Origin of the sequence: Demequina sp. NBRC 110057, from assembly GCF_002090175.1 — a bacterium.
In the GTDB taxonomy this organism is placed as follows: domain Bacteria; phylum Actinomycetota; class Actinomycetes; order Actinomycetales; family Demequinaceae; genus Demequina.
The window spans coordinates 1-55,448 of the sequence record NZ_BBRN01000005.1 but is presented as its reverse complement, the minus strand read 5'-3'; the positions used below and the strand labels follow the sequence as shown (position 1 = coordinate 55,448).

At 70.6% G+C, this 55,448-nt stretch carries 55 protein-coding genes and 1 riboswitch (1 of these 56 running past the window's edge); of the genes, 33 read left to right on the top strand and 22 right to left on the bottom strand.

Features of this window, described 5'->3' with window-relative positions:
- A protein-coding gene (locus B7K26_RS08685; protein ID WP_084078755.1) for an FAD-binding protein crosses the window boundary here: on the top strand, window positions 1-1,098 show its 3' portion. 573 nt of this gene lie to the left of the window's left edge; only the last 1,098 of its 1,671 coding nucleotides appear in the window; the start codon falls outside the window, past its left edge; its stop codon occupies window positions 1,096-1,098.
- Between the two features lie 17 nt (window positions 1,099-1,115).
- Complete coding sequence (locus tag B7K26_RS08680; RefSeq protein WP_084078753.1) at window positions 1,116-2,234, top strand: SDR family NAD(P)-dependent oxidoreductase; 1,119 nt, start codon at window positions 1,116-1,118, stop codon at window positions 2,232-2,234.
- 143 nt (window positions 2,235-2,377) lie between these two features.
- On the opposite strand, the gene B7K26_RS08675 is transcribed toward B7K26_RS08680, so the two are convergent.
- Window positions 2,378-3,064, bottom strand: a complete 687-nt coding sequence (locus tag B7K26_RS08675; RefSeq protein ID WP_084078751.1) for a YoaK family protein — start codon at window positions 3,062-3,064, stop codon at window positions 2,378-2,380.
- Window positions 3,065-3,171: 107 nt separating this feature from the next.
- Between B7K26_RS08675 and B7K26_RS08670 the strand changes: the two genes are divergently transcribed.
- From B7K26_RS08670 to B7K26_RS08660, 3 genes are read left to right on the top strand one after another with little or no spacing between them, the layout of a single operon-like run.
- Window positions 3,172-4,266 carry an acetamidase/formamidase family protein gene (locus B7K26_RS08670; RefSeq protein ID WP_084078749.1) on the top strand — a complete coding sequence of 365 codons (1,095 nt, stop codon included), beginning with the start codon at window positions 3,172-3,174 and terminating at the stop codon, window positions 4,264-4,266.
- Window positions 4,263-5,849, top strand: a complete 1,587-nt coding sequence (locus B7K26_RS08665) for an AtzH-like domain-containing protein (protein ID WP_084078747.1) — start codon at window positions 4,263-4,265, stop codon at window positions 5,847-5,849. The genes B7K26_RS08670 and B7K26_RS08665 overlap by 4 nt, the downstream gene beginning before the upstream one ends.
- A 3-nt stretch (window positions 5,850-5,852) precedes the next feature.
- Window positions 5,853-6,746: a dihydrodipicolinate synthase family protein gene (locus tag B7K26_RS08660; RefSeq protein WP_084078745.1), complete on the top strand. Its 894-nt coding sequence runs from the start codon at window positions 5,853-5,855 to the stop codon at window positions 6,744-6,746.
- On the opposite strand, the gene B7K26_RS08655 is transcribed toward B7K26_RS08660, so the two are convergent.
- The 5 genes from B7K26_RS08655 to B7K26_RS08635 are packed head-to-tail and all read right to left on the bottom strand — an operon-like array spanning window position 6,743 to window position 10,364.
- Window positions 6,743-7,399 carry a pentapeptide repeat-containing protein gene (locus tag B7K26_RS08655; RefSeq protein WP_084078743.1) on the bottom strand — a complete coding sequence of 219 codons (657 nt, stop codon included), beginning with the start codon at window positions 7,397-7,399 and terminating at the stop codon, window positions 6,743-6,745. The two genes, B7K26_RS08660 and B7K26_RS08655, sit on opposite strands and share 4 nt — an antisense overlap.
- The gene (locus B7K26_RS08650) at window positions 7,396-8,238 is read right to left on the bottom strand and encodes an ABC transporter ATP-binding protein (RefSeq protein ID WP_143340610.1); all 843 of its coding nucleotides are present in this window, start codon (window positions 8,236-8,238) and stop codon (window positions 7,396-7,398) included. Before B7K26_RS08650 ends, B7K26_RS08655 begins: the two co-directional genes overlap by 4 nt.
- Window positions 8,235-9,260, bottom strand: coding sequence for an ABC transporter substrate-binding protein (locus tag B7K26_RS08645; protein WP_084078741.1), 1,026 nt, complete (start codon window positions 9,258-9,260; stop codon window positions 8,235-8,237). The genes B7K26_RS08650 and B7K26_RS08645 overlap by 4 nt, the downstream gene beginning before the upstream one ends.
- 13 nt (window positions 9,261-9,273) lie before the next feature.
- Window positions 9,274-10,074 carry an ABC transporter permease gene (locus tag B7K26_RS08640; protein ID WP_234998768.1) on the bottom strand — a complete coding sequence of 267 codons (801 nt, stop codon included), beginning with the start codon at window positions 10,072-10,074 and terminating at the stop codon, window positions 9,274-9,276.
- Window positions 10,071-10,364: a thiamine-binding protein gene (locus B7K26_RS08635; protein WP_084078739.1), complete on the bottom strand. Its 294-nt coding sequence runs from the start codon at window positions 10,362-10,364 to the stop codon at window positions 10,071-10,073. The genes B7K26_RS08640 and B7K26_RS08635 overlap by 4 nt, the downstream gene beginning before the upstream one ends.
- 114 nt (window positions 10,365-10,478) lie before the next feature.
- Window positions 10,479-10,593, bottom strand: a riboswitch (TPP riboswitch).
- Window positions 10,594-10,748: 155 nt separating this feature from the next.
- Here B7K26_RS08635 and B7K26_RS08630 point away from each other — a divergent pair.
- The 6 genes from B7K26_RS08630 to B7K26_RS08605 all read left to right on the top strand — a co-directional run bounded on the left by B7K26_RS08630 (window position 10,749) and on the right by B7K26_RS08605 (window position 16,027).
- Window positions 10,749-11,933, top strand: a complete 1,185-nt coding sequence (locus tag B7K26_RS08630; RefSeq protein WP_084079181.1) for an alanine--glyoxylate aminotransferase family protein — start codon at window positions 10,749-10,751, stop codon at window positions 11,931-11,933.
- Between the two features lie 11 nt (window positions 11,934-11,944).
- Complete coding sequence (locus tag B7K26_RS08625) at window positions 11,945-13,228, top strand: allantoate amidohydrolase (RefSeq protein WP_084079182.1); 1,284 nt, start codon at window positions 11,945-11,947, stop codon at window positions 13,226-13,228.
- Between the two features lie 49 nt (window positions 13,229-13,277).
- Window positions 13,278-13,670 (top strand): FKBP-type peptidyl-prolyl cis-trans isomerase, encoded by a 393-nt coding sequence (locus B7K26_RS08620; RefSeq protein WP_084078737.1) that lies wholly within the window; start codon window positions 13,278-13,280, stop codon window positions 13,668-13,670.
- Window positions 13,671-13,777: 107 nt separating this feature from the next.
- Window positions 13,778-14,629 carry a PhzF family phenazine biosynthesis protein gene (locus B7K26_RS08615; RefSeq protein WP_084078735.1) on the top strand — a complete coding sequence of 284 codons (852 nt, stop codon included), beginning with the start codon at window positions 13,778-13,780 and terminating at the stop codon, window positions 14,627-14,629.
- 71 nt (window positions 14,630-14,700) lie between these two features.
- Window positions 14,701-15,642 carry a diacylglycerol kinase family protein gene (locus tag B7K26_RS08610; protein WP_084078733.1) on the top strand — a complete coding sequence of 314 codons (942 nt, stop codon included), beginning with the start codon at window positions 14,701-14,703 and terminating at the stop codon, window positions 15,640-15,642.
- Window positions 15,643-15,646: 4 nt separating this feature from the next.
- Entirely contained in the window at window positions 15,647-16,027 is a 381-nt protein-coding gene (locus tag B7K26_RS08605) for an MmcQ/YjbR family DNA-binding protein (protein ID WP_084078731.1), read from the top strand.
- On the opposite strand, the gene B7K26_RS08600 is transcribed toward B7K26_RS08605, so the two are convergent.
- The 3 genes from B7K26_RS08600 to B7K26_RS08590 are packed head-to-tail and all read right to left on the bottom strand — an operon-like array spanning window position 16,018 to window position 17,677.
- Complete coding sequence (locus tag B7K26_RS08600) at window positions 16,018-16,461, bottom strand: VOC family protein (RefSeq protein ID WP_084078729.1); 444 nt, start codon at window positions 16,459-16,461, stop codon at window positions 16,018-16,020. The two genes, B7K26_RS08605 and B7K26_RS08600, sit on opposite strands and share 10 nt — an antisense overlap.
- A 23-nt stretch (window positions 16,462-16,484) precedes the next feature.
- Window positions 16,485-17,123 carry a GrpB family protein gene (locus tag B7K26_RS08595; protein ID WP_084078728.1) on the bottom strand — a complete coding sequence of 213 codons (639 nt, stop codon included), beginning with the start codon at window positions 17,121-17,123 and terminating at the stop codon, window positions 16,485-16,487.
- A complete protein-coding gene (locus tag B7K26_RS08590) occupies window positions 17,120-17,677 on the bottom strand; it encodes an NTP transferase domain-containing protein (RefSeq protein ID WP_084078726.1) in 558 nt (185 codons plus the stop codon). Before B7K26_RS08590 ends, B7K26_RS08595 begins: the two co-directional genes overlap by 4 nt.
- 23 nt (window positions 17,678-17,700) lie before the next feature.
- Here B7K26_RS08590 and uraD point away from each other — a divergent pair, with 23 nt between their 5' ends.
- Together uraD and uraH are read left to right on the top strand one after the other, a co-directional pair.
- Window positions 17,701-18,168 (top strand): 2-oxo-4-hydroxy-4-carboxy-5-ureidoimidazoline decarboxylase, encoded by a 468-nt coding sequence (uraD, locus tag B7K26_RS08585; RefSeq protein WP_084078724.1) that lies wholly within the window; start codon window positions 17,701-17,703, stop codon window positions 18,166-18,168.
- Window positions 18,165-18,497 carry a hydroxyisourate hydrolase gene (gene uraH, locus B7K26_RS08580; protein ID WP_084078722.1) on the top strand — a complete coding sequence of 111 codons (333 nt, stop codon included), beginning with the start codon at window positions 18,165-18,167 and terminating at the stop codon, window positions 18,495-18,497. Before uraD ends, uraH begins: the two co-directional genes overlap by 4 nt.
- A 15-nt stretch (window positions 18,498-18,512) precedes the next feature.
- Here uraH and B7K26_RS08575 read toward each other — a convergent pair whose 3' ends face one another.
- The gene (locus B7K26_RS08575; RefSeq protein ID WP_084078720.1) at window positions 18,513-20,108 is read right to left on the bottom strand and encodes an ABC transporter permease; all 1,596 of its coding nucleotides are present in this window, start codon (window positions 20,106-20,108) and stop codon (window positions 18,513-18,515) included.
- Window positions 20,105-21,001, bottom strand: coding sequence for an ABC transporter ATP-binding protein (locus tag B7K26_RS08570; RefSeq protein WP_084078718.1), 897 nt, complete (start codon window positions 20,999-21,001; stop codon window positions 20,105-20,107). Before B7K26_RS08570 ends, B7K26_RS08575 begins: the two co-directional genes overlap by 4 nt.
- Before the next feature lie 91 nt (window positions 21,002-21,092).
- On the opposite strand from B7K26_RS08570, the gene B7K26_RS08565 reads away from it, so the two are divergent.
- The 3 genes from B7K26_RS08565 to deoD all read left to right on the top strand — a co-directional run bounded on the left by B7K26_RS08565 (window position 21,093) and on the right by deoD (window position 23,366).
- Window positions 21,093-21,689, top strand: a complete 597-nt coding sequence (locus tag B7K26_RS08565) for a TetR/AcrR family transcriptional regulator (RefSeq protein WP_084078716.1) — start codon at window positions 21,093-21,095, stop codon at window positions 21,687-21,689.
- 51 nt (window positions 21,690-21,740) lie between these two features.
- A complete protein-coding gene (locus B7K26_RS08560; RefSeq protein ID WP_084079180.1) occupies window positions 21,741-22,580 on the top strand; it encodes an aldo/keto reductase in 840 nt (279 codons plus the stop codon).
- A 78-nt stretch (window positions 22,581-22,658) separates the two neighbouring features.
- The gene (gene deoD / locus B7K26_RS08555) at window positions 22,659-23,366 is read left to right on the top strand and encodes a purine-nucleoside phosphorylase (RefSeq protein ID WP_084078714.1); all 708 of its coding nucleotides are present in this window, start codon (window positions 22,659-22,661) and stop codon (window positions 23,364-23,366) included.
- A gap of 140 nt (window positions 23,367-23,506) precedes the next feature.
- Here the strand turns inward: deoD and pgi are convergent, their stop codons facing one another.
- Window positions 23,507-25,186: a glucose-6-phosphate isomerase gene (pgi, locus tag B7K26_RS08550; protein WP_234998767.1), complete on the bottom strand. Its 1,680-nt coding sequence runs from the start codon at window positions 25,184-25,186 to the stop codon at window positions 23,507-23,509.
- A 104-nt stretch (window positions 25,187-25,290) separates the two neighbouring features.
- Here pgi and B7K26_RS08545 point away from each other — a divergent pair, with 104 nt between their 5' ends.
- The 7 genes from B7K26_RS08545 (at window position 25,291) to B7K26_RS08515 (ending at window position 31,727) form a co-directional block, all read left to right on the top strand.
- Window positions 25,291-26,445, top strand: coding sequence for a sensor histidine kinase (locus B7K26_RS08545; protein WP_084078710.1), 1,155 nt, complete (start codon window positions 25,291-25,293; stop codon window positions 26,443-26,445).
- Complete coding sequence (locus tag B7K26_RS08540) at window positions 26,442-27,107, top strand: response regulator transcription factor (protein WP_084078708.1); 666 nt, start codon at window positions 26,442-26,444, stop codon at window positions 27,105-27,107. The genes B7K26_RS08545 and B7K26_RS08540 overlap by 4 nt, the downstream gene beginning before the upstream one ends.
- A gap of 107 nt (window positions 27,108-27,214) precedes the next feature.
- The gene (locus B7K26_RS08535) at window positions 27,215-27,985 is read left to right on the top strand and encodes a CPBP family intramembrane glutamic endopeptidase (protein ID WP_084078706.1); all 771 of its coding nucleotides are present in this window, start codon (window positions 27,215-27,217) and stop codon (window positions 27,983-27,985) included.
- Window positions 27,986-28,088: 103 nt separating this feature from the next.
- Entirely contained in the window at window positions 28,089-29,189 is a 1,101-nt protein-coding gene (locus B7K26_RS08530; protein ID WP_084078704.1) for a hypothetical protein, read from the top strand.
- Window positions 29,186-30,028, top strand: coding sequence for a CPBP family intramembrane glutamic endopeptidase (locus tag B7K26_RS08525; protein WP_084078703.1), 843 nt, complete (start codon window positions 29,186-29,188; stop codon window positions 30,026-30,028). Before B7K26_RS08530 ends, B7K26_RS08525 begins: the two co-directional genes overlap by 4 nt.
- Window positions 30,025-30,945 (top strand): ABC transporter ATP-binding protein, encoded by a 921-nt coding sequence (locus B7K26_RS08520; RefSeq protein WP_084078701.1) that lies wholly within the window; start codon window positions 30,025-30,027, stop codon window positions 30,943-30,945. Before B7K26_RS08525 ends, B7K26_RS08520 begins: the two co-directional genes overlap by 4 nt.
- Window positions 30,942-31,727, top strand: a complete 786-nt coding sequence (locus B7K26_RS08515; protein ID WP_084078699.1) for a hypothetical protein — start codon at window positions 30,942-30,944, stop codon at window positions 31,725-31,727. The genes B7K26_RS08520 and B7K26_RS08515 overlap by 4 nt, the downstream gene beginning before the upstream one ends.
- Before the next feature lie 45 nt (window positions 31,728-31,772).
- Here B7K26_RS08515 and B7K26_RS08510 read toward each other — a convergent pair whose 3' ends face one another.
- Both B7K26_RS08510 and B7K26_RS08505 read right to left on the bottom strand, forming a co-directional pair.
- Window positions 31,773-32,051: a hypothetical protein gene (locus B7K26_RS08510; protein ID WP_084078697.1), complete on the bottom strand. Its 279-nt coding sequence runs from the start codon at window positions 32,049-32,051 to the stop codon at window positions 31,773-31,775.
- Between the two features lie 126 nt (window positions 32,052-32,177).
- The gene (locus B7K26_RS08505) at window positions 32,178-33,584 is read right to left on the bottom strand and encodes an amidohydrolase family protein (protein ID WP_084078695.1); all 1,407 of its coding nucleotides are present in this window, start codon (window positions 33,582-33,584) and stop codon (window positions 32,178-32,180) included.
- A 332-nt stretch (window positions 33,585-33,916) separates the two neighbouring features.
- On the opposite strand from B7K26_RS08505, the gene nrdH reads away from it, so the two are divergent.
- From nrdH to nrdF, 4 genes are read left to right on the top strand one after another with little or no spacing between them, the layout of a single operon-like run.
- The gene (nrdH, locus tag B7K26_RS08500) at window positions 33,917-34,153 is read left to right on the top strand and encodes a glutaredoxin-like protein NrdH (RefSeq protein WP_084078693.1); all 237 of its coding nucleotides are present in this window, start codon (window positions 33,917-33,919) and stop codon (window positions 34,151-34,153) included.
- 11 nt (window positions 34,154-34,164) lie between these two features.
- Entirely contained in the window at window positions 34,165-34,566 is a 402-nt protein-coding gene (gene nrdI, locus B7K26_RS08495) for a class Ib ribonucleoside-diphosphate reductase assembly flavoprotein NrdI (RefSeq protein WP_084078692.1), read from the top strand.
- A gap of 20 nt (window positions 34,567-34,586) precedes the next feature.
- Window positions 34,587-36,692, top strand: coding sequence for a class 1b ribonucleoside-diphosphate reductase subunit alpha (gene nrdE, locus B7K26_RS08490; protein WP_143340664.1), 2,106 nt, complete (start codon window positions 34,587-34,589; stop codon window positions 36,690-36,692).
- A 40-nt stretch (window positions 36,693-36,732) separates the two neighbouring features.
- Window positions 36,733-37,707, top strand: a complete 975-nt coding sequence (gene nrdF / locus B7K26_RS08485) for a class 1b ribonucleoside-diphosphate reductase subunit beta (protein ID WP_084078688.1) — start codon at window positions 36,733-36,735, stop codon at window positions 37,705-37,707.
- A 138-nt stretch (window positions 37,708-37,845) separates the two neighbouring features.
- On the opposite strand, the gene pucL is transcribed toward nrdF, so the two are convergent.
- Window positions 37,846-38,754 carry a factor-independent urate hydroxylase gene (gene pucL, locus B7K26_RS08480; RefSeq protein ID WP_084078686.1) on the bottom strand — a complete coding sequence of 303 codons (909 nt, stop codon included), beginning with the start codon at window positions 38,752-38,754 and terminating at the stop codon, window positions 37,846-37,848.
- Between the two features lie 59 nt (window positions 38,755-38,813).
- Entirely contained in the window at window positions 38,814-40,151 is a 1,338-nt protein-coding gene (gene allB, locus B7K26_RS08475; protein WP_084078684.1) for an allantoinase AllB, read from the bottom strand.
- 94 nt (window positions 40,152-40,245) lie between these two features.
- Here allB and B7K26_RS08470 point away from each other — a divergent pair, with 94 nt between their 5' ends.
- Entirely contained in the window at window positions 40,246-41,217 is a 972-nt protein-coding gene (locus B7K26_RS08470; protein ID WP_084078682.1) for an XdhC family protein, read from the top strand.
- Between the two features lie 12 nt (window positions 41,218-41,229).
- Here the strand turns inward: B7K26_RS08470 and B7K26_RS08465 are convergent, their stop codons facing one another.
- From B7K26_RS08465 to B7K26_RS08450, 4 genes are all read right to left on the bottom strand, one after another.
- Window positions 41,230-41,778 carry a TetR/AcrR family transcriptional regulator gene (locus B7K26_RS08465; RefSeq protein ID WP_084078680.1) on the bottom strand — a complete coding sequence of 183 codons (549 nt, stop codon included), beginning with the start codon at window positions 41,776-41,778 and terminating at the stop codon, window positions 41,230-41,232.
- Between the two features lie 21 nt (window positions 41,779-41,799).
- The gene (locus B7K26_RS08460; RefSeq protein WP_084078678.1) at window positions 41,800-43,299 is read right to left on the bottom strand and encodes an MFS transporter; all 1,500 of its coding nucleotides are present in this window, start codon (window positions 43,297-43,299) and stop codon (window positions 41,800-41,802) included.
- Window positions 43,300-43,386: 87 nt separating this feature from the next.
- Window positions 43,387-46,164, bottom strand: a complete 2,778-nt coding sequence (locus tag B7K26_RS08455; protein WP_084078676.1) for a molybdopterin cofactor-binding domain-containing protein — start codon at window positions 46,162-46,164, stop codon at window positions 43,387-43,389.
- Entirely contained in the window at window positions 46,161-46,964 is an 804-nt protein-coding gene (locus B7K26_RS08450; RefSeq protein WP_084078674.1) for an FAD binding domain-containing protein, read from the bottom strand. Before B7K26_RS08450 ends, B7K26_RS08455 begins: the two co-directional genes overlap by 4 nt.
- A 276-nt stretch (window positions 46,965-47,240) precedes the next feature.
- Between B7K26_RS08450 and B7K26_RS08445 the strand changes: the two genes are divergently transcribed.
- From B7K26_RS08445 to B7K26_RS08430, 4 genes are read left to right on the top strand one after another with little or no spacing between them, the layout of a single operon-like run.
- Window positions 47,241-48,353, top strand: coding sequence for an ABC transporter substrate-binding protein (locus tag B7K26_RS08445; RefSeq protein ID WP_084078672.1), 1,113 nt, complete (start codon window positions 47,241-47,243; stop codon window positions 48,351-48,353).
- Window positions 48,354-48,373: 20 nt separating this feature from the next.
- Window positions 48,374-49,195: an ABC transporter ATP-binding protein gene (locus B7K26_RS08440; protein ID WP_084078670.1), complete on the top strand. Its 822-nt coding sequence runs from the start codon at window positions 48,374-48,376 to the stop codon at window positions 49,193-49,195.
- A complete protein-coding gene (locus B7K26_RS08435) occupies window positions 49,195-49,986 on the top strand; it encodes an ABC transporter permease (RefSeq protein ID WP_084078669.1) in 792 nt (263 codons plus the stop codon). The genes B7K26_RS08440 and B7K26_RS08435 overlap by 1 nt, the downstream gene beginning before the upstream one ends.
- On the top strand, window positions 49,983-50,846 hold the full coding sequence (locus B7K26_RS08430) for an ABC transporter permease (RefSeq protein ID WP_200811053.1): 864 nt from the start codon (window positions 49,983-49,985) through the stop codon (window positions 50,844-50,846). The genes B7K26_RS08435 and B7K26_RS08430 overlap by 4 nt, the downstream gene beginning before the upstream one ends.
- A gap of 7 nt (window positions 50,847-50,853) precedes the next feature.
- Here the strand turns inward: B7K26_RS08430 and B7K26_RS08425 are convergent, their stop codons facing one another.
- Window positions 50,854-52,215 carry an 8-oxoguanine deaminase gene (locus B7K26_RS08425; protein WP_084078667.1) on the bottom strand — a complete coding sequence of 454 codons (1,362 nt, stop codon included), beginning with the start codon at window positions 52,213-52,215 and terminating at the stop codon, window positions 50,854-50,856.
- The gene (locus B7K26_RS08420) at window positions 52,212-52,709 is read right to left on the bottom strand and encodes a gamma-glutamylcyclotransferase (RefSeq protein WP_200811051.1); all 498 of its coding nucleotides are present in this window, start codon (window positions 52,707-52,709) and stop codon (window positions 52,212-52,214) included. The genes B7K26_RS08425 and B7K26_RS08420 overlap by 4 nt, the downstream gene beginning before the upstream one ends.
- A gap of 117 nt (window positions 52,710-52,826) precedes the next feature.
- On the opposite strand from B7K26_RS08420, the gene ligA reads away from it, so the two are divergent.
- Window positions 52,827-55,052 (top strand): NAD-dependent DNA ligase LigA, encoded by a 2,226-nt coding sequence (gene ligA / locus B7K26_RS08415; RefSeq protein WP_234998766.1) that lies wholly within the window; start codon window positions 52,827-52,829, stop codon window positions 55,050-55,052.
- The last annotated feature ends 396 nt before the right edge of the window (window positions 55,053-55,448 follow it).

Genomic DNA, 55,448 nt, shown 5'->3' with positions numbered 1-55,448 from the left:
CGCATGGTGTTCCGCGCGCTCGGCGGCGCCGTCACCGGCCGCCGCCTCACCGGCCTGGGCGCGTCCCTGTCCTCGCGCCTCATGTGGATCGCCAAGTTCGAGCAGGGCACCGAGGTGCGCCTGAACACACCCGTCACCGACCTCGTCATCGAGGACGGCGTCTGCGTGGGGGCCGTCGTGACGGGACCGGAGGAAGAACGCCGCATCCGCACCCGCCGCGGCGTCCACCTGGGCGCCGGCGGCTTCGACCACAACCTCGAGTGGCGCTCGACCTACCAGGGCATCGACGCCGAGTACTCGTCCGGCAACCCGTACAACACCGGCAGCGCCATCGAGATCGGGCAGCGCCACGGCGCCGACGTCGCGCTCATGGACGACGCGTGGTGGGGCCCCTCGGTCGCTCCCACGTCGAAGACCGGCGCCATCTTCATGGTTTCCGAGCGCTCCATGCCGCACACCATGGTGGTGGACCAGGAGGGCAACCGCTATGTGGACGAGTCCACCTCCTACGTGGACTTCGGTCACGCGATGCTCGAGCACGGGCTGGAGCGCACCAACCACTCGTGGATGGTCACCGACGTGCGGTTCGGCCGCAAGTACCTCAACAACGCGTTCCTCGCTGGCAAGAAGACGCTCTTCGAGGAGGGCGTCGCGGTCAGGGCCGACACCCTCGAGGAGCTCGCCGAGAAGATGGGCGTCGACAAGGAGACCTTCAAGGCGACCATCCAGCGCTTCAACGGCTTCGCGCGCGCCGGCAAGGACGAGGACTTCAACCGCGGTCACGACGCCTACGACAACTACTACGGCGACCCCGGTCACAAGCCCAACCCCAACCTCGGCGAGATCGCGCACGGCCCGTTCACGGCGATCAAGATCGTGCTCGGCGACCTCGGCACCAAGGGCGGGCTGCTCACGGACGAGCACTCGCGCGTGCTCCACACCGACGGCTCGGTCATCGAGGGCCTGTATGCCGCGGGCAACTGCTCCGCGGCGGTCGCCGGCCGCACCTACCCGGGGGCCGGCGCCACGCTGGGCCCCGCCCTCGTCTTCGGCTACCGCGCCGGCAAGCATGCCGCGTCGCGGGCAGCCGCCAAGTAACCCCCAAGGAGACAGACATGTTTGGCAAGAAGGACAAGGCGCCCGAGGCATCGGCCGCCACCACCGCTGGCGCGGGCTCGACCGGCCTCAGCGGCGACACCAAGATCAAGGACTGGCTTGCCCACCCCCAGGGCGGCCCTATCCTCCGCAAGATGCTCGCGGAGGCCGGCCAGGACGCCTCGCAGCTGAAGCCCGTGCAGGGCTTCGCGATGAAGCGGCTCATCCCCATGAGCAAGGGCCAGTTCTCGGAGGAGAAGATCGCCGAGCTGGTGGCGATGGCCGAGGCCTACGACCCCGCCACCGCGGGCGAGGAGCCCGCAGCAGCGGCCCCCGCCGCGGAGGAGCAGCCCGAGGACGAGGCATTCGACCTTCCCGAGTTCGAGGAGAAGGTGACGGATGGTCGCTTCGTCGGCAAGACCCTGATCATCACGGGAGCCGGCTCGGGCATCGGCCGTGCGACGGCGTCACGCGTGGCCCGCGAGGGCGGCCGCGTCATCGCCGTCGACCTCAACGAGGCGGGCCTCGACGAGTTCATCGCCGAGCACCCCGGCCTCGACATCGTGAAGGTGGTCGCGAACATCACCAAGCAGGAGGACGTCGACGCTGTCGTCGCCGCCGCGGGTGACGTCATCGACGGCCTGGCCAACATCGCGGGAATCATGGACAACATGACCCCGCTGCACGAGGTCACCGACGAGATGTGGGACAAGGTCATCGCGGTCAACACGACCGGCCTGTTCAAGCTCTCGCGCGCCGTCATCCCCTTCATGCTCGAGCGCCACGCCGGCTCGATCGTCAACATCACCTCGGAGGCCGGCCTGCGTGGCTCGGCGGCTGGCCTGGCGTACACCGCCTCGAAGCACGCGGTGGTGGGCATCACCAAGTCCAGCGCGTTCATGTACGGACCCCAGGGCATCCGCGTGAATGCCGTGGCCCCCGGCCCGGTCATCACGGGCATCGGCGCGTCCTTCGACTCGCCCATGGCGGCCAAGCGGATCCAGACGGCGATGGCCGTGCTCCCCACGCCCGTGGGCCCGGAGTCGCTCGCGGCGTCGATCTCGTTCCTGCTCTCGGACGACGGCCACAACCTCAACGGCGTGATCCTGCCCTCCGACGGAGGCTGGTCGGCGGTCTAACGCACGGCATCCCGCGCCCCGACCCCGCCGCCCGCGCATCGTGGCGGTAGAGACACGGCGGTCGCCACACGGAAACGGGGCCTTCGCGGTCGATTGACGTCGACTGCGAAGGCCCCGCTTCGTCGTTACAGGAGTGTGCCGGCTCAGGCGTCGGCGACGACCGGACGCGACCGGTGGCCGAGCAGCACGACCACGACGGTGATCGCCGCGCTCAGCAGCATGCCGGCACCGATGTGCCACTGCAGCAGCAGAGCGCCGGTGCACGCCCCCGCGCCGATGAGCAGGACCGCGCCCATGCGGCGCTTCCAGAAGTTCAGTCCCTCGCCGCCGGCCGCGGAGTCGGCCGCGAGCCCCGTGATCGTCGAGGTCACCACGACGGTCGTCACGTCCTTGACGGCGATGTGGCGCGCGACCGATGCCTGCAGGCCCATCGCGAGGCCGAGCGCGGCGGTCACGGCCAGCGCGAGCGGCTCGGCGGGGTGGGAGTCCACGAGCACCACCACTGCCGCGGCGATGAGGACGGCAGCCACCACGGAGAACAGCACGGTGGTCTTGTGCGACCAGCCAGCGTCGAAGGTGCGCAGGGTGCGACCACCCACGGCGGCGCCGCACATGAACGCCACGAGGGCGATGATCGGGCCCACCACGGGCAGGTCGTCCACGCCGGTGAGGCCCATGCCGAGGATGACGACGTTGCCGGTCATGTTGCCGGTGAAGACGCGGTCGAGCCCCAGGTAGCCGACGGCGTCGATGATGCCCGTCGAGAACGTGAGGGCGAGCATCAGCCCCAGGTGGGTCTTGGCGGGGTCGCGGCGCAATCGCTCGCTCATGATTCCTCCAGGTTGCGGCCGCGTGCTCCCGGCCAGCCAGCCGAGGACCGCCGGTAGTCTCGGACCAGACTAGGGCACCCACCTGGGGTGTCAGGGGAAGGGGACACGTGGGCGACTACGCAGGCGTCCTGCGCAGGGGCGAGCAGGGGGCCGATGCTCCCTACGTCCCGGTCACGGCAGGCACCGTCACGTGGGGTCGCCTTCCGTGCGCGGCCGATGCCCCCGTCCTCACCGTCGAGCCTGGCGCGACTGTGACGATCGACACCCTGTCCCACGAGGGGCTGCTGCCCGACCAGGGCTCGGACCCGGAGGCGTTCTTCGCCTCCCACGGCGTCCCCGCGCACGAGGTGTTGGACGAGGCGCGCGAGATCGCCGCATCGGCCACCCGCGATCCCGACCACGACGGGCCGCACGTCGTCACCGGCCCCATCGCCGTCAACGGCGCGCGCCCGGGCGACCTGCTCGCCGTCACCATCGAGGACCTCACGCCGCGGGTCCCGTACGGCGTGATCTCCAACCGCCACGGGCGCGGCGCGCTGCCGGGCGAGATGCCGTCGGGCGCCGCCAACGTCTCGGTGTTCACCCCCATTGCGGCCGATGCTCACGGCACCTGGCGCGGCTGGCTTCCCGGCCGCGACGGCGGCCGCGCGGTGGCCGGCTTCCCGCTCGCCCCCTTCTTGGGCATCATGGGTGTCGCGACGGCGACGAGCGAGCGCGCCCACTCCGTCCCGCCGGGGCCCCACGGCGGCAACATCGACGTCAAGGAGCTGACGGTCGGGTCCACCGTCTACCTCCCGGTGCAGGTCGCGGGGGCGCTCTTCTACGCGGGAGATCCGCACTTCGCCCAGGGCGACGGCGAGGTGGCGCTGACGGCGCTCGAGGCCTCGCTGCGCGCCACCGTCACGCTCGAGCTCGTCGGGGAGCGCCAGGCCCTGCGCGCCTTCGGCGAGCTCGCGGGCCCGCTGGGGGAGACCGCCGAGTTCCTCATTCCGACGGGAATGGACGCCGACCTCGACGAGGCCATGCGCGCGTGCGTGCGCCAGGCGATCGCCATCCTGGGGGCCAGGCACGGGATGGAGCCGCACCTGGCCTACGCTTATCTGTCCGCCGCTACCGACTTCCGCATCTCGCAGGTGGTCGACCTCGTCCAAGGAGTGCACGCCATGATCCGCAAGTCCGACTTCCAGGCTCACCAGGCATGACGCGCGTTCACGTGCCGGCCGGCCAGGAGGCTCCCGAGGACCTGATGAGCGCGCTCAGCCTGTACGAGGCGGCCCTCGCGCAGGACGACCTCGACGTGCTGGGGCGATTCTTTGTGGACGGCCCCGACGCGCTGCGAGGCGACGCCGGCGGACTCCTGGTGGGACGCGAGCAGATCGATCGCTTCCGCGGACGCCGCGGCGGCGCCGGGCGGCGCGAGGTCACCGACGCGCACGTGCGCATGATCACCGAGGCCGATGCCTGGGTCACCACCGTCAACGCTCCCGATCGCGGCGGACGCGGCATCGTGACGCAGCTGTGGCGCCGCACGGGGCCGACCGAGGGCGAGGGGGCAACCCCCGGCGGCTGGGTCATCCACGCCGCCCAGGTCGCGGCGCCCGCCGCCGCCTTCGACACGCGCGTGTGGCGCACGCTGGGCAACCCGCTCGCGCCGGGCGCCCGGTCAGGACCGCTCGCTGGCCACACCGTCGCGGTGAAGGATGTCTTCGCCGTCGTGGGCCAGGCCGTGGGTGGCGGCGTGCCCGCGTACCTCGCCGAGTCCGACGTGGAGGAGGAGTCGGCCGATGCGGTGGCCGCCCTCACGCGCGCGGGCGCTTCGGTCACGGGCATCGCCCAGACCGATCAGTTCGCGTATTCGATCGCCGGCATCAACGCCGCCTACGGCACCCCGCCGAACGTGGCGGCGCCTGGCGCCGTGCCAGGTGGTTCCTCCTCCGGGCCGGCCAGCGCGGTGGCGCAGGGCCAGGCGAGCATCGGCCTCGGCACCGACACCGCCGGCTCCATTCGCGTGCCGGCGTCCTACCAGGGGCTGTGGGGGCTGCGTCCCACCCACGGGCTCGTCTCGCTGCGCGGAGCCCTGCCGCTCGCTCCCTCGTATGACACCGCCGGCTGGCTGGCCCGCGACGGCGAGACGCTGCTGGAGGCGGCGCGCGCGTCGCTCGACCCGGCCACCCAGCGCGACGTCGCGCGAGACGCCGCGGTGGTGTCGGGGCCGGTGTTCCTCGCGGCCGACGACGAGGTGGCGCTTGCGCTCGGCGACGCCATCGACGCGCTGAGCGCCGCGGACGTCTTCAGTTCCCTCGAGCCGGTCAACACTCCCGCGCCCGAGGACCTGTTCAGGATCTTCCGCTACACCCAGTCGGCCGAGGCTGCCCGCTCGTGGCAGGCGTGGATCGACGCGCATCCCGGCGCGCTCGCGGTCGATGTCGCCGACCGTTTCGCGTGGGCGGCCGGCGTGACGGCCGAGGAGGAGGCCGGCGCGCTCGAGGCGAAGGCCGAGGCGCGCGAGGCGCTCGACCGTGCGCTGGGCGACGACATCCTGCTGCTTCCCTCCGCATCGTCGGTGGCGCCCGCGCTCGACGCGAGCCCCGAGCGCCTGCAGGCGGTGCGCGAGGCGACGCTCGGCATGACGGCCATCGCGGGCATCACGGGCCGCCCGGCGCTGTCGGTGCCGCTCGTGGAGCTTGACGAGGGTCCAGTGGGCCTGTGCCTGGTGGGCCCGCGCGGCTCCGACCTCGCGCTCATCGAGACCGCGATCGCCTGGCTTGCGGCGCTCAAGGGCTAGCTCGTGACCGCCGTCATCGCGTACCCCCTGACCCCGTTCCGCGCGGGCGCCGTCGACGAGGCGGCGTTCGTCGCGCTGGTCGAGCGCGCCGCCGCGTCCGGCGTCGACGGCATCACGGTGCTCGGCTCGACGGGCGGCTATGCCTATCTGGGGCTGCCCGAGCGCATGCGCCTGCTGCGGATCGCCCTCGACGCCGCCGGGGACGTGCCCGTGTACGTGGGGCTCGGGTCGCCGGCCACGCGCGATGTCGCGGCGCTCGCGGCCGACGCCGACAAGGCCGGCGCCGCGGCCGGGCTGCTGGCGCCGGTGTCCTATCAGCCGCTCACCCGGGACGAGGTCCGAGGCCTCTACGAGGACGTGACCGGCGCGAGTGGCCTGCCGCTCATCGTGTACGACAACCCCCGCACCACCGGGTTCGGCTTCGAGGACGAGTTGCTCGCCTCGGTCGCGGCGCTTCCTGGTGTGGCCGGCATCAAGAGCCCGGGGGTCGCCGACGACCCGGCGGTGGCGGCGCGGCGGCTCGCCGAGCTCAGGGAGCTCGTCCCCGCGAGTGTCGCCGTCGGGTTCTCGGGAGACGCCTCCGCGGCGGCCGCCATGCTCGCGGGTTACGACGTGTGGCACTCCGTCCTTGCGGGAATCCTCCCGCGCGTCGCGCTCGGCCTCGCGGCCACGGCACATCACGGCGACGCAGAGGAGGCGACGGAGGCGTCGGCAGCACTCGCCCCGCTGTGGAGGCTCAACGGCACGCATACGGGGATGCGCACCTCGGCCGCGATCGCCGAGCACCTGGGGCTCGCCGCCCCCGACTGCCTGCCGCGCCCGCTCCACGGTCTCGACGACGGCGACCGCCGCGAGATCGCCCGGCTCGTCGACGCGCTCGACGGGCCCCGGGACTAGTCCGAGGCGACCTCGACGCCTGCCTCCGCTGCGAGCAGCGGAGCGAGGTCGGTGAGTTGCTGCTCGGTGATCGTCGCCCCCGCGAGCCCCGCTGCCGCGTCGATCCCGTGGAATTCCAGGCCCCGCAGGTCGACGTCGGTGAGGCGCGAGTTGTGCGCGGTGAGCATACGGGTGGTGCAGCCCTCGAAGGCCACGCGCTCGAGCGCGGCGCCCATGAGGTCCAGGTCGTCGAGCACGCAGTCGACGAACCGCACATCGGTGAGCCGTGCGCCGCGCAGGTTGAGAAAGCCCACCTTGCAGCCGATCACGGTGACCTGATCCCAGGTACTCCCGTGCAGCGTCGCGGCGCCGATCCGCGACCTCGTCACGGCGCTGCGCACCCACCGTGAATCCGGCGCGTCGAGCATGGCGGGGGAGACCGCCTCGATGACGCACTCGGTGACGTCGAGCCGCCGGGCCGGGACGCCGTCGAGGTCCACGCCCGTCAGGTCGCAGCCGCTGAATGCGGACGCGGTGAGGTCCCTGCCCTCAAACGACAACCGCGAGAGGTCGAGGTCCTCCCAGCGCGGCCCCTCGTCGAGGTCGTACTCGTCGGCGCGCTGGAGGACCCCGAGCGCCACGTCGACGGTTCGGGGCGCCGCGGGTGCTGTCATGCCGTCAGGCTACGGCCCGCCGGTGACATGGGCGGGCCGCCTGCATCCAGCGCCGCGAGGATCGCCTCCCTGTCGTAGCCGTCCGCCGCGCGGGCCTCGAGGACCACGCGCCCTGGCCGCTCGGAGAGCACCACCACGCGGTCGGCGAGCGTGATCGCCTCGTCGATGTCGTGGGTCACGAGCACCACCGCGGAGCCGGCCCGCTGGGCGAGCCCCACACCCGCGAGCCACGCGTTCATCCGCCGCCTCGTGACGGGGTCGAGAGCGCCGAACGGCTCGTCGAGCAACAGCACCGGCTTCTCGGCGAGGCACGTGCGCAGCAGCGCGAGGCGCTGGCGCATCCCGCCGGACAGCTCGTGGGGCCAGGCGCGCTCGAACCCCGCGAGCCCGAACTCCTCGAACAGTTCCAGCGCCCGCGGCTCGGCCCGCTCCCGCGGCACCCCCGCGGCGATCGCCCCCACCATCGCGTTCGCCAGCGCGCGTCGCCACGGCAGCAGCCCGTCGCGCTGCGGCATCCACGCCGTGGCTCGCCGACCGGCCGCGTCGCGCGGCACCGTCACGGTGCCGGTGACCACGGCATCGGCCGCGAGCAGGCCGCCCGCCACGCGCAGCATTGTCGACTTGCCGCAGCCCGAGGGGCCCAGGACGGCGACGAACTCGCCCTCGACCACCGCAAGACTCACGCCGTCGAGCACCGCCACGGCAGCGTCACCCCGGCGACGGGGAGGGAAGACGACGGACAGCTCGCTGACCGAGAGGACCGGCGCCGGCCCTGCGGCCGGGGAGGCGTCGCCGCCCCGCCCGGCCGCGGCATCGGCCTCACGAAAGACGAGGCTCACGCGTCACCGGGCAGGAACTCGTTGGTCCAGGCCTCGTCCACGCCCGGGTCGCCGTCGAGCATGCCGCCGTCCGCGAGCCAGGTCGAGAACTCGCTCCAGGTGTCGCCGGACTGCACGCCCCACGTCGACGGCGAGGACGCGTACTGGTCGGCGAGCCACGCAGCGCTCGCCTCCACGAGCTCGCGGTCGAGCTCGGGAGCGGCGTCCATGAGGGCGTCGGCCGCGGCCTGCGGGTCCTCCATCGCGGCCTCGTAGCCGCGTGCCGTGGTCTCGACGAAGGCGCGCACGGTCGCCGGGTCGGACTCGATGGTGGCGGCGCTGGTCGCGATGAGCGGCGTGTACCAGTCGGGGATGCACTCGAAGTAGTCGCGGAAGGCGAGCGTGTTCACGTCGAGCCCGTCGACCTCTCCCAGGCGGACGGTGTCCCAGGCGTCGAACACCCAGGCGGCGTCGAACTGATCCTCGGTGAGGCCGATGCGGAAGTCGTCGCTCACGAGCGGCGTGAACTCGACCTTGCTGGGGTCGCCTCCGTCGCACGCGACGAGGCTCGAGATGATCGCCTTCTCGAGGTCGGACTCGTAGGAGCCGTAGCGCTTGCCCTCGAGGTCGCGGGGGCGCTCGATGCCGTCCTCGGAGAGCGACAGCAGCGACGAGGTGTTGTGCTCGATGACGGTCGCGACCGAGACGAGGTCCGCCCCCGCGGCGCGAGCGGGAAGGAGGCCCTCGGCGACCGTGTAGGTGAAGTCGGCCTGGCCGCTCGCGACGAGCTGCGAGCCGGAGGTCTCGCCCGGCTCTAGGACGGTGACGTCGAGGCCGGCGTCCTCGTACCAGCCATTGGCGAGCGCCAGGTAGAGCCCGGAGTGGTTGGTGTTGGGAGTCCAGTCGAGCACCACCGTGACCTCGGTGGGCTCGACGGCGGCGGCCTGGGCCGCGGAGGAGGTGTCGTCGGCCGATGCCCCCGAGCAGCCGGCGAGCAGGGTTGCCGCGGCGGCGAGGGGGACGATGCGGTGGAGGGGAGTCATAGGGGTTTCCTTGTCATAGACGGGCAGCCGGGGGCTGCCAGGGGGTGAGGGCGCGGCGCAGGGCGACGATCCCGAGGACAAACAACCCCGACAGCAGCGCGATGAGCGCGATGCCGACGAAGATCTGGTCCACCGCGTAGGCCTTGCGGGAGCGTTGGATGAAGACGCCGATGCCGGACTGACCGGCGAGGTATTCGGACACTACGGCGGCGCCTACGGCGTAGGTGGCCGCGATGCGCAGGCCGGACAGCGCGCCCGGCACTGACGCGGGAAGTCGCACCAGCCACAGCTGGTGGCGACGCCCGCCGCCGAGCCCGGCGACCATGTCGGCGTGCTCGGCGTCCACGTCGCGGATGGCGCTCGCGGCCGCGATGAGGACGGGGAAGAAGACCGTGAGGGCGACGACGATGACCTTGGAGGTGAGCCCGAACCCCGCCCACAGGATCAGCAGGGGAGCGAGCACCACGGTCGGTACGGTCTGGCTGAGCAGCACCACCGGCTGGGTCACGTGGCCGGCGGTCGGCACCGTCGCGGTCAGGACGGCGAGGAGCCACCCGACGAGCGACCCCACGGCGAGGCCGAGCGCCGCCTCCGTCAGCGTGGTGGCGACGTGCTCGCCCAGCTGGGGAGCCTGCTCGACGGCCGCCGCGGCCACCGCGGACGGTGCGGGGAGGATGAACGGCGGCAGCCCGCCGAGCCTCACCGCCGCCTCCCACAACGCGAGAAGCACCACGACGGTGGCAGCGCCGATGGCCGCCGCCCGCCCGCGCGAGGTGCCGCGCGCACGGACGGCGACCGTGGCATCGGCCGTCACTGGCGGTGCTTGCCCACGAGGTCCTGCACCGACGGGCCGTCGTCGCCAGCGGCGCCGGAGACCTTGATCATGGACATGCAGCCCTCGGCGCCCGCGGCGAGGGTCGCCTCGTGGATCTCGCGCAGCAGCGGCCAGATGCGGTCGGGAGCGCCCTCGATGGTGGTGCCCATCGCTCCCACCTCGTAGGCAAGGCCGGAAGTGGAGATGACGGCGATGGCGGCGTCGACGTGGGCGTAACGGTCCTCGGCGGTGCCGATGGGACGGGGCAGGACCTGGATCTCGGCGATCACGGGTGTCTCCTAGGTGTCGTGACCCGAGGAACACGCGACGCAGCACGCCGTCGCCAGGGGACACGGGGTGTGCGGACGGACGCGGTCACCTCAGGGACCCCGCCGTGCCCACGCCCGCGCCGTCTGGCACGTCCTTACGCTGGCATTACCCAGGTCAAGTTCTCGGGTCGACGGCGCGGGTACGGCCGTCCTCTCAGCTCGGCTGTCCCGAGCTCCCCGCGTTGGCCCTTGCATCGTAGCCACACCGCGTCGGCCGCGTCCAGGCTGGTACGCGGCCGAGGCGACGACACTCCGCCACGCATTCGACATGCTCGCGTAACAGGTTCGCGCCACAATGACCGCGTGAGCTTCCCCGGTCCCGTGAACATGCCGCCCCGCCTCCTGATGGGGCCCGGCCCCATCAACGCGGATCCGCGCGTCTTGCGCGCCATGAGCGCGCAGCTCGTCGGCCAGTACGACCCCGCGATGACGCACGCGATGAACGAGGTCATGGACCTGTACCGCCAGGTATTCATCACAGAGAACCGGCAGACGATGCTCGTCGACGGCACCTCGCGCGCCGGCATCGAGGCGGCCCTCGTGTCGCTCCTCGAGCCCGGCGACAGGGTGCTCGTGCCCATCTTCGGCCGCTTCGGGCATCTGCTTGCCGAGATCTCGCGGCGCGTGGGGGCCGAGGTCCACACGATCGAGACCGAGTGGGGCGAGGTGTTCACCGAGGACGCGATCGAGGCTGCGCTGATCGAGGTGCAGCCCAAGGTCCTCGCGGTGGTGCACGGCGACACGTCCACGACCGTCGCGCAGCCGCTCGAGGGGCTCGGGGAGCTGTGCGAGCGCCACGGGGCGCTGCTGTACGTGGATGCGACCGCGACGCTCGGCGGCAACGAGTTCAGGGTCGACGAGTGGGGAATCGACGCCGCCACCGCCGGACTGCAGAAGTGCCTCGGGGGACCATCCGGCTCCGCGCCCGTGACGTTCTCCGCGCGCGCCGCCGAGGTGATCCGCGGCCGCACCTCGGTCGAGGAGGGAATCCGCGACGCCGACGACCCCGTGCTGGACGCCCCCATCCGCTCCAACTACCTGGATATGGGCCAGATCTTCGAGTACTGGTCCGAGCGTCGGCTGAACCACCACACCGAGGCGACGACCATGCTCTACGGCGCGCGCGAGTGCGCCCGGATTCTCCTGGAGGAGGGACTCGACGCGTCGTGGAGGCGTCACGAGCTGCACGGGCGGGCCATGCTCGCCGGCGCACAGGCCCTGGGCCTGGCCCCGTTCGGCCACCTCGCGTACAAGATGGCGAACGTGGTGGGCGTGACGATCCCCGAGGGCGTGAACGGCGACGCCGTGCGCGGCGCGATGCTTGAGGATTTCGGCATCGAGATCGGCACCAGCTTTGGCCCGCTGCACGGGAAGATTTGGCGCATCGGCACGATGGGCCACAACGCGAGGGCCGATGCCGTGCTCACCACCCTTGCGGCGCTCGAGGCGGTGCTGCGCAGGGCGGGACACCGCGCGCCCGCCGGCGGCGGCGTCGACGTGGCGTACGAGGTCTACGAGGCGGCGCTGTGAAGCGGGTGTGGATGAGCCGGTCCTCGGCGCCGACCGCCAAGGTGGCTGAGCCGGCCGAGCCCGCCGCGAACTCCGCCGCGGAGGTACTGGCGCGCTGCGACGTGCTCGCGACGCACACGGCGGCCAACGACGGCATCGAACGCTCCTACCTGACCCCCGAACACGCGCGCACCAACTGGACGGTGGGCGAGTGGATGGCGCAGGCGGGCCTCATCCCGTGGCAGGACGCCGCCGGTAATCAGCGCGGAAGCTACGCGGGGCTCACGGCCGATGCTCCCGTCCTGCTTCTCGGCTCGCACCTCGACACCGTGCCAGGGGCGGGACGCTACGACGGCATCCTCGGCACGCTCATGGCCATCGCCGTCGTGGGCCGCCTCGCCGAGCGAGGCGAGCGCCTCCCGTTCGCGATCGACGTCCTGGGGTTCGCGGACGAGGAAGGGACGCGGTTCGGCCGCACCCTTTTGGGTTCGTGTGCCGTCGCCGGCACCTGGGACGAGTCGTGGTGGGACCTGCGGGACCCGCAGGGGGTGACGCTGCGCGACGCCTTCGTGGCCTTCGGGCTCGACCCCGCGCGCGTGGGCGAGGCGGCGCTGGATCCACGCGACGTCATCGGCTACCTCGAGGCACACATCGAACAGGGGCCGCTGCTTCAGGACGCCGACAAGGCGCTCGGCGTCGTGAGCGGCATCATGGGCGCGCGGCGCTTCGAGCTCACCATGGTGGGCGAGGCCGGTCACGCCGGGGGAGTGCCGTACGGGCGCAGGCGCGACGCGCTGCTGGGGGCGGCCGAGGTCGCCGTGGCGGTGGAATCGCTCGCTCGCGACGCGGGCGCCGTCGGCACCGTGGGCCGCATGCAGGCCTACCCCGGCGCCCAGAACGTCATCCCCGGCCGCGCCGAGTTCACCCTCGACCTGCGCGCCGAGACCGATGCGCTGCGCGACCGCGTGTGGCTCGACATCGAGGAGAAGGCGCTGAAGTCGGCCGCCGAACGACGCCTCGACTTCCTCATCGACGAGAAGCACCAGGCCAAGGCCACCGTCGTGGGCGCCCGCCTGGCGGCAGCGATCGAGGCGGGCATCGCCGCCACCGGCGACAGCCAGCCGATGACGCTGCTGTCGAAGGCGGGCCACGACGCGATGGCGATCGCCGACCTGTGCGACTACGCCATGTTGTTCATCCGCTGCAAGGACGGCATCTCGCATCACCGGGACGAGGACGTGAGGGCGGACGACGTCGCGCTCGCTCTCGACGCCTTCGAGGCCGCGGTGCTCGAGCTCGCGAAGGGTATGGCCTGACCGGCGCGCACTAGGCTGGGCGGCAATCCACCCACCCCAAGGAGCGACCATGACCCTGCCCGTCATCACCCGCGACGCCGCCGGCGCGCCCAGCATCGACTTCACCGACGCCGTCAAGCCCGACGAGCTCGTGGTCGAGGTTCACGAGAAGGGCGCAGGCGAGCCCGTCAAGGAGGGCCAGCACATCTCGGTGCACTACAGCGGCTGGCTGTGGGACGGTGCCAAGTTCGACTCGTCGTGGGACCGCGGCGAGGCCATCTCGTTCCCTATCGCGTACGGCGCGCTCATCGACGGCTGGGTCGACGGCATCGTCGGCCAGCCCGTGGGCTCCAAGCTGCTGCTCGTGGTGCCGCCGGAGTCGGGCTACGGCTTCCAGACCATGGGCCCCATCCCCGGCGGCTCGACCCTGGTGTTCACGGTCGACGTCCTCGCGGCCAACTAAGTCGATCCCCACGGGGGCGCGCCGGCACTCGCCGGCGCGCCCCCGCGGCGTTTTCGGCACCAGTTCCACCCCGCGTGGCACCGCCGAGCCGGCCTACGCTGACGGCCATGCGCACCCGACCCTTCCTGCAGGTGGACGTCTTCGGCTCCGGCCCCTACCGGGGCAACCCCGTCGCCGTCATCCTCGACGCCGAGGGGCTGCCGGACGCCGAGATGCAGCGCATCGCCACGTGGACCAACCTGTCCGAGACCACCTTCGTGCTGCCGCCCAATGCGCCGGGCGCGGACTATCACGCGCGGATCTTCACCGTCACGGAGGAGCTGCCGTTCGCCGGTCACCCGACGCTCGGAACCGCCCGCGCGTGGCTCGAGGCGGGAAACGAGCCGCGTGTGGCCGGACTGGTCACCCAGCAGTGCGGCGCGGGCCTGGTCCCGGTCCGCGTGGACGGGGAGACGCTCGCGTTCGCGGCCCCTCCGCGCGTCCGCGAGGGCGCCCCCACCGAGGCCGAGCTCGCCGCCGCGTGCGAGCGCCTGCGCATCGGCAGCGACGAGGTGGTCGCCGCAGCCTGGGTCGACAACGGCCCCGGATGGCTTGGCCTGCTCCTGGCCGACGCCGACCGCGTCCTGTCCTGCACTCCCGATGCCGCCCCGCGGCCCGAACGCGGCTTCTACGGCATCGCGGGGCCGCACAGCGCCGGCGGGCCCGAGGGTGTCTCCCTCGAGGTGCGCGCGTTCGTCTACGACGCCGACGCGCCAGTGTGGGAGGACCCCGTCACGGGCTCCCTCAACGCCTCGCTCGCTCAGTGGCTCACCGAGTCGGGCCGCATCGAGGCGCCGTACGTGGCGCGTCAGGGCACGGCCATGGGCCGCGACGGCCGCGTCTCGATCTCGGCCGATGCCGGTGAGATCTGGGTGGGCGGGCTCACCCACGTCGCGGTGAGGGGAAGCATCGAGGCCTGATCGCCCGCCTTGACCCGGGGGAATGCCTGCGGCGACGATGACGCTGTCTCATCCGTGACCGAGGAGAACCCGTGAGCGCCGACAGCATCGCCATCGTCTGGAACCCCGCCAAGACCAGCAAGGACGACCTCGAGGCCGCCGTCGCCGACGCCGCCCCGGAGGGCGCCGAGGTGTCCTGGATCGAGACCACCGAGGACGACCCCGGCCGCGGCCAGGCCGAGCAGGCCCTCGCCGACGGCGCGACGCTCGTGATCGCCGCGGGAGGCGACGGCACGGTGCGCGGTGTCGCCGAGGCGCTCGCGGACGCCGACACCGAGGCCGATCTGGGCATCGTGCCCCTCGGCACCGGCAACCTGCTGGCCCGCAACCTCGAGATTCCGCTGGGCAGCATCCCCAAGGCCGTCGCGCGCGCGATCACCGGCGAGGCACGCACCATCGACCTTGCGTGGGCCGATGCGGAGATCGGCGGCGCCCCCTGTCGTCACGCGTTCACGGTCATGGCAGGGGTCGGCGTCGACGCCCACATGATCACCGAGACCGACGAGGACCTGAAGGGTCGCATCGGCTGGCTTGCCTACGTCGAGTCGCTCGGGCGCGCCGTCAACGCCAGCGACGTCATCCCCATGGGTCTCGCGATCGACGGCTCGGCCCGCGCGGAGCAGCAGGCGCACACCCTCATCGTCGGCAACTGCGGCATCCTCACCGGCGGCATCACGCTGCTTCCCGACGCCGACCCGGCAGACGGCGAACTCGACATGCTCTTGCTGAGCGCCGATGGCGTGGCCGGCTGGCTCGACACCATGCGGTCGATGGTGTGGGACAACGGGCTGCGCCGCCTCGTGCGGGGCGAGGAGACAGCAGCCAGCTCCGACTCCGTCACGCATCGACGCGTCCGATCGGTCACTGTTGACCTCGGCAAGGCGCGCGTCCTCGAACTCGACGGCGACGAGGTGGGCGAGACCTCCCACGTCGTCTTCACGATCCAGCCCGGCGCGCTGCGAGTCAGGCGGTAGCGGGATGAACGGTGCAGAGCTTCAGCGGCGCGCGGCGGACAGGGCGCTTGAGCTGCCCGGATCGGTCCTCACGCATCCCTTCGGCGAGGAATGGGACGTGTACAAGGTCCACGGCAAGGTGTTCATGCTGCAGTCGGCCGAGTCCGGTGAGGCACACGTCACCCTCAAGGCACGTCCCGAGGACTCGCACGCCCTGCGCGAGGCATACGACGACATCCGCCCCGGGTATCACATGAACAAGAAGCACTGGATCTCGCTGTACCCGGGCGGGCGGCTGGATGGCGAGTTCGTCGACGACCTCGTCACCGAGTCGTACCTTCTGGTGGTGGCGGGCCTTCCGAAGCGCGACCGGCCGGTGAACCCGGAGACCTTCGGTCAGTCCTGAGCCGCGCGCAGGTCCTGCGCGAGCATCACGAGGATGCCGCTCGGGCCCCGCAGGTAGGTGAGCTTGTAGATGTCCTCGTACTGCGCGACGCCGCGCAGGGGAGCACAGCCGTGTCGCGCGGCGATCGCGAGGGAGGCGTCGATGTCGTCCACCTGGAACGCGATGCGGTGCATGCCGATCTCGTTCGGGAGTGTCGGCTGCGTCGGGATCGCGTCGGGGTGGAGGTACTCGAAGAGTTCCACCTGGCCGTGTCCGTCGGGGGTGCGCAGGAGGGCGATCCTGGCGTGATTGCCATCGAGCCCCACGGCGGTGTCCGCCCACTCGCCGCTGATGGTGTCGGTGCCGACGAGCTCCAGCCCCAGGTCAGTGAAGAAGGCGACGGTCGCGTCGAGGTCCTCGACGGCGATGCCGACGTTGTTCAGCGAGATGGCCATGGGGTCGACGCTACGCCTCCTTGTCAGGACGGTGAATAGCCCGCGGCGATGAGCGCGCGCACGGTGATCTCGCGCACGAGTTCCTGCTTCATGGCGTTGTAGTCCATCACGGTCCCGCCCGCCGCTGTCGCGGCGGTGGCGGCCTCTCGCTTGGCACGCGCATAACGATCGCGGTCCTCGGGATGCGCGCGCAGCCAATCGCGGAGCACCACATGGCGAGTGTGCTCGGGGCAGCCGGTGCCGAAGACGTGAATATTTGTCGCGGGCCCGCCGTCGGTGGGGGCGACGACATCGTCGCCGCGCGTGCCGCCCCTGAGCATGCGGTGGCCGTGCCACCACGGTTCACGCACCGTCAGCACGTAGCCGGCGGACTCCAGCGGTGGGAGCCAGGAGGCCTCGTCGTCCACGTCGGCGACGATGACGTCGATATCGAGGATGGGCTTGGCAGGCAGCCCGTCGACCGAGGTCGAGCCGACGTGTTCCACCGCCACGGCGGCTTCGCCCACGAGCGTCCCGATCCGCTCGGAGAGCTGAGCGCCCTGCCGGCCCCATCGCGGATCCGGGGCGACCACGGCGATCGGTGCGGCGCGAGGAGGGATCACCCAGGGGTTCGCGCCCGGCGGGGCATCGACGTCGAAGGCGAAGACCGCGTCTCGGGTCACGCGTCGACGTCCTCGCCGCCGCCCAGGTCCGTGCAGTCGACGGCGAGGGTGAGATGGCTCTCCAGGTACTCGCGGGCTCCCGAGTCTCCCGTGACCTCCTCGCCGATGGCGCCCCAGTGGTCGCGGCCAAGGTACACGGGGTGTCCGGGGGAGTCGCCGTAGCGCGCGCGGGCGAGCGCGTCTCGCGGGTCGTCTGCGGCCGCGGCGATCACGCGGGCCACCGCCGCGGCGGTCATGTTGGGCATGTCGACGAGGGAGAGCACGGCGGCATCGGCCCCGGAGGTCGCCGCGGCGGCGAGCCCCACCTTGAGCGAGGCCGATTGGCCCTCGGCCCAGTCGCTCGCGACGACCGGCAGCGCGCCGCGGGGCACGAGAGCTGCCGCGGCATCGGCCTGGGCCCCCAGGACCACGATGACCTCGCGGCAGCCTCCGTCGCGCAGCGCCGCGCACGCAAGGTGAAGCCAAGGGGTGCCGTCCTCGCTGGTGCGCAAGACCTTGGGGCCTCCCGCGCGGGAGCCCGCCCCGGCGGCCAACACGATTCCGGTGACGCTCATGCGCCTCATCCTAGGATGGCGCCATGACGCTCGACAGGGACCAGCTGCTCGACTGCCTGCGGATTCGCCGCTGGGCCGACGAACTCGTGGGGCAGAAGCTCGACACCCTCGAGGCGCTGCTCGAGGCCTCCGAAGCCTCCGCCGCGCACCTGACCGAGGCGGAGGTCGACGAGGCGCTCGCGGCTCACCCGCGCATCGGCGAGCGCGCCGCCGGCGAAGGCAGGGAGGCGCGCTTCTCCGCCTCGGAGCAGGCGGCGAGCCAGAGCCCCGATGCGGGGCTCGCGGACCGCCTTGCCGCCGGCAACGCGGCCTACGAAGAGCGGTTCGGCCGCGTGTTCCTGATCCGCGCCGCCGGTCGCTCCCGCGAGGAGATCCTGGCCGAGCTCGAGCGCCGCCTCACCAACGATCCCCTGACCGAGCTGAACGAGACGTCCGAGCAACTGCGGCAGATCGCCGCGGGCCGCATCCGCGCCACCTGGGAGAACCGATGAGTCACCTCACCACCCACGTCCTCGACGCCATGACGGGCACCCCCGCCGAGGGGGTCGCCGTCACCCTGTCCGGCCGCGAGGACGGCGGCTGGGAGCCGCTCGCCTCCGGCGTGACCGATGGGGACGGGCGCATCGGCGAGATCGGCCCCGAACGCCTCTCCAGGGGTGACTACCAGGTGCGTTTCGACACCGGCATGTACTTCCAGCGCCGCGGCGTCGAGTCGTTCTACCCCGAGGTGGTCATCACGTTTAGCGTGGGCGACGGCGCTCACTATCACGTGCCGCTGCTGCTCAGCCCCTTCGCGTACTCGACGTACCGAGGGAGCTGAGCCGCAGCATCGGCCCTACTCGACGGCGAGGTCTCGCCGTCGGAAACCGGCGAAGCCGACCAGTGCGAAGCCGAGGGTGAAGAGCGAGACCCAGCCCAGACCGGTCCAGTCGGTGTCGGCGACGAGCGTGTGGGGCACGTGCCACAGGGGGCTGATGCCGAGCGCCCAGTCAGGGAACTTGAACGACGGACCCAGCAGCGTGATGACGAAGGTCGCGGCCACACCACCCCACGCCGCCACCGCGACCTTGGGGCGCGCGCCGACGACGAGGATCGAGACGCCGATGATGGTCCAGATGGCAGGCACTATGACGAACGCCTGGAACCACACCTCGCCGACGTTCACGCCCAGGTCTGCGCCCGAGGCGAGCACGGCGATGACGAGCCCCGCCACGGCCATGTACACGATCGGGAGCAGGAGAGCGAGGGCCACGTTGGCCGCGTAGTAGCGCGAGCGCGCGGTCGCGGTCGCCATGATGGGCTCGACCCTGTCCTCCATCTCCTCGGAACGCACACGCAGCATGACCTGGACGCTCGGGATGGCCGCGAAGATCGCCACGAGCGACAGCACGGTGACCATGAACTCACCGACGAGGTCGTCCGGGCTCACGGCACCAGCCGCGAGTGCCGCCGCGACCGGGCTGTCCTCCGAGATGAGGTCGGTGATGGATGTGGCGAAGAAGCCGAACACGAAGCCCAGCAGCACGAACGCGATGGTCCACGTGATGGCCGAGCCCTTGGACAGTCGCCACGCGAGTCCCCAGGGGCCGCGCGCCTTCCCGCGGTCGGGGCCGGGACCCGGCTTGATGAGGCCCTGGCCGAAGTCGCGGCCGCCCTCGAGGGCGAAGGCGACGACGAGCAGCACTGCCGTGAGGGCGATGCCGAGCAGGAGGGGCCACCACAGGTTCTCACCCGCGGGGGAGGTCTCCTGCATCCAGCCCAGCGGGTTGGCCCAGATGGTCCACTCGGGCGCCTCGACCGAGTAGGCGAAGCCGCGCAGGATGAACAGCGTGCCGAGCGTGCCCACCGAGATGGCGGTCGAGGTGCGTGAGTCGGCCCCGATCTGCGCGGACACCGCCGCGACGCCGGTGAACATCCAGCCGGTGACGGTCCACGTGCACGCGAGCAGCCACGAGTTCTCCGCGCCGCCTCCGCACAGGACGGTGAGGCCGCCGGCGACGATCCCGACCGCGAGCGAGCCGATCAACGCCATGCCCACGCCAGTGAGCAGGCGCGTGGAGCGTCCCAGGACGCCCGATGCCAGGAGTTCCGCCTGACCCGAGTCCTCCTGGCCGCGGGTGGCGCGGACGACCATGAAGATCGCGCCCATGGCGGTGAGGAAGCCTCCGAGGGCGAGCGAGCGCCACGCGTTGAATCCGTCGGTGGTCAGCAGGTCGTTCGCGGGTCCAAAGATCAGGCCGATGGCGGGGTTCGAGTCGATCGCCTGCTGGAGGGACTCGCGGTCGGCCTGGTCGGGGAAGATCCAGTCGTAAATGAGCACGGATGAGACCGAGAGCAGGGTGACGATCGCGAGCCACGGGGCGAAGCTGCGCCCGTCGTGCTTGAGGGACGTGCGCAGCAGGGTCGGGGTGCCGACGGTGGAGGTTGTCATCGAGTCGCCTCGTCGTACAGCTTGAGGAACAGGCTCTCGAGGCTGGGAGGCTGCACCGTGAGGTTGGAGATGCCGTACTCCGACAGCAGGGCCATGGCCTCGCCCACGTTGTCGGGATCGACCGTCGCGACGAGGTCGTGGCCGTTGATGGTGACATCCTCGAGGGGCCCGAGGAGTGAGGCGTCGGGCGTGCTCGCGAGGGTGACGGTGATGGTGCTGCGCGTGTCGGTGCGCAGGTCGTCCAGCGTTCCGGTCTGCACGATCCGCCCCTCGCGGATGATGCTGAGGCGGTCGGTGAGGTTTTCCACCTCGGACATGATGTGGCTGCTCAACAGGACGGAGACCCCGCGGTCCTTGGCCTCCTTGATGGTCTCCTGGAAGACCTCCTCCATGAGGGGGTCGAGGCCCGAGGTCGGCTCGTCGAGGATCAGCAGCTCCGCGTCGGAGGCGAGCGCTGCCACCAGCGCCACCTTCTGGCGATTGCCCTTCGAGTACTGGCGGCCGCGCTTGGTGGTATCGAGCTCGAAGCGGTCCACGAGGTCCCTGCGGCGGTCCTCGTCGAGGCTGCCGCGCAGGTGGCCCAGGAGGTCGATGGCCTCGCCGCCGGTCATGCCAGGCCACAGGGAGACGTCGCCGGGGACGTAGGCGAGGCGTCGGTGGAGCTCGACCACGTCCTTCCACGGGTCGCCGCCCAAGAGGCGGACCTCGCCCGCGTCGGCCTTGAGCAGGCCGAGCAGCACGCGAATTGTCGTGGACTTTCCTGCCCCGTTGGGTCCGAGGAAGCCGTGCACCTCGCCCTTGGCGACGGTGAGGTCGAGGCCGCGAAGCGCGGTGAACTTGCCGAAGTTCTTGATGAGGCCGGAGACCTCGATGACGGGGGTGGACTCGGACATGCGGATGCCTCTTCTCGTCGCGCGAAACGTCGTGTCACTAGTGAACTCCACAAGTGTGGAATTGTGCAACCGGAACGGCTAACCTGCGCATATGGCGACAGCGGACAGTGAGCGCGAGCCCAGGCGCGGACGCCGTCGCGGCGACGACACGACTCGCGACGCCATCCTCGACGCCGCGCTCGTCGCCTTCGCCGAGGAGGGCTTCGACCGCGCCACGATGCGGTCCATCGCTGCTGCCGCGGGCGTGGACCCGGGCATGATCCGCCACTGGTTCGGCGACAAGGATGGGCTCTTCATCGCCACGGTGATCGACAGGACGCCGACCGTGGACCGACTCCGCTCCGCGCTGGAGGACACCGGTCCGGGGAAGGGGCGCCGCTTCGCCGACGCGTACCTGGGGCTCTGGGAGGACGAGCATTCGGGCCCCATCCTTCGTGCGCTTCTGCGCTCGGGAGTGGCGACGCCGCGGGCCCTGGAGATCCTGAGACGCGTCCTCGGCGGCGACATGGTGGATCAGGCCGATGCGGGGGACGTCCGGACGCGGGGTCTCGCGCTCGCGGGCTCGCACGTTCTCGGGGTCGCCATCACCCGGTATGTCCTGCGGATCGAGCTGATCGCCACCATGCCGCGCGACGCTTTGCTCGACGAGCTCGGCCCCGTCCTCGACGGGTACCTTCACCGCGGCTAAGCCGACGCATCGGCCGGGAATCTGTCGGGCGCCGCGATGGTTGGCCTCACCATGGTTGATTCCGTCAAGCTCAATGATTCGACGTCCATCCCCCAGCTCGGCTTCGGTACCTACCTGGTCCCGCCCGAGGAGACCGCCGCCACCGTGGGTGCGGCGCTCGAGGTGGGCTACCGCCACATCGACACCGCCCAGATGTACGGGAACGAGGCGCAGGTCGGCGAGGCCGTCGCGGCCTCCGGTATCGCCCGCGACGACATCTACCTCACCTCGAAGCTCAACAACTCGAACCACGGCCGGGACGACGTCCTGCGGTCCTTCGACGAGACTCTCGAAAAGCTGAAGGTGGACCGCCTCGACCTGTTCCTCATCCACTGGCCGCTTCCCACGCGCTACGACGGCGACTTCGTGTCGACCTGGAAGGCCATGCTGGAGCTCAAGGAGGACGGCCGCCTCACCTCGGTGGGCGTCTCCAACTTCCAGCCCGACCACCTGCAGCAGATCATCGACGCCACCGGCGTCGCCCCCGCGGTGAACCAGATCGAGGCGCACCCCTACTTCCGCAACGACGGCGCACGGCTGGCCTCGCACGCGCACGCGATCGCCGTCGAGGCATGGGGTCCGCTGGGCCAGGGAGCGGTGCTGAAGGACGAGGTCATCGGAGAGATCGCGGGCGAGACCGGCCGCGCCGCCTCGCAGGTGATCCTGCGCTGGCACCTCCAGCGCGGGGACATCATCTTCCCCAAGTCCATGCGTCGTGAGCGCATGGAGGAGAACTTCGCGATCTTCGACTTCACCCTGACCGACGAGCAGGTCAGCCGCATCGACGCCCTCGACCAGGGTGCTGGCGGTCGCGTGGGTCCCGACCCCGACACGTTCGACTACGTGGGCTAAGGCCCCCGCGTCGACGAGTGCCCCCGACCCGGACCAGGGTCGGGGCGCTCGCGTGTTCCGGCGCATTACGCTCGATCCATGCCGACTCCGCACATCTCCGCGCCCGACGGCGCCTTCGCCCCCGACATCCTGCTTCCCGGCGATCCCCGCCGCGCCACGCGCATCGCCGAGACCTTCCTCGACGGACCCGAACTCGTCACGGACGTGCGCGGCATCCTCGGCTACACCGGCACCTACGAGGGCCGCCCGATGTCCGTGATGGCCACGGGCATGGGGATGCCCTCGGCGACCATCTACGCCACCGAGCTGATCCGTCACTACGGCGTGAAGCGCCTGGTGCGCGTCGGCACGGCTGGCGGCATCCACCCCGACCTGCAGCTCGGCGACGTCATCGCGGCATCGGCCGCGCACACCGACTCGTCGATGACGGCACACCGGCTGCCGGGCGTGCACTACTCGCACGCGCCGTCGTTCGCGCTGCTGCGCGCCGCGGCCGACCACGCCGACGAGGCCGGCGCGCCGCTCCGCGTGGGTCCCGTCCTCACCTCGGACGCCTTCTATCACCCCGACCCCACCCTGGTGCCCCGGCTGGCCGCCTACGGCACGCTGGCCGTCGAGATGGAGGCGGCGGGCCTGTACGCCGTCGCCGCAGCCGAGGGTGTCGAGGCGCTCATGATCGCGACCGTGTCCGACCACGTAGTGCGCGGCGAGGAGCTCGACTCGGAGCAGCGCGAGACCACCTTCAAGGCCATGGTCTCCGTGGCGCTGGGCGCCCTCACGCGCTAACTCACGCGTACCAGCCCCGCAGTGGGCGCTGACGGCGCGATTGCGCACCCCGGTGTGCCCCAGTGGGCCCCCAAGACGCCCCCTCACGCAACGATGCCCCGGCCACCGCAAGGTGACCGGGGCATCGTGCTGCAGCAGCGTTACTTCCGGTTGGCCCGGTAGTAGGCGATGAGCGCCTGCGTCGAGGCGTCCTGCGCCTCCAGCGCCGCGTCGTCGCCCTCGATCGCGGGAGCGATCTCGAGCGCGAGCTTCTTGCCCAGCTCCACGCCCCACTGGTCGAAGCTGTTGATGCCCCAGATCACGCCCTGAGTGAAGGTGATGTGCTCGTACAGGCCGATCAGCTGACCGAGCACCGCGGGCGTCAGCGACGGCGCGAAGATCGACGTGGTCGGCTTGTTACCGGCGAACGTCCGAGCGGCCACCAGCGCGCCGGTCGTGCCCTCGGCCTCCACCTCCTCCGCGGTCTTGCCGAACGCGAGCGCCTTGGTCTGCGCGAGGAAGTTCGCGAGGAAGAGGCTGTGGACGTCCTGGCCGCCGTCCTCGAGCGGGTAGGCGGGGTTCACCACAGCGATGAAGTCCGCGGGGATGAGCTTGGTGCCCTGGTGAATGAGCTGGTAGAAGGCGTGCTGGCCGTTGGTGCCGGGCTCGCCCCAGAAGATCTCGCCGGTCTCGGTGGTGACGGGCGAGCCGTCCCAGCGCACGGACTTGCCGTTGGACTCCATCGTGAGCTGCTGCAGGTAGGCGGCGAAGCGGTGCAGCTGCTGCGCGTAGGGCAGGACGGCGTGCGACTGCGAGCCAAGGAAGTTGACGTACCAGACGTTGAGCAGGCCCATGAGGACCGGCACGTTCTGCTCCAGCGGCGTCTCGGCGACGTGGCGGTCCACCGCGTGGAAGCCCTCGAGCAGCTCGCCGAAGACGTCGGGGCCGAGCGCGATCGCGAGGGACAGGCCGATGGCCGAGTCCACCGAGTAGCGTCCGCCCACCCAGTCCCAGAAGCCGAACGCGTTGGTGGGGTCGATGCCGAAGTCGGCGACCTTGTCCAGCGCGGTGGAAACGGCGACGAAGTGGTGAGCCACCGCATCGGCCTTCTTGTCGTCATCAGAGACGTCGACGCCGGCGGCGGCGAGCGCCTCCCACAGCCAGGTGCGCGCCAGGCGCGCGTTGGTGAGGGTCTCGAGGGTCGTGAACGTCTTGGAGGCGACGATGAAGAGGGTGGTCTCGGGGTCGAGGCCCTTGGTCTTCTGGCCGATGTCCGTGGGGTCGATGTTGGACACGAACCGCGCGGAGATGCCGGCGTTGGCGTAGGGTTCGAGCGCCTCGTAGACCATGACGGGGCCCAGGTCGGAGCCGCCGATGCCGATGTTGACGACCGTCTCCACCTTCTTGCCGGTGACGCCGGTCCACTCACCCGAGCGGACGCGCTCGGCGAACTCGGCGACGCGGCCCAGGACCTCCTGGACGTCCTCGTCCACGTTCTGGCCGTCGACGACAAGGGCGGGCTCGGCATCGGCCGGACGGCGCAGCGCTGTGTGGAGCACGGCGCGGTCCTCGGTGGTGTTGATGTGCTCGCCCGCGAGCATGGCGGCGTAGCGCTCGGCGACGCCGGTCTGCTCGGCGAGCTTGACGAGGCTGCTCAGGATCTCGTCGGTGACGAGGTTCTTCGACAGGTCGACGTGGAGGTCGGCCAGGGGGAACGAGAAGCGGGACACGCGGTCCGCATCGGCGGCGAACCAGCCGCGCAGGTCGGGGGCGAAGCCATCCTTGTGAGAGGTGAGCTCTGCCCAGGCGGACGTGGTCGTGGCATCGATGGGTGCGTTCACGGCTCCCAGGCTAGTCGCGTCGGGGCGGCGCGTCTCTGGGACTTTCGGAAGGCCGATGCGATTGCTCGCCTGCGTCGACATTCTTCAGCGCTAGGTTGGCGCGTATGACCTCCTCGCGCCGCCTGCCATTGCCGGCCTCCGAGCGCGGCAGGGACGCGGTGGGTGCCGCCTTGTTGGCCGCGGCGATCCTGGTGATCGCGGTGGTCGACGGTGCGCCCGATGCCCAGGGCTGGGTCGACGTGGCCGTGACCTTTATTGCGTGTGCGGCCCTGGTGTGGCGGCGGACCTGGCCGGTGCCGGTGCTCCTGGTCACCGCAGCGATCTTCGTGGTCGCCACCCTGGCGTCCGGCGAGATCTCGGCGGCGCTCATCCCCGCCGTCGTCGCCCTGTACACGGCAGTGTCGCGGGTCGCCCACGTGTCAGTGGCGCTCGCGATCGGAGCCCTCGCAGTCGTGGTCGCCGGTGGAACGCTGGTGGCCGATGGCTCGCGCGGCCCGACGGACTCCGTCGTGGTGTCCGCCGAGATCTGGATGGCGCTCGTCACCGCCGTGGGCATCGCTGTCAGCCTGTACCGACGGTCCGTGGCGCAGGAACGCGAGCGCACGCGTCAGGCCGAGGAGACGCGCGACGCAATGGCGCGCTCCCGCGTGGCAGAGGAGCGGCTGCGCATCGCCCGCGAACTTCATGACGCGGTGGGGCATCACGTCGCCGTCATGAACGTGCAGGCGGGGGTGGCGGAGGCACTGCTGGAGAGTGACCCGAGGCGCGCTGCCGATGCCCTGGCACTCGTGCAGGACTCCGGCGCCCGCGTGCTCGAGGAGTTGCCGGTGATGCTTCGTGTCCTGCGTCAGGACGAGGACGACGTGCGGCCCACGCAGGGGATCGGCGAACTCGACGCCCTTGTCGAAGAGGCGCGGGCGGCCGGCCTCGCCGTCGAGGTGAGCGCGGACGCCGTCCCCACGGACCTCCCCGCGGCAGCCGACCACGGCGCCTACCGCATCGTCCAGGAGGCGCTGACGAACGCACGCAAGCACGGCGACGGCACCGCAACCGTGACCGTGGGGGCCGCCGCGGCGAGCCTGGAGCTCGAGGTACGCAACCGCATCGGCCATGCCGGTGATGCCGCCCCGTCGGGGTTCGGGCTGCTGGGCATGAGCGAGCGGGCCTCCGCCGCGGGCGGTACCGTGAGCGCCGCGCGCGAGGGAGACGAGTTCGTGGTGCGAGCCTCGTTGCCGCTGCGAGAAGGGGGAAGTAGATGACGCTTCGTGTCGCGGTCGTCGACGACCAGGACCTCATCCGCGGCGGCTTCGTCGCGATTCTGGGCACCGCGGACGACATCGAGGTGGTGGGAGAGGCGGCCGACGGCGCCGCCGCGCTCGACCTCGTGCGCGCCAGCCGGCCCGACGTGGTGCTCATGGACATCCGCATGCCCGGCATGGATGGGCTGGACGCGACGGAGCAGATCGCCGCCGATCCCGATCTGTCCGATGTCCGCGTGATTGTGCTCACCACGTTCGAGGAGGACGAGTACGTGCTGCGGGCCCTGCGCGGTGGGGCGAGTGGATTCCTGGGCAAGAGCGTGAGGCCGGGAGCCCTGTTGGACGCGGTGCGGACCGTGGCGGCGGGGGAGGAGCTGCTGTCTCCCGCTGCGACCAAGGCCGTGATCTCCCACGTGTCGCGGGAACGTGCGCAGCCCTCGGTGGCATCGGACGTGTTCCGCCACCTGACGGAGCGCGAGCGCGAGGTGGTGCTGTTGGTGGCGCAGGGCCTCAGCAACGAGGACATCGCCGCGCGCCTGTTCGTGAGCCCGCTGACCGCAAAGACGCACGTGAACCGCGCCATGATGAAGGTCGGCGCGCGGGACCGAGCCCAGCTCGTGGTGGCCGCCTACCAGGCAGGACTCGCCGGGAACGAGGGGTAGGGGAGCGCGCCTACTGCGATCGCAGTACGCGCAAGTGTCTGCGGCTGGACGATGTGCGGCGGGGGCCGTTTCACAAGACTTGAGTCATCACCAATTGAGGAGATGACATGAGCGCCAACCCCGTGGCCAAGCCCTTCCCCGCCAGCGCGGAGAACCGTCCCACCAAGCCCGACCTGCCGCTGTACGACGGTCCCGGAGCGATCTCCGGAGCCCGCTGGCTCGTCGTGGTCGCGGCCTGCGCCGTGTCCTTCGCCCAGCTGGTCCTGCTTCCCATCCCGGGTGGCGCCGCGGTCCAGCAGTGGACCCACGCGATCCTGTTCCCGCTGATTCCGCTCCTCGCCCTCGCCTGGGCGGCGCCGAGCGGATGGACCCAGATCTTCCGCAGCGTGCGCCTGCGCCAGGTGCTGCAGATGGTCGGGTTCGGCGTCCTGAACCTCACCGTGACCTTCACAGTCGCGTCGGCGCTCAACGGTGTGATCGGGGGCAACGCCAACCCCTCCGGTGACCTGCTCGCGGACGCCAGCCTCGGTGAGCGTCTCAACTTCTTCGCCGCAACGATTCCGCAGTTGCTGGGCGAGGAACTCATCACCATCCTGCCGCTGCTCGCGCTGCTGTCGGTCCTGGTGCGCCGGTTCCGCTGGAACCGCACCGCGGCCCTCGCTCTCGCCTGGGGCGCCACCGCCGTGATGTTCGGGCTGCTGCACCTGCCGACCTACGGCTGGAACGTCCTGCAGTGCCTGCTCTACATCGGCCTCGCCAGGGTGTTCCTCACCCTCGCCTACGTGGTCACCCGCAACATCTGGGTCTCGACCGGAGCACACATCGTCAACGACTGGGCAATGTTCTCGGTCGCGATGGTCCTTCCCGCAGCCCTCTAAGCCCGTGAGGTCCGTCGCAATGGCGGGGCGGCCCTCACGACCTCGTCCCTCGCACGAGGGGCGAACCCCCACCCCACGCAGTACCCCTCTGAAGGAGAACACCATGTCCGCCATTCACCCCCGCCGCGTCGCTGGCGGCCTCGCCGCCGCCGGAATCGCCGTCGGACTCGTCCTCGCCCCCCAGGCTGCGTTCGCCTCCGGACCGCTTGGCCGCGACTGCGACCAGACTTCTGACGCTACGGCCGCGCCGAGCGCCGAGCCCTCGGCCTCGCCCTCGCCCTCGCCGGAGGCGATCCGCCAGATTCGGCCCGAGTTCCTCGCGCTGAAGGATCTCGCATCGCGCACCCAGGACGTCACGGTCCCGAGCCCCCGCCCGCAGGCCGTTCCGACCGGCACAGACCTGGTGAGCCCGACTTTCCTGTCCGAGGTGACCGTGCCCGCGGACCCGCAGTTGGTAGCGACCGATGCCGTGCCGACCGCGCGGCCCCAGGCCACTCCGGGGGGCACCCCGCTGGTGAACCGTGAGGTGGGCTCGGAGGACACGTACCCGGTGCTGCCTCAGGACCGGCCCACGCCGCGCCCCCAGGCCACTCCTGCGGACCCGCAATTGGTGACGACCGATGCGGTCCCGACCGCGCGTCCCCAGGCCACTCCGGTGGATGCGCCGCAACTGAAGCCCGAGATTGGTTCCGAGGTGACGGTTCCCGCGGATCCTCAGCTGGTGGCGACCGATGCGGTTCCGGCCGCGCGTCCGCAGGGCACTCCGGTGGATGCGCCGCAGTTGAGCCCGACGTTCCTCTCGGAGCTGCAGATCCCTGCGGACGAGGACATCGTCGCAGCGCTCACCGCGCCTCCCCTGCTGCCCCAGGGCACTCCCGTGCCGCTCACCGTTGAGGCGAACAACGACGGCGACAAGGTGCCCGACATCGTGCTTCCCGACACTGACCCCGACGCCACCGGGCCCGCGGCTACCCCCGCCACGACCACCGCGCACGTCACCAAGGTGACGCTGCCCGCTGCCGTCGCCGAGGCCACCAAGACCGCCCCCGCCGCGGCCCCGGTCACCGCGAAGGCGACCGACGCATCGGGCCTCGCCGAGACCGGCGTCGCCAGCTGGACGTGGGAGCTCGCCGCGATCGGTGCCGCCGGCATCGGCCTCGGATCGCTCGCGATCGGCCTCACCCGCCCGAAGGTCCGGTCATGACCACGACCACCGGCCCCGCTCGCCTCGCGAGCGGGGCCACCGCCCGTTCCATCCTGCGCGTCGCGCCGCAGGCCTGGATCGGTGTCACCGCCTGGCTCCTCTACTCGGGCCTCGTCTTCGTCGTCCAAAAGCACGCCGCAATCCCGTACCCCGAATGGGGCAACACCGCCGCAAACCTCTGGCGAGCGGCCGACGTTTCCCTCGTCGCCGGCGGCGTCCTCATGGCGCTCCTGACGGGGCTGCTCGGCTGGTGGAAGCCGGTGCTCTTCGACCGCTCGCGGGCACGGCTCGCGTGGGCCTGGATCGTGCCGATCGCCATGATCGCGCTGACGGCCCTCGGGCTCATCGCCACCGACTACTCCGCCATCGCTCCCGAGTTCCTGCTCACCGCCATCATCCTCGGAGTCCTGGTGGGATTCGCGGAGGAGATGATGGCCAGGGGAGTGCTCCTCACCGGGCTTCGTGCTCGCCTCGGCGAGCGCTCGGTCTGGCTGCTCACCAGCCTGATGTTCGGGGCCTTCCACATCGTCAATCTGGCGCTCGGAGCTCCGGCCATCGGCGCGGTGCAGGTGATCACGGCGGGGCTATCGGGGTCAATCTTCTACGTGGCTCGCCGCCTCAGCGGCACTCTCGTACTGCCGATGCTGTTGCACGGTGCCTGGGACTTCATGACCTTCGTGCAGGGCAAGGCCCCGGCCTTCGGGGCCCACTCGGACCTCATCGTGATCGTGGGCCTCGTGTCGCTCATCGCGGCCTGGAAGCTGACGGCGGACCCCTACCGGTCACAGGCCCGTCCTGCTAGTTTGCCCACCAACATCTACGAGGGAGAACCGTCGTGATCGAGGTCGCCAATCTCACCAAGACCTACGGGCCCAAGCGGGCGGTGGACGACATCTCGTTCACGGCGCCGGCGGGGTCGGTGACGGGCTTCCTGGGTCCCAATGGCGCGGGAAAGTCCACGACCATGCGCATGATCATGGGCCTGGATAGGCCCGATGCCGGAACGGCGACCGTCGATGGCAAGCCTCTCGCTTCCCACGCCGCCCCGATGCACGTGGTGGGCGCGCTTCTCGAGGCCAAGTCCGTCACCCCTGGCCGCACCGCCCGCAACCACCTGCGAGTGCTCGCCGCCACCCACGGCATCGGCCGTAAGCGGGTCGACGAGGTCATCCAGATGACCGGCCTCGACCAGGTGGCCAAGAAGCGCGTCAAGGGCTTCTCGCTCGGCATGGGGCAGCGCCTCGGCATCGCCACGGCGCTGCTGGGAGATCCCGCGACGCTGATCATGGACGAGCCCGTCAACGGCCTCGACCCCGACGGCGTCCTTTGGGTACGCAACCTGGCGAGGCAGTTCGCCGCCGAGGGGCGCACGGTGCTGCTGTCCAGCCACCTCATGAGCGAGGTGCAGCTGACCGCGGATCGTGTGGTGGTCATCGGCCGCGGCAAGATCCTCGCCCAGGGCTCCGTCGCCGACTTCACCGCTCAGGCCGCCACCGGCGCCGTGACGGTCAAGACCTCGGACGATGACAGGCTCGCGGCGATCGTCGCAGCCGAGGGTGCCGAGGTCACTCGCACCACCGATGCCGTCGTGGTCAACGGGCTCGAGCCGCCCCGCATCGCGGAGCTCGCCGTCGGTTCCGGATTGGCGCTGAACGAACTCGTCAAGAGCAACGCCACCCTCGAGGAGGCGTACCTCCGTCTCACGGCCGATGCCGTCGAATACCAGGCCGGAACCCCGGAAGGAGCGGTCAAGTGACCACCGTCGTTGCGCAGAACCGTCTCACCTTTGGCGGCGCCGTGCGCGCCGAACTGCTCAAGATCACGACCATGCGCGGCATGTGGTGGATCGCCATCGCGGCCATCGGCCTCGCGGTCCTCATCGTCGCCACCGGCGGTTACGCGCCCCCGGAGGCCGGCATCGAAGCCGAGTGGACCGTCGTCACCGCGGCCAAGGGCGTGCTGATGCCCTGGGTGATCCTGTCCGTCTACTCTGCGCTGCTCGCCACCGGCGAGTGGAGCTCCGGCATGTACCGCGTGTCGTTCTCCGTGGTGCCGCGCAGGAACCTCTGGCTCGCCGCAAAGGCGACCGCGGCCGCGATCTACACGGGAATCGTGTCGATCCTCGTGCTCGCCGTCTCGCTCGTCATCATCCTCGTGCAGTACGGGGACGACGGCGCCGTGGTCGATTGGACGGTGGGCCACACCTGGCAGATCCTGTTCGGCGTTCCCGCGGTGTGCATCGCCACATCGATCATGGCCGTCGGCATCGGCGCGCTCGTGAAGTCGAGCGGCATCGCCGTGACCACGGTCATCGGCCTGCTGATCGTGCTCCCGTTCGCGAGCCTCTTCGGGCTCGACTGGCTCGGCAACATCACCGCCTACCTCCCCAGCGGGGCGGGCGATGCCGTGATCGGCTCGGGCTCGTTCGGGATCAGCCCGGAGGACATTGGCCCGGCATTGGGCTCGATCGTCACCCTTGCGTGGGCGGTCGGCGCCTGCATCACGGCCTCGGTCGCCATGGGCAAGCGCGACGCGTAGACGGGGCGTGAGGGCGGCCCCGCGAAGTGAGGCGGGGCCGCGAAGCTAGGCGGGGCCGAAACGCTCGGTGATCTCCTCGGCCCACCCGGCATCGGCCAGGCCGGCCCGGTCGAGGAGGTCGCGCCAGTCGGACTCGGCGTGCTCCACGGCATCGGCGAACAGGCCCCGGTGAGCGCGCGACACCATGAGGATCGCGGCGTGGACGCGCTCGGGGTCGACCGACCCGGGCAGCGAGATCCGCTCCAAGGCGCTCAGGATGGCCGCCGAGTCGACGCCGAAGTCCTCCACCGCTCGCTCGCGGACCCTGTCGCTCACCACTGCCATGGCGGGAATCCTTTCATGGCGCGGCGGGTGCCCCGTGCGCATCCAGACTCCGGGCTCAGGGAGGCCCCGGGAAGGCGACGATGCCGCTCTGGGTGCGTGCCGGGCATCCGCCGCGTCGCCTCCGCGCTACAGCGGCGGGGCGACCGCCCTCGTGCCCTGCACGAAGACGCCCGCGATGGCGGGCTGGCGCAGGCCCATGAGCAGCGTGAACAGCTCCTCGAGCGTGGCCTCGTCCTCGTCGTCGGAGCGGATCCCCATCGACAGCATGCCGTCGAGCGGCTCCCACAGCTTCTTGTCGATGAGGAGGAAGTCCGCGTCCTTGCCCTCATCGAAGTTGCCGAAGGCGTGCTCCATGTCGAGCGCCCGTGCGCCCGCGAGCGTGGCGGCGAACAGGAGCTCGGCGGGGTGGAGGGCGGTCCCGGCGTCGCCGTCCTCGGAGATGTGCACCTTGTAGCAGTCGCCTGCCACGCGCGAGATGAGCCACTCGTCCCCGGCGCCGATGTCAGACCCCAGAGATACGTTGACACCAGCGGCCACAGTGGCACGCCACGGCATCGTTCCGGAGCCGAGGAACAGCTGGGAGGTGGGGCAGTGAGCGATCGACGTACCCGTCTCGGCCATGCGCGCCAGTTCGCCCGCCTGGGAGTGCACCGCGTGCGCGAGGGTGGAGCGCCGGCCCAGCAGCGTCGAGCCGCCCTGCTTCGAGCCGGGCAGGAAGTGCCCGTCGTAGGTGTCGAGGTAGGAGTTGACGCCGTAGGTGCCCAGCACCGCCGCGATCTCGCCGTCGCCCTTGCGGTTGTTCTCGTTCAGGTGCGAGTGGAAGTACACGCCGCGCCCGCGGACCTCGTCGTACAGCTCTCCCATCGCGGCCAGCGTCGCGGGCGTTACGGAAAGGGAGAAGCGCGGGACGATTCCCACCTGCACCTTGGCGGTGCGCGCGTCGCCCGTGTCGATGGCGTGCCAGCGCGAGATCTCGTCGGCGACCATCTCGATCGCGGCGGCCTCGCTCGTCATGAGGGCCGATGCCGTCTCGGGACCCACCGTTTGCACGCCTCGTCCCGAGACGATGCGCAGGCCGGCGTCCAGCGTGGCGCGGTACAGGGCGTCCTGGGCGACGGGGAAGGCCGAGCCGAACACCATCGCGGCGGTGGTGCCGGCCGCGATGCGGCGGCGCGTGAAGTAGCGGGCGGCCTGATCGGCGAAGGCCGGGTCGGCGTAGCGGGCCTCGGTGGGGAAGATGCAGTGGTCGAGCCACTCGAGCAGCTGCCCTCCACCGTGCGCCGCGGTCGCGTAGGCCTGGGGGAAGTGCACGTGGCTGTCGACGAAGCCGGGGATCAGGTAGTCGGCGCGGGTGACGGGCGCATCGGCCCACTGCGCGGGAAGCGCGGCGAAGGGGCCGCACCACGCGACGGTGCCCGCCTCGTCCACGACGAGGGCGCCGTCCGGCAGCGACACCAGGTGCGAGGTGACGTCGGCCTGGTCGGGCTGCCCGGCGATGTGGAAAATGTGCGCGCGGTAGACGGTGGGGGACACGAGGTGGCCTTCCTCAAGGACTCGGGCGCGGCCCGAGGGGCGGGACACTGGCGCCCGCTGACTGCTCTCGACGCCACGCTAGTCGGACAGGATTTCGCCCACATTTCTTACGTGGGTGGGGTATCGGAAGCCGGCTACGGCGTGTCGCCTCGGCGTGTCAGCGTGACACTCGGGCGTGTCGCTCACTCTGTCCACTGCTATGCACAGGCTGCTCACAGGGCCTGTGCACAAAATTGTGGAAGAAACACACCATCTAGTGGTGGCTTCCGGGCGTCGCCCCCAGATATAGTGATGTTCGTTGTCCTCGAATCCGTCCCCGAAAGGAAGTCCTCATGACGATCTCGGTCTACTCGAAGCCCGCTTGCGTGCAGTGCACGGCGACCAAGAAGGCGCTCGAGCGTGCCGATCTCGAGTTCGAGATCTTCGACGTCACCGAGGACCAGGACGCCTACGACACCGTGATGAAGCTGGGCTACCTTCAGGCTCCCGTGGTCATCGCCGGTGACGAGCACTGGTCGGGCTTTCAGCCCGACCGCATCGCGAAGCTGGCCGAGCGCGCCGCTTCCTGACGGAGTCCCGTATGGCCTCGCTGGTCTACTTCAGTTCGACATCGGAGAACACCCGCCGATTCGTCGAGAAGTTGGGCGTGCCGGCCGAGCGGATCCCACTGCTCCCCACCGAGGAGCCCCTCAAGGTCGACGAGCCGTATGTGCTCATCGTCCCCACGTACGGAGGCGGCAACGGTAAGGGAGCCGTCCCCAAGCAGGTCATCAAGTTCCTGAATGACGAGCACAACCGCTCGTACATTCGGGGCGTGATCAGCGCCGGGAACACCAACTTCGGCACTGGTTACTGCAAGGCGGGCGACATCATCGCCGCCAAGTGCCACGTGCCCCACCTATACAAGTTCGAGCTCTTTGGAACGCAGGACGACGTCACTGCGGTCCGCGACGGATTGGAAGAACTGTGGAAGCAACAGTGATCGAGAAGCCCCGCACGGGCATGGACTACCACTCGCTGAACGCGATGCTGAACCTCTATGACACCGAGGGCAACATCCAGTTCGACAAGGACCGCGAGGCGGCCCGTGAGTACTTCCTGCAGCACGTCAACCAGAACACCGTGTTCTTCCACTCGCTCAAGGAGCGTTTGGACTATCTGGTGGAGAAGAACTACTACGAGCCCGAGGTCCTCGAGCAGTACGACTTCGCGTTCGTCCAGCAGCTCACGGACCGCGCCTACGGCAAGAAGTTCCGCTTCCCCACGTTCCTCGGCGCCTTCAAGTACTACACGTCGTACACGCTGAAGACGTTTGACGGCCAGCGCTACCTCGAGCGCTACGAGGACCGCGTCGTCATGGTCGCCCTCGCGCTCGCCGCCGGTGACGAGGAGCTCGCCACCAGCCTCGTGGACGAGATCATCGCCGGCCGTTTCCAGCCCGCGACCCCCACCTTCCTCAACGCCGGCAAGGCCCAGCGCGGCGAGTTCGTCTCGTGCTTCCTGCTGCGCATCGAGGACAACATGGAGTCCATCGGTCGCTCCATCAACTCGGCGCTGCAGCTGTCCAAGCGCGGCGGCGGTGTGGCGCTGTCGCTATCGAACATTCGCGAGGCCGGCGCGCCCATCAAGCACATCGAGAACCAGTCGTCGGGCATCATCCCCGTGATGAAGCTCCTCGAGGACTCCTTCACCTACGCGAACCAGCTGGGCGCGCGTCAGGGCGCGGGTGCCGTGTACCTCTCGGCGCACCACCCCGACATCATGAAGTTCATGGACACCAAGCGCGAGAACGCGGACGAGAAGATCCGTATCAAGACGCTCTCGCTCGGCATCGTCGTGCCGGACATCACGTTTGAGCTCGCCCGCACCAACGAGGACATGTACCTCTTCAGCCCCTACGACGTGGAACGCGTCTACGGCGTGCCCTTCGGCGACATCTCAATCACCGAGAAGTACCACGAGATGGTGGACGACTCGCGGATCCGCAAGACCAAGATCTCGGCCCGCTCGTTCTTCCAGACGGTCGCGGAGCTGCAGTTCGAGTCGGGCTACCCGTACATCGTGTTCGAGGACACGGTGAACCGCGCGAACCCCGTCAAGGGCCGCATCAACATGTCGAACCTGTGCTCGGAGATCCTCCAGGTCAACACCCCCTCGGTGTTCAACGAGGACCTCACGTATGAGGAGACCGGCAAGGACATCTCCTGCAACCTGGGCTCGATGAACATCGCCACCGCGATGGACGGCGGAGACCTGGGCAAGACCGTCGAGATCGCCGTGCGCGGCCTCACCGCGGTGTCCACCCAGTCGTCGATCGACTCGGTGCCCTCCATCAAGTACGGCAACGACCGCGCCCACGCCATCGGCCTGGGCCAGATGAACCTCCACGGCTACCTTGGCCGCGAGCGGATCCACTACGGATCCGAGGAGGGTGTCGACTTCACCAATATCTACTTCTACACGGTGCTGTTCCACGCCATCGCGGCCTCGAACAAGATCGCGAAGGAGCAGGGCACGTCGTTCGAGGGCTTCGCCGACTCCAAGTACGCGTCCGGCGAGTTCTTCGACAAGTACACCGAGCAGGAGTGGGTGCCGGCCACCGGTCGCGTCGCGGAGCTGTTCGCCGAGGCGGGCATCGCGATCCCCACGCAGGACGACTGGCGTGAGCTGAAGGCGTCGGTGCAGGAGCACGGCATCTTCAACCAGAACCTGCAGGCCGTGCCGCCCACGGGTTCCATCTCGTACATCAACAACTCGACCTCGTCGATCCACCCGATCGCCTCGAAGATCGAGATCCGCAAGGAGGGCAAGCTGGGCCGCGTCTACTACCCGGCGCCCTTCATGACGAACGACAACCTGGAGTACTTCCAGGATGCGTACGAGATCGGCCCCGAGAAGATCATCGACACCTACGCCGCGGCCACGCAGCACGTGGACCAGGGTCTGTCGCTGACGCTGTTCTTCCAGGACACCGCCACCACGCGTGACATCAACAAGGCGCAGATCTACGCGTGGCGCAAGGGCATCAAGACCATCTACTACATCCGCATCCGCCAGCTGGCGCTCGAGGGGACCGAGGTCGACGGCTGCGTCAGCTGCATGCTGTAGCGTCCCGCCCAGATCTCATCCGTCACGTAAAGGAACTCACATGACCGAGAAGCTGACCCTCGTCAGCCACGTCGACGCCATCAACTGGAACCGCATCCAGGATGACAAGGACGTCGAGGTGTGGAACCGTCTCACCGCGAACTTCTGGCTGCCCGAAAAGGTGCCGATCTCGGGTGACATTCAGTCGTGGGCCACGCTCACGCCGGAGGAGCAGACGCTCACCATGCGTGTCTTCACCGGGCTGACGCTGCTGGACACCATCCAGGGCACCGTCGGCGCCGTGTCGCTCATCCCCGATGCGCTCACCCCGCACGAGGAGGCCGTCTACACGAACATCGCGTTCATGGAGTCGGTCCACGCGAAGAGTTACTCGTCGATCTTCTCGACGCTGTGCTCGACCAAGGAGATCGACGAGGCGTTCCGCTGGTCCACGGAGAACCAGAACCTTCAGCGCAAGGCACAGATCGTGCTGGAGTACTACCACGGTGACGACCCGCTGAAGCGGAAGGTGGCCTCGACGCTGCTCGAGTCCTTCCTGTTCTACTCGGGCTTCTACCTGCCGATGCACTGGTCCAGCCGCGCCAAGCTGACGAACACCGCCGACATGATCCGCCTCATCATTCGTGACGAGGCCGTGCACGGTTACTACATCGGCTACAAGTTCCAGAAGGGCCTCGAGAAGGAGACCCCGGAGCGTCGCGAGGAGCTGAAGGAGTACACCTTCAACCTCCTGTACGACCTCTACGAGAACGAGGTCCAGTACACGCACGACCTCTACGACGGTCTTGGCATGGCCGAGGACGTGAAGAAGTTCCTGCACTACAACGCCAACAAGGCCCTGATGAACCTGGGCTACGAGGCGCTGTTCCCGTCCAACGTGTGCGACGTCAGCCCGGCAATCCTGTCGGCTCTGTCGCCCAATGCGGACGAGAACCACGACTTCTTCTCCGGCTCCGGCTCGTCCTACGTGATCGGCAAGCACGAGGAGACCACGGACGACGACTGGGACTTCTAACCCCACCCGTCATGCGCGAGGGCCCCGCACCATCACGGTGCGGGGCCCTCGTCGCTTCTGGGGACGTCGCCCGGGATTTGAGGCGTCGACATGGACGCCACGGTATCTACCGCCAGGGCGGACGGCGGGAGAGCGCCGCTACACCAGTCCGGTGTACTTCTCCCACGCGAGCGGCGCGGGCGGGAACTCGTCCCGCACCACCGAGGCCTGAATCAGCCCGTACGGCCGGTCGTCGGCGTGGAACACCTCGCCGTGGTTCTCGATCCCGAAGCGCCCCAGGTCGTAGTCGAAGTGGTGCTTGTTGGGGGCGGACAGGCGAATCTCCACGACTGACTCGTGAGCCTCGAGCACGGCGCGGCCCATCTCGAACAGGGTCTGCTGCAGCGCCAGCGACTGGTGGGTGGCGAACACGGCGGCGAGGATTCCGGCAACGGACGAGTACAGCCCGTTCCAGTCGGCGCTCGCGCCGGGCGCCAGCCTCCAGGACGCGACGAGCGACGTTGCCATCACGCGGTCGTCCGTGGGCGCGAGCACCGTGAACTCGTCCTCCAGGAACCCGTGGAATTCGGACCCGGTGGACTTCAGCAGCGTGAGGTCCTTGAGGCCCTGAATGACATGTTCGACGCGCGCGTCCCCGCTGCCGTCCACGGTGATCGCCGCGGTCCGCACCTCCCGGCCGGTGCGCGCCCACGTGTGGTCATGGCCGGCCCCGTCGACAATGACGCGCTCCCAGGCGAATTCCTCGACCTCGATGCGCGCGCCGGTCACGGGCTTCACATCGTCCACGAAGTGGCGCGCGAGCGCGAGCGCGTAGTCCTCGATGGGGTTCAGCCCCACGGTCTTCGCGTACGCGTAGGCGGTCTGCTTCTGGGTGTCGGTGGGTAGCACGGTTGCCTGGTCGCCGGTGAGGTGGGCGTCGTCGAACCCGCCGCGCAGGCAGGTGGAGACGTTGACGTCCGTGATCTCGTGGCGGGCGGTGTCGCGCACGATGCGCACGATCCGGTTCTCCGCCTTGCCGTACTGGTGCGGTCCCAGGGTGATGGCCATGCGGCCCTCCTTGCGTGTCCGTGCGGGTCGCCCCGCGTCCATGTGGCCGATGCGGCGGCTTAGTGCCGCTCGATCAGCCGGCCCGTCCGGCGTGCGTCGGCACGCGCCGGGAAGATCTGTGTGCCGGCGAGCCAGGTGCGGCGGGTGCGCCCGGTGAGCTCGTGGCCGTCGAAGGCGCTGACGGGATTGCGATGCGCGAGGTCGGCGGCGTGGACGGTCCAGCGCTCGGCGGGCGCGAAGGCCACGAGGTCGCCGCGGTTGCCCACCTCGATCGACCCCTTGTCCGTCAGCCCCGCGAAGGCGGCAGGGCGACGCGTCACCCACGCCGCGGCATCGGCCAGCGGCACGTCGCGCGCGGCGGCGCCCGAGGCGACGGCGGCGAGCATGACCTGCACCCCGGAGATCCCGCCCCACGCGCGCGCCCAGTCGCCGTCGGCCCCCACCTTGAGCTCGGCGGTCGCGGGGGAGTGGTCGGAGGCCACGAGGTCGATCGTGCCGTCGATGAGCGCCTCCCACAGCGCCTCCCTGTTGGCGGCGTCGCGCACGGGAGGGCAGCACTTGTACTGGGTCGCGCCGTCGGGGATCGTCGCGGCGTCGAACGTCAGGTAGTGCGGGCAGGTCTCGACCGTGAGGCGCACGCCGTCGGCCTTGGCGGCGCGAATCGCGGGAAGCGCTGCGGCGGAGGACAGGTGAAGGATGTGGACCCGGCAGCCCGTGTCCCGCGCCGCCGCGATGACCGCGTCGATCGCGTCCGTCTCGGCGGCGTCGGGCCGCGACGCCACGAAGTCGTCGTAGTCGGAGCCGCCCGCGTGGGGAAGCAGCGCGTCGGGGTCCTCGGCGTGGACGATCAGCAGTCCGTCGAAGGCCGCGATCTCGGTCGCCGCCTCGCGCAGCTGGTCGCGCGTCAGGTGCGGGAACTCGTCCACGCCCGAGGGTGACAGGAAGCACTTGAAGCCGAATACTCCCGCGTCGTGAAGTTCGCGTAGATGGCCCAGCGAGGAGGGGATCGCGCCACCCCAGAAGCCCACGTCCATGCTCACCTGCGGCGCGGCGGCGGTGCGCTTGAGGAGCAGCGCCTCCACGGTGGTGGTGGGTGGAATGGAGTTCAGCGGCATGTCCAGCAGCGTGGTGGTGCCGCCGGCGGCGGCGGCGAGCGTCGCCGAGGTGAAGCCCTCCCACTCGGTGCGGCCGGGCTCGTTGACGTGCACGTGGGTGTCGACCACCCCGGGCAGGAGCACCTCGTCGTCGGCGAGCGTCACGTCCTCGGCGGCGTCGAGCTCGGCGTCGATCCCGGCCACGGTGACGATCACGCCGGCCCGCACGGCGACGGCCGCCGGCTGCCATTCGTCGCCGATCAGCGTGCGCCGCGCCCGCACTACCAGGTCGATGTCCGTCATGGCTCGACACTAGGGACACCGTGTTGCGGGCGCGTGTCGAGCGTGGGTCGGCCACGGCAACGCCGCGGAAACAGTCGAGTCGTAGAGTCGCTTCATGTTGGACATCGCCCACGAGATCGAGCGCTCGCTCAGCCTGGGGCGGCGCGTGGGCGTCGTGACTGTCGCGGCGGTCCACGGCTCGGCGCCCCGCACCGTCGGGTCCGCCATGGCGGTCGACGATGCCGGTGAGGTGATCGGCGCCATCTCTGGTGGCTGCGTGGAGTCCGAGGCCTACGAACTTGCCCTCGCCGCGCTGGCGGGCACGCTCGGCGTCGCCTCCACCGACCTGGGGCTGTCAGACGACGACGCGCTCGCCGCCGGCCTATCGTGCGGTGGCCACCTCGGCGTCGTTGCCTCAGTCCTTGACCCGGCCGATGCCGCGGTGCGCTCTCAGTTGCGCCTCGCCTCGCGCGGCGAGGCGGCGGCGCTCGACGTCGACCTCGCCTCGGGTCACGTGCGGGTGGCCGATGCCCCGGCCGCCACCGCGGGCACGCTGCGCCTGGCGCGCGAGGCGGCGCCGCGGCTCGTCATCGTCGGCGCCGTCGACTTCGCCTCGGCGCTCGCGACGGCCGCGCTGCCGCTCGGGTACCGCATCACGGTGGTTGACGCGCGTCCGGCCTTCGCCACCGCGCGCCGGCACCCGGACGCCCACGAGGTGATTCGTGCCTGGCCGGGGGAGTACGTGGCGGCCGCCGGCATCGGCCCTCGCGACGCGATCTGCGTCCTCACTCATGAGGAGCGCTTCGACATCCCCGCGCTCGTGGCGGCGCTCGGGAGCGGGGCCGGATTCGTGGGCGCGATGGGGTCGCGCCGCACGGACGCCAGGCGCCGCGAGCTGCTGCGAGAGGCGGGCGTTCCGGAGTCGGCGTTGGCCCGGCTGCGCAGCCCCATCGGGCTCGACCTCGGGGGCGCGTCCCCCGCGCAGACGGCTGTCTCGATCGTGGCGCAGATGGTGGCGGACGCGCACGGGCGCGAGGGCGGTCACCTCAGCGAGCGCGCCTCCGCGACCATCCACGCCCGCGCCTGACAAGCGGCGGCGTCACGCCGACGGGGTAGATCCCTCGACCAGGCGGATGATCGCATCGGCCACCTCGAGTCGACGCTCGTGGGAGAGCTCGCTCCTGGTGATCGCCTCGTTGACCCACAGTCCGTCTCCTGCGAGCAGCGCGATCATCGTGAGCGTGACGGGGCCGGTGCCGGTCGCCTCGGCGGAGGCCGGCACCCACCGCTCCATGGTGGCCGTCCACACCTCCTCGTACTCGGTGTGAGGGCTGTCGAGCAGCATCTGGAGCTCACCGCGCGAGGCCGCGGTGGCGCATGCACGGACGTACGCCGCCAGGCGCTCGGACTCGGAGGCCTCGTGCGCGGGCTTGCCGCAGACAAGTTCGAGTTGTTGCTCCCACCGGTGTGCCATGTGCTCGTGGAGCGCACGCACGAGCGCGTCGCGCGACGGGAAGTGATACGTGATGCCGCCCCGCGTGATCCCCGCCGCGGACGCGACGGACTCGAAGGTGACGGAGGTGACGCCGTGTTCCTCGACCACGGTGGCGGCGGCCTCGAGGATCGTGGTCTTGTTGCTGGGCCTCATCTGTCGCTCCAGGGGTGCGGGCTAGTGATTGTCGGCATACGTCATGGCCTCCGTCCGTGGACCATAGTCGCGCAACACGCGAGCGGTGAGGAGCGCTCCCGCGCCGAGCGCGACGGCGAGCGTCACCATCGTCGCCACGTACGCGCCGTCGTAGGCGGCGAAGGCGGCCTCCAGGAGCGCAGGCTGGCCGTCGGCGACGCCGATGGCGCCGGCGAGGCTGTCGCGCGCGGCCTCCGGCGCATCGGCCGGCAGTGCGACGGTGACCGAGTAGAGGAAGGTGACGAGGCTCCCGAGGAGGGCCACCGCCGACAGCGAGCCGAACTCGTACGACACCTCCTCGACGGAGGCCGCCATCCCCGCCTCGCGCGGGGGAGCGTTGCCCATGATCGCCGCGGAGGCGACGGAGAACGCGGCTCCCAGGCCGATCCCGACCAGGGCGAAGCCGGCCACGAGCACGGCCAGGCCGCCGCCCCAGGCGACGCCAGCCGTAGCGACGGCCACTCCCGCGGCCGCGAGCCCCAGTCCCCCGGCGATGAGGGTGCGCAGGCCGATCACGTGGAGGAAGGCGCCGCCAAGGATGGTCGACGGAAGCGAACCCAGCGCGATCACGGCGACCACCAGGCCGGCCTTGAGCGGAGAGAAGCCCTCGACAAGTTGGAGGCGCTGCGTCGTCACCAGCTGCGCGCCGGCGATCGCGAACATCGAGAACACGGCGGCCAGCACGCCGCCCGAGAAGGCGCGATTGCGGAAGATAGCGAAGGACAGGAGTGGCTGGGCAAGGCGGCGCTGGCGCCTGACGAAGGCGGTGCAGCCCGCGGCCGAAGCGAGGGCGGCCACGACGATGGTCGGCCAGTGCTGGGGGACGTGCGCGAGCTCCTTGATGACGAGCACCGCGCCGACGAGGCCCACGAGCGCCTGCAGGGAGGACACGAGGTCCCACGACTTCGTGGGGTCCGGGTCGTTGCGCGGCGCGACCACGCCGACCGCCACGAGGGTCACCAGGATGACCGGCACGTTGATGAGGAACACGGAGCCCCACCAGAAGTGGGCGAGCAGGGTGCCTCCCACGATGGGCCCCAGCGCGGCGCCCACCACGGACAGGCTTCCCCAGATGGCGATGGCGAGGTTGCGCTCGCGGGCGTCGTGGAACGTGAGGCGGATGAGCGCGAGGGTGGCGGGCATCATCGCCGCGGCTCCGCAGGCCAGGACGGCGCGGGCCGCGATGAGCATGCCAGGGGTCGTGGAGAACGCCGCGAAGAGAGACGCGGCGCCGAAGATGACGAGGCCGATGACGAACATGCGCCGGTGACCCACCCTGTCGCCAAGGGTGCCGGCTCCGAGCAGCAGGCCCGCCATCACGACTGGGTACGCGTTGATGATCCACAGCGCCTGGGAGCTGCTCGCGCCCAGGTCCTCGGTCAGGCTGGGCAGCGCCGTGTAGAGGACTGAATTGTCGAGGGTGATGAGGAGTAGGCCCGCTCCTACGGTGACGAGCAGCGCCCACCGCCGCCGTGCCGACATGTGACTCACGCGAATGCCTCCCAGCCTTAACTATACAAACATGATTGTATAGTTATCGGGCGCTGGGTGCGAGCCCGCCGTCCGCGGTCAGTCCCGCAGCATCCGCCAGACGCGGTCGCGGGACATCGGCAGGCCGTAAGGGCGCACCCCCACCGCGCGCCGGATCGCGTTGGCGAGCGCGGGCGCCACGGGGTTGTAGGGCGACTCGGACATCGACTTGGCACCGTGTGGGCCCAGCGCGTCCGAGGTCGACGCGAACTGCACGTGAGTGACGGGCACGTCCGCCATCTGCGGGACCCGGTACTGGCGGAAGGCGGGGTTGGCCACGGCGCCGTCGGCGCCGATCATCACCTCCTCGTACAGCGCGGAGCCGATGCCCTGGGCCACCCCTCCCTCGATCTGGCCCAGGCACTGGGCCGGGTTGAGGACCACCCCTGCATCGGCGGCGTGGACCGAGCGCAGGATGCGCACCTCGCCTGTGTCGCGCCGCACGGCGACCCTGAACGCCTGGACATTGAACGCCACGGAGCGCTCGCGCTGGTCGAGGTGCGACTCCGCGTAGGCCAGGCCGTCGCGCCGGTGTGCGGGCTCGACCGCGGCCACGAGCTCCTCCCAGCCCACGGTGCGGCCCCCTGCCGACACCCCGTCGGACCCCACGGCGCACTCGTCGGCGCTCAGTCCCAGTACCCGCGCCCCGGCGTTGACCAGTGCCGAGGCGAGCGCCTCGCACGCGGCGTGGAGCGCCTTACCCGCGACGACGATGCCCGTCGAGCCGAACGCCCCGGTGTCGTAGCGCACGGCGTCGGTGTCGGCGTGGGTGAGCGTGACCCGCGAGCGCGGCACGCCGAAGGCGGAGGCGACGATCTGCCCGTGCACAGTGGTGGTCCCGTTGCCGAACTCGGCGGTCCCCGAGCGAGCGTGGAACACGCCGTCGGAGTCGACGGCGATCGAGGCGGAGGCGAGATGCCCGCGCGGGGGAACCGTCGCGATCATCGACGCCGCCACGCCCTCGCCCACGTCCCAGCCGTCGGGCGCCGCGACGTCGTCGGGCCCCGCGAGCGAGGCGCGCGCGAGGTCGAGGCACTCGTCGAGCCCGTACGAGCCGAACACCAGGTCCTCCTCGGGAGCCCCGGCGACGATGAAGTCGTCGCCCGGGCGTACGGCGTTGAGCCGGCGAATCTCGAAGGGGTCGATTCCCAGCTGCAGGGCGAGCTCGTCCAGCGCGGACTCGATCGCAAAGATGACCTGCCCCAGGCCGTACCCGCGGAACGCGCCCGAGGGAACGTTGTTCGTGTAGACCACCTCGGCGTCGAGCCGCTTGACCGGCGCCCGGTAGACCGCGATCGACTCCGAGCAGCCGTGGAACATGACGCCGATGGCGTGGTTGCCGTACGCGCCAGTGTCGCTGAGGACGTCCACGTGGAGGGCGGTGAGGCGACCCGAGGCGTCGGCGCCCGCGCGCACGCTGACCCTGAAGGGGTGGCGCACCGACGTGCGGACGAACTCCTCCTCGCGCGTCATCTCGTACGCGACGGGGCGTCCCACGCGCAGCGTGGCAAGCGCGACGAGGTCCTCGCAGAACATCTCCTGCTTGCCTCCGAACCCGCCTCCCACGCGCGCCGCGAACACCCGCACGCTGTCGCGCTCGCGGCCCAGCACGTGCGCCAGCTCGTCGCGCACGAGGAAAGGCACCTGCGAACTGGTGCGCACCGTGAGCCTGCCGTCGTCGGCCACCCACGCGATAGCGCCGTGCGTCTCGAGCTGGGCGTGCGTCACCCGGGACGTGGTCCAGGTGCCCGATGCGGTGGCGGCCGAGGCGGCAAGCGCCGCCTCCACGTCGCCCGTCGCGTCGTGGGCGGCGGCGACGACGTTCCGATTCGCGTCGGCGACACGGTCGGCGGGGGTGCGATGCGGGTGAAGCACCGGAGCGCCGGGGGAGCGGGCCTCCTCGGGGTCGAGCACGTGAGGAAGCACCTCGTACTCGACGACAAGGCTCTGGGTGGCGAGGTCGGCGACGCGCTGGGTCTCGGCCACGACCGCCGCGACCCGCTGGCCCACGAAGCGCATGACGGAGTCGATGACGCGCGTGTCGTCCGGGTCGTCCTCGCGGTGCTCGTGGCGCGCTGTCGAGAACCACACGTCGGGGGCGTCCTCGTGGGTGAGGACGGCGAGGACGCCGTCCATGGCAAGCGCCGTGGTGGCGTCGATCGCGAGCACCCTGGCGTGCGCGTGCGGCGAGCCCAGCACCGCAACGTACGCAGTGTCGGCGGGAGCCTCGTCGAACGTGAACGGCTCGCGCCCCGCCACGATCCTGTCCGCCGCGGGGTGCGCGACCGCGGCGCCCACGCCCTCGGACGCGGGGCCCGCGCCGGCATCGGCCGTCCGCGACAGGGTGCGGGAGCAGCCGCCGCAGCCCTCGGCGGAGCCGCACAGCGAGTGCGTGATGGCCTCGCGGATGGGCCGGTAGCCCGTGCAGCGGCACAGGTTGCCGCGCATCGCCCGCGCTAGCGCGTCGGGATCGTCGGCGAGCTCCGGGTTGAGGGTCGATGCGGTGACGGCCATGCCGGGGGTGCAGAAGCCGCACTGGAATCCCAGGTGATCGGCGAGGGCCTCCTGGACGGGGGCGAGCGCGCCGTCGTCGCCGAGCCCCGCCGCGGTGGTGACCTCGCGGCCATTGGCCCGCTGGGCGGGGGTAATGCACGAGTGCACCGCGCGACCGTCGATCAGGACCGAGCACGCGCCGCAGTCGCCGGAGTCGCAGCCCTTCTTCACCTCGACGTGGCCCGCGGCGCGCAGGAAGGTGCGCAGGCACTGGCCGGGGGCGGGCTCGCCCGTCACGGGAGTGCCGTTCACGGAATACGTCATGCGAGCTCCTCCGCCACCTCGGCAAGGAGCGTCGCCGCGACCGACCGCCGCCAGTCGGCGCTTCCCAGCGCATCCGAGTAGTAGCCGGGCGCGGCGAGCGCCGCGGCGACCACCGCATCGGGCGTCGGGACCGTGGGCCAGCGCAGCACCACCGGGGTGAGGGTCGCGGCGGTGATGACGAGCACGCAGGACCCGTCCTGATCCCGGCGCCCCGCGAGCAGCGCCCCGGAGCGGCCGTGCTCGGCCAGCGCGATGCGGCGGTGCGCCGTCAGCGCGGCGAGCGCATGCGCGGGGAAGGACAGCGAGCGGATCGCGTCGCCGGGGGCAAGGGTGGAGACGCCGTTGCCGGCGGGGATCGCGCTCACGGGCACGTCGGCGCAGTCGCCGTCCGCAAGCCACACCGAGGCGGAGGCGTCCAGGGTCGCCCCCAGCGCGATCATCGCCCCCGCGGCGTACGAGCGGGCCACGTTGCCGCCCACCGTCGCCGCCGACTGGACCTTGAACGACGCCAGCAGCGACTCGGCGCACTGGCGAAACAGGGGAGCGGCCGCGAGGCCGGAACCGTCGCCCCACCGCGCCAGGTCCGCGACGGTGACCATCGCACCCACGGTGAGTGAGCCGTCGGCCTCGGGCGTCACACGGTCCCAGCCGAGCCCGGAGAGGTCCACCAGTCCCGTCAGGCCCGGCTGCGCCTCGGAGTACAGCCAGGTGGCGCCCGCCATGAACTGCTCGCCGGGGGCGAGGGCGAGGTCGGCGCGCGTGCGCGCCACCCGCATCGTCTGCACGGCCGCGAGGTCCATGGCGACTCCCTCCTGACTCGTCGAAGCCTGGCAGGCGACCGCGGCATCGGCCACCCGTCGTGCCAATCTGCCACGGCGTTCTCACAGCCCCGGACCAAATGCCGTGAAATTTACGGACCGGAAACACGGGAGGCACTTCGGATGAAACGCCCCGTGAATAGCGTCATCGCCCAGCGGCGCTCCTGAGGGGGGAGCGCCGCCCACACGATGGCGAGGGAGCCACCGCCCGCGGGGATCCCTCCCCGCGGGCGTCCCCTGGCACGAAGGAGAAACCGCATGTCCCCGACCGTCCTGACCCCCGGGTCCACCGCCAAGCGCGCGCTGCTCGCCGCCACGGCCGCCGTCGCTGCACTGACGCTTGCCGCCTGTTCCTCGGGGTCTGCGGAGGAGGAGCCGGCATCGTCCGACTCCGCCGCGCCTGACACGTCCGCCGAGGCGGCCGCCGCCTCGTACGGCGACATCGCCGTCCAGCTGTCGTGGATCAAGAACGAGGAGTTCTCCGGAGAATTCTTCGCCGACTCGAAGGGCTACTACACGGACGCGGGCTTCGAGACCGTGAGCCTCACCCCCGGCCCGTCGACCGGTGTCGCCGAGCTGGTCTCGGGCCAGGCCGACGTCGCGCTGTCCGACGCCGTGTCGATCGGCTCGGGCATCGGCAACGAGGGTGCGCCGCTGAAGATCATCGGCGCGACCTACCAGAAGAACCCGTTCACCGTCCTGTCGCTGGCCGACGGCGGCAACATCATGACCCCCGAGGACATGGTGGGGAAGAAGATCGGCGTCCAGGACTCCAACACGGCGCTGTTCCTCGCGCTGCTCGCCGCCAACGGCCTGACCGAGGACGATGTCGAGATCGTGCCTGTGCAGTACGACCCCGCGCCGCTCGTCTCGGGCGAGGTCGACGGCTTCATCGCCTACCTCACCAACGAGTCGCTGATCCTGCAGGCCGAGGGCCACGAGGTCACCAACCTGCCGTTCGCCGACAACGGCCTCCCGTTCGTCGCCGAGACCTTCTCGGTGACCGATGACGCGATCGCCAACGACCGCGAGAAGCTGAAGGCCTTCCTTGTCGCCGAGATCAAGGGCTGGACCGACGCGGTCAACGACCCCGCCGAGGGCTCGCGCCTTGCGGTGGAGGAGTACGGCGCCGACCTTGGCCTCGACCCCGAGGTGTCCGCGCAGGGCGCCACGGTGCAGGCGGAGGAGCTCGTCGTGTCCGACGAGACCGCCGAGAACGGCCTGTTCACCATCTCGGACGAGCTGCAGACGGAGACCGTCGCGTCGCTCGCGGGAGCCGGCATCGAGATCACCGAGGACCAGCTGTTCGACATGAGCCTGCTGGACGAGGTGTACGCCGAGAACCCCGACCTGGTCGCGTACGCGGGCTAAGCCAGGGACCTCTTCACACGATGACAAGCACCACCGCGGCCGGTGCCCAGGGCGAGACCCTGGGCACCGGCCTGCACATCGATGGCCTCACCAAGGTGTTCACCACCCGCAACGGGTCGGTTGCCGCCCTGCAGGACGCGCACATCCAGACCGAACAGGGATCGCTGCTGGCGCTACTGGGCCCCTCGGGGTGCGGCAAGTCGACCATACTGCGCATCCTCGCGGGGCTCGAGGAGCCCACGAGCGGCACCATCCGCGTCGACGGGCGCAGCCCCGAGGACCTGCGCGCCTACAACGAGCTGGGCATCGCGTTCCAGGACTCGGCGTTGCTGCCGTGGCGTTCGGTCTACAAGAACATTCGCCTCCCGTTCGAGGTGGCCGGCGTCGCCGTCGACGACGACTACATCGCGGAACTCATCGCGCTCGTGGGCCTCACGGGATTCGAGAAGGCCAAGCCCGCGCAGCTGTCGGGAGGCATGCGTCAGCGCGTGTCGATCGCCCGCTCGCTGGTGCTGAAGCCCTCGGTACTGCTGCTCGACGAGCCCTTCGGCGCCCTTGACGACATGACGCGTCAGAAGCTCAACCTTGAGCTCATGCGGATCCTCGCGGCCAAGCCAGCGACGACGCTGCTCGTGACGCACGGCATCACGGAGGCGATCTTCCTCGCGGACCAGGTGGCGGTCATGAGCCCGCGCCCGGGCCGCGTCAAGGAGATCATCGACATCGACCTGCCGCGCCCGCGCACCCCCGAGATTCAGCGCACCCCCGAGTTCCACGCCTACGTGGACCACGCCTCCGACCTCCTGTTCGGCGCGGGCGGCGCGGCCGCCGAGGACGACTGATGGTGCGCCCGCTTCCCTCCTGGGCGTCCGCGCTCGCGGGGGCCGTCACGCTGCTGGGCCTGTGGTGGGTCATCGGCGCCTCCGCCCAGGCCTCCAAGGGCTCCGCCGCCGGCATCCCTACGCCGCCGCAGGTGCTGCAGAGCATCTCGGAGTCCGGCTGGGCCTTCTACTGGAACAACTTCTCCATCACGGTGCGCGAGGCGGCGCAGGGGTACCTGTGGGGCTGCGGTTTCGCGCTCATCCTCGCGGCCCTCGTGCTGGTGGTGCCGCGGCTCGAGGGCGTGGTCATGCAGCTCGCGGTGGTCTCGTACTGCATCCCTGTGGTGGCCATCGGCCCGCTGCTGCTGCTCATCCTCGGCGTGCCCGCGCAGGGAGAGCCGTCGACGACGGCCGCCGCGCTCGGAGCGCTGTGCGTGTTCTTCACCACGGTGGTGGGCACGCTGCTGGGGCTCAAGTCCGCCGACCGTGCCAGCCTCGACGTGGTCGCCGTCTACGGCGGCTCGCGCTTCACCCAGCTGCGCAAGGTGCGTCTGGTATCCGCGCTTCCCGCGACCCTCACCGCGCTTCAGGTGGCCGTGCCGGCCGCCTTCCTCGGCGCCATTCTCGGCGAGTACCTGGGCAAGGTCGAGGTCGGCGTGGGGCCGGCCATGATCATCGCCCAGCAGTCGCTCAACGCGCCCCGGTTGTGGGCGCTGTCGCTCGTGTCGGGAATCGTCGCGCTCACGGCCTACCTGCTGGTGGGTGTGCTGACGCGGCTGTCCGCACCCTGGGCGAAGGGGCAGACGGCATGAGCGTCGCCACGGCATCGGCCGTCGATACGGACCTCGCCGCCCGCATGCGCGCCGAGAGTCGCCGCGCCACCCGTCGCGCCCTGCTGTCCTCGCTCGGGACGTTCGTGGGAGCGCTGGTCGCCGTCCTCGTCATTTGGCAGGGCGCCATCCTGCTGTTCGACCTGTCGCCGTACGTCGCGAAGGGCCCGGTCGACGTGTGGCGGTACTTCACGTCGGACGCGGACGCCGCCGCCAACCGCGCGGAGGTCGCCGCCAACCTTGGCGTGACGATGGCCGATGCTCTCATCGGCTTCGTCGCCGGCCTCACCCTGGCGCTGCTGATCGCGATCGCGTTCCAACTGTCCAAGGGACTCGAGGCGGCACTGATGCCCGTGGCGCTCCTGCTGCGCACCGTGCCGCTCATCGCCTTCGCGCCAGTGGTCATCATGATCTTCGGCCGCGGGTTCCTCACGACGGCGGTCATGGGCGGCATCGTGGTGCTGTTCCCCGCGCTCGTGAACATCGCGTTCGGCCTCAAGGGCGCGAGCCCGCAGATGCTCGACGTCGTGACGGTCTACGGCGGCGGCGCCCTCACGAAACTGCGCAAGGTGGCCATGCCTGGCTCGCTCCCCGCATTCTTCGCGGCGGTGCGCATCTCGGTCCCCGGCGCCATCACCGGTGCCCTGCTTGCCGAGTGGCTTGCCACCGGTGGCGGCATCGGCGGAGTGATCAACGGCTACTTCGCCCAGGCGAAGTTCACCGACATGTGGGCGTCTGTGGTGGTCGTGACCGCCGTGTCGCTGGTGCTCTACAACGTGGTCGCGATCATCGAGAACACGGTGCTCGCACGCATGGGCATGCACCCGTCCAAGCGCTTCTGACTCGCGGCTACAGCCGCGCGGCCAGGGCGGCCGATGCGGTGGCCACCCGCCGCGCCACGTCGCGCTCGTCGACTCCCGTGAGGTGGCCGTCCTCGACCACGGTGCGGCCGTTGACGATGAGGCGCGCGAGGGGAGGCATGGCGCCGAGCCCCAGCGCCGCGATGGGGTCGGCGATGCCCGCGTGCTCCACGCCGTCGATGCGCCACAGGGCGAGGTCGGCGAGTTTGCCGACCTCGAGGGAGCCGATCTCGGCCTCGCGGCCGAGGGCCCTCGCGCCTCCGATGGTGGCCACGCGCAGCGCCTGGCGTCCGGTGAGCGCGCCGGCGTCATCGCGCAGTCGTGCGGCCAGAACCGCGTTGCGGATCTCGGTGCCGAGCTGACCCGACTCGTTCGAGGCAGCGCCGTCGACCCCGAGCCCCACGGGGACGCCCGCACGCAGCATGTCGCGCACGGGGGCGATGCCCGCCGCGAGCCGGGCGTTCGACGACGGGCAGTGCGCCACGCCGGTGCCGGAGGCGGCGAAGCGGGCGATGTCCGCGTCGCCCAGGTGCACGCAGTGCGCCATCCACACATCGTCGCCCAGCCATCCGAGGGACTCGAGGTAGTCGGTGGGCGACATCCCAAACCGTTCGCGGCAGAAGGCCTCCTCCTCCACGGTCTCGGCGCCGTGTGTGTGCAGGCGCACCCCGAGCGAGCGCGCCAGCGTGGCGGCCTCGCGCAGCAGGTCGGAGGTGACGGAGAACGGCGAACACGGCGCGATCGCCACCCGCACCATCGACTCGAACGACGGGTCGTGATACCTGGTGACAGCGTCTGACGAGGCGGCCAGGGCATCGGCCGTCGTCTCGACCGCAAAGTCAGGAGGCAGCCCGCCGTCCGACTCGCCCAGGTCCATGGAGCCGCGCGTTGCGTGGAGCCGCACGCCGAGCGTGGTGGCCGCGTCGATGATGCCGCCCAGGATGTCGCCGCCGCCGCGCGGGAACACGTAGTGGTGATCGCCGACGGTGGTGCAGCCCGAACGCGCGAGCACCGCCATTGCGCCCAGCGCGCCGTCGCGCACCAGGTCGGCATCGATACGCGCCCACGCCGGGTACAGCGCGACGAGCCAGTCGAACAGGATCGCGTCCTGAGCGAAGCCGCGCGTGAGCCATTGGTACAGGTGGTGGTGCGTGTTGACGAGGCCGGGCGTCACGAGCATCCCCGTGCCGTCGATCACCTCGTCGGCGGTGGCGTGGACCTCGGCGGACGCCCGGCCACCGCCGACTGCCACGATGCGCGTGCCTTCCACGAGGACGTGCCCGATGGCATGCTCCGTGTCCGAGGCGTCGACGGTCGCGACGAACGCGCCGTCGATGAGGAGGCGGGTCATGCGCGGCTCCATTCCATCCAGTCCCCGTGCCCGATGAGCGGCAGGCCCTCGGTGGGGACGGCCGCGGACACCACGTAGATCCACGCACACCGCTCGACTCCCGCGTCATCGATCCGCACGGCGACGCGCTCGTACTCGTTGTCGCCGCCGGGGCCGCGGTAGGTCTCGAGCTCGTCGAGCGCCGCACGCAGCGCCGCCTGAGCCGTCGCGTCCGCCGGCGGCTCGACAAGGTCGGCTCGCACGGGCACGGCCGATGCCCGGGCCGGGTCGAGCGGCACCAGGTACGGGTAGCCGTGGGGTGAGTCGAGCATCACATAGCCGGGCAGCGCGAGGCTCGCGCCCCAGCGGCCACCATGCGTGGTGACGAGGTGGGAGTTCAGCCCGCCGGGCCGCAGCGTGCCATACACGATGTAGGGAAGGTCGAGCCCGGCGTCATGCGCGGGGGCGTCGGCGGGGGCTGCGGCCACGAGGCGCGCGGGATGCTCGATCGTCACGGCGCCCATTCTCTCGCGCGGGTGCGCCCGCGCGCGTGAAGCTGCGCTGGCATCGATGAAGGCCGATGCGGTGGCGGCGCACTCACCAATGTGGGCGGCCCGTGGTGGGATAGGACCGTGAGCGATCAGAACGACCCCCGCGCCCGTCACCAGGACCTCGTCCAACAGGTGGAGGAGCACCGCGCCCGGTACTACGGCGACGATGCTCCCACCATCTCCGATGGGGAGTACGACGCGCTGGAGCGAGAGTTGCGCGCGCTTGAGGCCGAGCACCCCGAGCTCGCCGAGCCGGACTCGCCCACGCAGACGGTCGGTTCCGCGCGGGGTGAGACGGGGTTCGCTTCGGTGCAGCATCGTGAGCGCATGATGAGCCTCGACAACGCGTTCGCGCTCGAGGACGTGGAGGCGTGGCTTGCGCGCGTGGGCAAGGAGGCGGGCGAGCAGACCATCGTGTGCGAGCCCAAGATTGATGGGCTGTCGATCTCGCTCACCTACGAGGATGGCGAGCTGGTACGTGGGGTGACGCGCGGCGACGGCACCACGGGCGAGGACGTCACCGCCAACGTGTTGACCATCGCGTCGATCCCGCGGACCCTCAGTGGCGACCACGTGCCGCGCATCGTCGAGGTCAGGGGCGAGGTGTTCCTCCCCGTGGCTGCTTTCGAGGAGCTCAACGCTCGCCTGCTCGAGGCAGGCAAGGACCCGTACGCGAACCCCCGCAACACGGCGGCGGGCTCGCTGCGCCAGAAGGACCCGGCGGTGACCGCGTCGCGGCCGCTCGACGTGACCACCTATGCGCTCGGCGCTCTCGAGTGGGGCGAAGCGGGACCGGATCCCCGCGCCGACACCCAGCACGGGATCTACGAGGTCCTCGCCGGCTGGGGGCTCCCGGTCAGTGCTCACGTACGGACGGTCACGGGCATCGGTGCCATCGAGGAGTGCCTCGCGTGGCTCGAGGACAACCGCCACGCGCTCGTGCACGAGATCGACGGGGCAGTCCTGAAGGTCGACGACCGCGGAGTCCAGGGGGAGCTCGGCTTCACCTCGCGCGCCCCGCGCTGGGCGATCGCGTACAAGTTCCCGCCCGAGGAGGTCCACACGCGCCTCATCGCGATCGAGGTCGGGGTGGGGCGCACGGGGCGCGCCACGCCGTACGGCGTCATGGAGCCCGTCACCGTTGCCGGCAGTACCGTGCGCCAGGCGACTCTTCACAACCAGGACGTGGTGCGCGCCAAGGGCGTGTTGGTCGGCGACACCGTGGTGCTGCGCAAGGCGGGCGACGTCATTCCCGAGATCGTCGGGCCCGTCGTGGCTGCTCGCACCGGGCAGGAGCAGGAGTGGGTCATGCCGACCGACTGCCCCTCGTGTGGGACCCCGCTCGCGGAACAGAAGGAGGGGGACAAGGACCTCCGTTGCCCCAACGCGCAGACGTGCCCGGCGCAGCTCCAGGGCCGCGTGGAGCACATCGGTTCGCGGGGAGCGCTCGACATCGAGGTCCTCGGCGAGGTGACGGCCGCTGCGCTCACGCGGCCCGCCGAGCCCGAACGGCCGCCGCTCACCAACGAGGCGGGCCTCTTCGACCTGACGCTCGAGGATCTGGTCCCGATCAAGGTCGTCGTGCGTGACTCGGAGACCGGCCTTCCCAAGCTCGACGATGAGGGCAACGCGAAGATGCGCGCACCGTTCCAGCGGGTGGAGAAGACCTACCCGCCTGGTGCGGAGGACATGACCCCGGCCGAGCGTCGCAGTGCGGGCATCCGAAAGGACCACGAGGTCATCCACCCGTCCGCCAACGCCTTCACCCTGCTCGACGAGCTAGAGAAGGCGAAGACGAAGGACCTGTGGCGCGTGCTCGTCTCGCTCAACATGAGGCACGTGGGGCCCGTCGCGAGCCGTGCTGTCGCCGCGGAATTGGGGTCCATGGAGCGCATTCGCGAGGCCGATGCCGAGACGCTCGCGGCCATCGAGGGCGTGGGCCCCATCATCGCTGAGTCCATCCGCGAATGGTTTGAGGTGCCGTGGCACCGGGACATCGTCGACGCTTGGGCCGCGGCCGGCGTGAGGATGGCGGAGGAGCGGGACCTGTCGCTGGAGCGCACGCTCGAGGGGCTGACGATCGTCGCCACGGGATCGCTTGACGGCTTCACGCGGGACTCCGTGAAGGAGGCAATCATCTCGCGCGGGGGTAAGGCCGCCGGCTCGGTCTCCAAGAACACTGACTACGTCGTGGTCGGAGCCAACGCAGGCTCGAAGGCCGCCAAGGCGGAGGAGCTGGGCGTGCCCGTCCTCGATGAGGCGGCGTTCGTTCGCCTCCTCGAGCAGGGACCGCCCGCCGCGGAGTGACGCGGCCATGGTTCGTGAACTGGTCTCCACGACGAGCGCGGAAACGGCCGGGAGGGCATCCGGGGCGGAGTCAAGAAAAAACTTCAGACTATTTTCGGCCCGGATCCCGTGTTTCGCGCCGCCTAGCTCCCGCGTACTGGTCATTTACCAGGGGTAATGATGTTACGAGCGGCCCTGGAGGGCCGATTTGACGTGGGTGTTCACATGGCCGTAATGTTCTTCTCGCTGCCGACGAGGGAAGCGCTCGAAAGGCCGATACGGCCTCACTGAGCACCACGAGACAGCACCCCCAACTTCTTCTAGGTGGACGTTAGCGCGCCCGCTGAGTGGAGTGGGGAGCCCGCTTGGGGCTGGTCACGATGCCGAGAATGGCGAGTTGACAAGCCGCGAGAGTTC

Bases quoted from the DNA above. Each gene is read 5' to 3' on its own strand.
- B7K26_RS08680 (WP_084078753.1), top strand. From the start codon at position 1,116: ATGTTTGGCAAGAAGGACAAGGCGCCCGAGGCATCGGCCGCCACCACC.
- B7K26_RS08675 (WP_084078751.1), bottom strand. From the start codon at position 3,064: ATGAGCGAGCGATTGCGCCGCGACCCCGCCAAGACCCACCTGGGGCTG.
- B7K26_RS08665 (WP_084078747.1), top strand. From the start codon at position 4,263: ATGACGCGCGTTCACGTGCCGGCCGGCCAGGAGGCTCCCGAGGACCTG.
- B7K26_RS08655 (WP_084078743.1), bottom strand. From the start codon at position 7,399: ATGACAGCACCCGCGGCGCCCCGAACCGTCGACGTGGCGCTCGGGGTC.
- B7K26_RS08645 (WP_084078741.1), bottom strand. From the start codon at position 9,260: ATGACTCCCCTCCACCGCATCGTCCCCCTCGCCGCCGCGGCAACCCTG.
- B7K26_RS08630 (WP_084079181.1), top strand. From the start codon at position 10,749: ATGGGGCCCGGCCCCATCAACGCGGATCCGCGCGTCTTGCGCGCCATG.
- B7K26_RS08625 (WP_084079182.1), top strand. From the start codon at position 11,945: ATGAGCCGGTCCTCGGCGCCGACCGCCAAGGTGGCTGAGCCGGCCGAG.
- B7K26_RS08620 (WP_084078737.1), top strand. From the start codon at position 13,278: ATGACCCTGCCCGTCATCACCCGCGACGCCGCCGGCGCGCCCAGCATC.
- B7K26_RS08615 (WP_084078735.1), top strand. From the start codon at position 13,778: ATGCGCACCCGACCCTTCCTGCAGGTGGACGTCTTCGGCTCCGGCCCC.
- B7K26_RS08605 (WP_084078731.1), top strand. From the start codon at position 15,647: ATGAACGGTGCAGAGCTTCAGCGGCGCGCGGCGGACAGGGCGCTTGAG.
- B7K26_RS08600 (WP_084078729.1), bottom strand. From the start codon at position 16,461: ATGGCCATCTCGCTGAACAACGTCGGCATCGCCGTCGAGGACCTCGAC.
- B7K26_RS08590 (WP_084078726.1), bottom strand. From the start codon at position 17,677: ATGAGCGTCACCGGAATCGTGTTGGCCGCCGGGGCGGGCTCCCGCGCG.
- uraD (WP_084078724.1), top strand. From the start codon at position 17,701: ATGACGCTCGACAGGGACCAGCTGCTCGACTGCCTGCGGATTCGCCGC.
- uraH (WP_084078722.1), top strand. From the start codon at position 18,165: ATGAGTCACCTCACCACCCACGTCCTCGACGCCATGACGGGCACCCCC.
- B7K26_RS08575 (WP_084078720.1), bottom strand. From the start codon at position 20,108: ATGACAACCTCCACCGTCGGCACCCCGACCCTGCTGCGCACGTCCCTC.
- B7K26_RS08570 (WP_084078718.1), bottom strand. From the start codon at position 21,001: ATGTCCGAGTCCACCCCCGTCATCGAGGTCTCCGGCCTCATCAAGAAC.
- B7K26_RS08565 (WP_084078716.1), top strand. From the start codon at position 21,093: ATGGCGACAGCGGACAGTGAGCGCGAGCCCAGGCGCGGACGCCGTCGC.
- B7K26_RS08560 (WP_084079180.1), top strand. From the start codon at position 21,741: ATGGTTGATTCCGTCAAGCTCAATGATTCGACGTCCATCCCCCAGCTC.
- deoD (WP_084078714.1), top strand. From the start codon at position 22,659: ATGCCGACTCCGCACATCTCCGCGCCCGACGGCGCCTTCGCCCCCGAC.
- B7K26_RS08545 (WP_084078710.1), top strand. From the start codon at position 25,291: ATGACCTCCTCGCGCCGCCTGCCATTGCCGGCCTCCGAGCGCGGCAGG.
- B7K26_RS08540 (WP_084078708.1), top strand. From the start codon at position 26,442: ATGACGCTTCGTGTCGCGGTCGTCGACGACCAGGACCTCATCCGCGGC.
- B7K26_RS08535 (WP_084078706.1), top strand. From the start codon at position 27,215: ATGAGCGCCAACCCCGTGGCCAAGCCCTTCCCCGCCAGCGCGGAGAAC.
- B7K26_RS08530 (WP_084078704.1), top strand. From the start codon at position 28,089: ATGTCCGCCATTCACCCCCGCCGCGTCGCTGGCGGCCTCGCCGCCGCC.
- B7K26_RS08525 (WP_084078703.1), top strand. From the start codon at position 29,186: ATGACCACGACCACCGGCCCCGCTCGCCTCGCGAGCGGGGCCACCGCC.
- B7K26_RS08510 (WP_084078697.1), bottom strand. From the start codon at position 32,051: ATGGCAGTGGTGAGCGACAGGGTCCGCGAGCGAGCGGTGGAGGACTTC.
- nrdH (WP_084078693.1), top strand. From the start codon at position 33,917: ATGACGATCTCGGTCTACTCGAAGCCCGCTTGCGTGCAGTGCACGGCG.
- nrdI (WP_084078692.1), top strand. From the start codon at position 34,165: ATGGCCTCGCTGGTCTACTTCAGTTCGACATCGGAGAACACCCGCCGA.
- nrdE (WP_143340664.1), top strand. From the start codon at position 34,587: ATGGACTACCACTCGCTGAACGCGATGCTGAACCTCTATGACACCGAG.
- nrdF (WP_084078688.1), top strand. From the start codon at position 36,733: ATGACCGAGAAGCTGACCCTCGTCAGCCACGTCGACGCCATCAACTGG.
- pucL (WP_084078686.1), bottom strand. From the start codon at position 38,754: ATGGCCATCACCCTGGGACCGCACCAGTACGGCAAGGCGGAGAACCGG.
- allB (WP_084078684.1), bottom strand. From the start codon at position 40,151: ATGACGGACATCGACCTGGTAGTGCGGGCGCGGCGCACGCTGATCGGC.
- B7K26_RS08470 (WP_084078682.1), top strand. From the start codon at position 40,246: ATGTTGGACATCGCCCACGAGATCGAGCGCTCGCTCAGCCTGGGGCGG.
- B7K26_RS08465 (WP_084078680.1), bottom strand. From the start codon at position 41,778: ATGAGGCCCAGCAACAAGACCACGATCCTCGAGGCCGCCGCCACCGTG.
- B7K26_RS08460 (WP_084078678.1), bottom strand. From the start codon at position 43,299: ATGTCGGCACGGCGGCGGTGGGCGCTGCTCGTCACCGTAGGAGCGGGC.
- B7K26_RS08455 (WP_084078676.1), bottom strand. From the start codon at position 46,164: ATGACGTATTCCGTGAACGGCACTCCCGTGACGGGCGAGCCCGCCCCC.
- B7K26_RS08450 (WP_084078674.1), bottom strand. From the start codon at position 46,964: ATGGACCTCGCGGCCGTGCAGACGATGCGGGTGGCGCGCACGCGCGCC.
- B7K26_RS08445 (WP_084078672.1), top strand. From the start codon at position 47,241: ATGTCCCCGACCGTCCTGACCCCCGGGTCCACCGCCAAGCGCGCGCTG.
- B7K26_RS08440 (WP_084078670.1), top strand. From the start codon at position 48,374: ATGACAAGCACCACCGCGGCCGGTGCCCAGGGCGAGACCCTGGGCACC.
- B7K26_RS08435 (WP_084078669.1), top strand. From the start codon at position 49,195: ATGGTGCGCCCGCTTCCCTCCTGGGCGTCCGCGCTCGCGGGGGCCGTC.
- B7K26_RS08430 (WP_200811053.1), top strand. From the start codon at position 49,983: ATGAGCGTCGCCACGGCATCGGCCGTCGATACGGACCTCGCCGCCCGC.
- B7K26_RS08425 (WP_084078667.1), bottom strand. From the start codon at position 52,215: ATGACCCGCCTCCTCATCGACGGCGCGTTCGTCGCGACCGTCGACGCC.